The organism is Candidatus Paceibacterota bacterium (genome assembly GCA_035546035.1).
Lineage (GTDB): Bacteria > Patescibacteriota > Minisyncoccia > Phycocordibacterales > UBA6065 > UBA6065.
Genome location: DASZXC010000008.1, coordinates 223,306 through 278,055, shown reverse-complemented (window position 1 = coordinate 278,055; position 54,750 = coordinate 223,306). Strand labels below are relative to the sequence as shown.

The 54,750-nt window shown below is 55.9% G+C and carries 65 protein-coding genes and 6 tRNA genes (2 of these 71 cut by a window edge); 21 read left to right on the top strand and 50 right to left on the bottom strand.

Features of this window, described 5'->3' with window-relative positions:
* The 5 genes from VHE10_02955 to VHE10_02935 all read left to right on the top strand — a co-directional run.
* Window positions 1–559: the end of a hypothetical protein gene (locus VHE10_02955; GenBank protein HVU06718.1), read on the top strand. 1,370 nt of this gene lie to the left of the window's left edge; the window shows 559 of its 1,929 coding nt (coding positions 1,371–1,929); the start codon falls outside the window, past its left edge; the stop codon is at window positions 557–559.
* A gap of 82 nt (window positions 560–641) precedes the next feature.
* Complete coding sequence (locus VHE10_02950; protein ID HVU06717.1) at window positions 642–3,602, top strand: hypothetical protein; 2,961 nt, start codon at window positions 642–644, stop codon at window positions 3,600–3,602.
* Window position 3,603: 1 nt separating this feature from the next.
* Window positions 3,604–4,803, top strand: coding sequence for a hypothetical protein (locus VHE10_02945; protein ID HVU06716.1), 1,200 nt, complete (start codon window positions 3,604–3,606; stop codon window positions 4,801–4,803).
* Window positions 4,790–5,800: a cache domain-containing protein gene (locus VHE10_02940; GenBank protein HVU06715.1), complete on the top strand. Its 1,011-nt coding sequence runs from the start codon at window positions 4,790–4,792 to the stop codon at window positions 5,798–5,800. Before VHE10_02945 ends, VHE10_02940 begins: the two co-directional genes overlap by 14 nt.
* Window positions 5,787–6,305, top strand: coding sequence for a hypothetical protein (locus VHE10_02935; protein ID HVU06714.1), 519 nt, complete (start codon window positions 5,787–5,789; stop codon window positions 6,303–6,305). The genes VHE10_02940 and VHE10_02935 overlap by 14 nt, the downstream gene beginning before the upstream one ends.
* Here the strand turns inward: VHE10_02935 and VHE10_02930 are convergent.
* Window positions 6,302–6,520: an SHOCT domain-containing protein gene (locus tag VHE10_02930; GenBank protein HVU06713.1), complete on the bottom strand. Its 219-nt coding sequence runs from the start codon at window positions 6,518–6,520 to the stop codon at window positions 6,302–6,304. The two genes, VHE10_02935 and VHE10_02930, sit on opposite strands and share 4 nt — an antisense overlap.
* 118 nt (window positions 6,521–6,638) lie before the next feature.
* Here VHE10_02930 and VHE10_02925 point away from each other — a divergent pair.
* The 6 genes from VHE10_02925 (at window position 6,639) to VHE10_02900 (ending at window position 9,448) form a co-directional block, all read left to right on the top strand.
* Window positions 6,639–6,709: transfer RNA gene (locus VHE10_02925), tRNA-Gln, on the top strand.
* Between the two features lie 360 nt (window positions 6,710–7,069).
* The gene (locus VHE10_02920) at window positions 7,070–7,453 is read left to right on the top strand and encodes an SPW repeat protein (GenBank protein ID HVU06712.1); all 384 of its coding nucleotides are present in this window, start codon (window positions 7,070–7,072) and stop codon (window positions 7,451–7,453) included.
* Between the two features lies 1 nt (window position 7,454).
* Window positions 7,455–8,066, top strand: a complete 612-nt coding sequence (idi, locus tag VHE10_02915) for an isopentenyl-diphosphate Delta-isomerase (protein ID HVU06711.1) — start codon at window positions 7,455–7,457, stop codon at window positions 8,064–8,066.
* Window positions 7,993–8,421, top strand: coding sequence for an SRPBCC domain-containing protein (locus VHE10_02910; GenBank protein HVU06710.1), 429 nt, complete (start codon window positions 7,993–7,995; stop codon window positions 8,419–8,421). Before idi ends, VHE10_02910 begins: the two co-directional genes overlap by 74 nt.
* Window positions 8,387–8,863, top strand: a complete 477-nt coding sequence (locus tag VHE10_02905; protein ID HVU06709.1) for a VOC family protein — start codon at window positions 8,387–8,389, stop codon at window positions 8,861–8,863. Before VHE10_02910 ends, VHE10_02905 begins: the two co-directional genes overlap by 35 nt.
* Before the next feature lie 39 nt (window positions 8,864–8,902).
* Window positions 8,903–9,448, top strand: a complete 546-nt coding sequence (locus tag VHE10_02900) for a hypothetical protein (protein HVU06708.1) — start codon at window positions 8,903–8,905, stop codon at window positions 9,446–9,448.
* Between the two features lie 55 nt (window positions 9,449–9,503).
* Here VHE10_02900 and VHE10_02895 read toward each other — a convergent pair whose 3' ends face one another.
* The 4 genes from VHE10_02895 to VHE10_02880 are packed head-to-tail and all read right to left on the bottom strand — an operon-like array spanning window position 9,504 to window position 11,773.
* The gene (locus tag VHE10_02895) at window positions 9,504–9,929 is read right to left on the bottom strand and encodes a DUF1761 domain-containing protein (protein HVU06707.1); all 426 of its coding nucleotides are present in this window, start codon (window positions 9,927–9,929) and stop codon (window positions 9,504–9,506) included.
* 28 nt (window positions 9,930–9,957) lie between these two features.
* A complete protein-coding gene (locus VHE10_02890; protein HVU06706.1) occupies window positions 9,958–10,371 on the bottom strand; it encodes a DoxX family protein in 414 nt (137 codons plus the stop codon).
* Between the two features lie 34 nt (window positions 10,372–10,405).
* Window positions 10,406–11,278: an FAD:protein FMN transferase gene (locus VHE10_02885; GenBank protein HVU06705.1), complete on the bottom strand. Its 873-nt coding sequence runs from the start codon at window positions 11,276–11,278 to the stop codon at window positions 10,406–10,408.
* A 12-nt stretch (window positions 11,279–11,290) separates the two neighbouring features.
* Window positions 11,291–11,773 carry a hypothetical protein gene (locus VHE10_02880; GenBank protein ID HVU06704.1) on the bottom strand — a complete coding sequence of 161 codons (483 nt, stop codon included), beginning with the start codon at window positions 11,771–11,773 and terminating at the stop codon, window positions 11,291–11,293.
* A 67-nt stretch (window positions 11,774–11,840) separates the two neighbouring features.
* Between VHE10_02880 and VHE10_02875 the strand changes: the two genes are divergently transcribed.
* Window positions 11,841–12,452, top strand: coding sequence for a hypothetical protein (locus VHE10_02875; GenBank protein HVU06703.1), 612 nt, complete (start codon window positions 11,841–11,843; stop codon window positions 12,450–12,452).
* A 2-nt stretch (window positions 12,453–12,454) separates the two neighbouring features.
* Window positions 12,455–13,315, top strand: a complete 861-nt coding sequence (locus VHE10_02870; protein HVU06702.1) for a phosphoesterase — start codon at window positions 12,455–12,457, stop codon at window positions 13,313–13,315.
* A 23-nt stretch (window positions 13,316–13,338) separates the two neighbouring features.
* Here the strand turns inward: VHE10_02870 and VHE10_02865 are convergent, their stop codons facing one another.
* The 12 genes from VHE10_02865 to VHE10_02810 all read right to left on the bottom strand — a co-directional run bounded on the left by VHE10_02865 (window position 13,339) and on the right by VHE10_02810 (window position 22,938).
* Entirely contained in the window at window positions 13,339–13,491 is a 153-nt protein-coding gene (locus tag VHE10_02865; protein ID HVU06701.1) for a lmo0937 family membrane protein, read from the bottom strand.
* A 281-nt stretch (window positions 13,492–13,772) separates the two neighbouring features.
* Complete coding sequence (locus VHE10_02860; protein ID HVU06700.1) at window positions 13,773–14,309, bottom strand: hypothetical protein; 537 nt, start codon at window positions 14,307–14,309, stop codon at window positions 13,773–13,775.
* Complete coding sequence (locus tag VHE10_02855) at window positions 14,302–15,525, bottom strand: ABC transporter permease (protein HVU06699.1); 1,224 nt, start codon at window positions 15,523–15,525, stop codon at window positions 14,302–14,304. The genes VHE10_02860 and VHE10_02855 overlap by 8 nt, the downstream gene beginning before the upstream one ends.
* On the bottom strand, window positions 15,522–16,229 hold the full coding sequence (locus tag VHE10_02850; GenBank protein HVU06698.1) for an ABC transporter ATP-binding protein: 708 nt from the start codon (window positions 16,227–16,229) through the stop codon (window positions 15,522–15,524). The genes VHE10_02855 and VHE10_02850 overlap by 4 nt, the downstream gene beginning before the upstream one ends.
* 23 nt (window positions 16,230–16,252) lie before the next feature.
* Window positions 16,253–17,944, bottom strand: a complete 1,692-nt coding sequence (locus VHE10_02845) for an efflux RND transporter periplasmic adaptor subunit (GenBank protein HVU06697.1) — start codon at window positions 17,942–17,944, stop codon at window positions 16,253–16,255.
* A gap of 2 nt (window positions 17,945–17,946) precedes the next feature.
* Window positions 17,947–18,480, bottom strand: coding sequence for a hypothetical protein (locus VHE10_02840; protein HVU06696.1), 534 nt, complete (start codon window positions 18,478–18,480; stop codon window positions 17,947–17,949).
* Between the two features lie 5 nt (window positions 18,481–18,485).
* Window positions 18,486–18,884, bottom strand: coding sequence for a hypothetical protein (locus tag VHE10_02835; protein HVU06695.1), 399 nt, complete (start codon window positions 18,882–18,884; stop codon window positions 18,486–18,488).
* An 18-nt stretch (window positions 18,885–18,902) separates the two neighbouring features.
* Window positions 18,903–19,493 (bottom strand): RNA polymerase sigma factor, encoded by a 591-nt coding sequence (locus tag VHE10_02830; GenBank protein ID HVU06694.1) that lies wholly within the window; start codon window positions 19,491–19,493, stop codon window positions 18,903–18,905.
* A 97-nt stretch (window positions 19,494–19,590) separates the two neighbouring features.
* Complete coding sequence (locus tag VHE10_02825) at window positions 19,591–20,325, bottom strand: hypothetical protein (GenBank protein ID HVU06693.1); 735 nt, start codon at window positions 20,323–20,325, stop codon at window positions 19,591–19,593.
* 88 nt (window positions 20,326–20,413) lie between these two features.
* Window positions 20,414–21,331, bottom strand: coding sequence for a permease-like cell division protein FtsX (locus VHE10_02820; GenBank protein HVU06692.1), 918 nt, complete (start codon window positions 21,329–21,331; stop codon window positions 20,414–20,416).
* A 17-nt stretch (window positions 21,332–21,348) separates the two neighbouring features.
* A complete protein-coding gene (gene ftsE, locus VHE10_02815; protein HVU06691.1) occupies window positions 21,349–22,029 on the bottom strand; it encodes a cell division ATP-binding protein FtsE in 681 nt (226 codons plus the stop codon).
* 39 nt (window positions 22,030–22,068) lie between these two features.
* Window positions 22,069–22,938 (bottom strand): PCRF domain-containing protein, encoded by an 870-nt coding sequence (locus VHE10_02810; GenBank protein ID HVU06690.1) that lies wholly within the window; start codon window positions 22,936–22,938, stop codon window positions 22,069–22,071.
* Window positions 22,939–23,254: 316 nt separating this feature from the next.
* Here VHE10_02810 and VHE10_02805 point away from each other — a divergent pair.
* Window positions 23,255–23,330, top strand: a tRNA-Thr gene (locus VHE10_02805).
* Between the two features lie 16 nt (window positions 23,331–23,346).
* Window positions 23,347–23,419 (top strand) — tRNA-Thr (locus VHE10_02800).
* 26 nt (window positions 23,420–23,445) lie between these two features.
* On the opposite strand, the gene nfi is transcribed toward VHE10_02800, so the two are convergent.
* The gene (gene nfi, locus VHE10_02795) at window positions 23,446–24,114 is read right to left on the bottom strand and encodes a deoxyribonuclease V (GenBank protein ID HVU06689.1); all 669 of its coding nucleotides are present in this window, start codon (window positions 24,112–24,114) and stop codon (window positions 23,446–23,448) included.
* 82 nt (window positions 24,115–24,196) lie between these two features.
* Here nfi and VHE10_02790 point away from each other — a divergent pair, with 82 nt between their 5' ends.
* Both VHE10_02790 and VHE10_02785 read left to right on the top strand, forming a co-directional pair.
* Window positions 24,197–24,742, top strand: a complete 546-nt coding sequence (locus VHE10_02790; protein ID HVU06688.1) for an RNA polymerase sigma factor — start codon at window positions 24,197–24,199, stop codon at window positions 24,740–24,742.
* 28 nt (window positions 24,743–24,770) lie between these two features.
* A complete protein-coding gene (locus VHE10_02785) occupies window positions 24,771–25,178 on the top strand; it encodes a hypothetical protein (protein HVU06687.1) in 408 nt (135 codons plus the stop codon).
* A 64-nt stretch (window positions 25,179–25,242) separates the two neighbouring features.
* Here VHE10_02785 and VHE10_02780 read toward each other — a convergent pair whose 3' ends face one another.
* The 3 genes from VHE10_02780 to VHE10_02770 form a co-directional block, all read right to left on the bottom strand.
* Complete coding sequence (locus VHE10_02780) at window positions 25,243–25,425, bottom strand: hypothetical protein (GenBank protein ID HVU06686.1); 183 nt, start codon at window positions 25,423–25,425, stop codon at window positions 25,243–25,245.
* 85 nt (window positions 25,426–25,510) lie between these two features.
* Window positions 25,511–25,584, bottom strand: a tRNA-Asp gene (locus VHE10_02775).
* A gap of 44 nt (window positions 25,585–25,628) precedes the next feature.
* Window positions 25,629–25,702 (bottom strand) — tRNA-Met (locus VHE10_02770).
* A gap of 232 nt (window positions 25,703–25,934) precedes the next feature.
* Between VHE10_02770 and VHE10_02765 the strand changes: the two genes are divergently transcribed.
* Window positions 25,935–26,426, top strand: coding sequence for a hypothetical protein (locus VHE10_02765; GenBank protein HVU06685.1), 492 nt, complete (start codon window positions 25,935–25,937; stop codon window positions 26,424–26,426).
* A 14-nt stretch (window positions 26,427–26,440) separates the two neighbouring features.
* On the opposite strand, the gene VHE10_02760 is transcribed toward VHE10_02765, so the two are convergent.
* The 25 genes from VHE10_02760 to pilM all read right to left on the bottom strand — a co-directional run bounded on the left by VHE10_02760 (window position 26,441) and on the right by pilM (window position 49,553).
* Window positions 26,441–26,725 (bottom strand): helix-hairpin-helix domain-containing protein, encoded by a 285-nt coding sequence (locus VHE10_02760; protein ID HVU06684.1) that lies wholly within the window; start codon window positions 26,723–26,725, stop codon window positions 26,441–26,443.
* Between the two features lie 150 nt (window positions 26,726–26,875).
* Window positions 26,876–27,259 carry a hypothetical protein gene (locus tag VHE10_02755; protein HVU06683.1) on the bottom strand — a complete coding sequence of 128 codons (384 nt, stop codon included), beginning with the start codon at window positions 27,257–27,259 and terminating at the stop codon, window positions 26,876–26,878.
* A 2-nt stretch (window positions 27,260–27,261) separates the two neighbouring features.
* The gene (locus tag VHE10_02750) at window positions 27,262–28,245 is read right to left on the bottom strand and encodes a hypothetical protein (GenBank protein ID HVU06682.1); all 984 of its coding nucleotides are present in this window, start codon (window positions 28,243–28,245) and stop codon (window positions 27,262–27,264) included.
* A gap of 131 nt (window positions 28,246–28,376) precedes the next feature.
* Window positions 28,377–28,450, bottom strand: a tRNA-Met gene (locus tag VHE10_02745).
* 102 nt (window positions 28,451–28,552) lie between these two features.
* Window positions 28,553–29,134 carry a hypothetical protein gene (locus VHE10_02740; protein HVU06681.1) on the bottom strand — a complete coding sequence of 194 codons (582 nt, stop codon included), beginning with the start codon at window positions 29,132–29,134 and terminating at the stop codon, window positions 28,553–28,555.
* Window positions 29,135–29,150: 16 nt separating this feature from the next.
* Window positions 29,151–30,569 (bottom strand): Asp-tRNA(Asn)/Glu-tRNA(Gln) amidotransferase subunit GatA, encoded by a 1,419-nt coding sequence (gene gatA / locus VHE10_02735; GenBank protein ID HVU06680.1) that lies wholly within the window; start codon window positions 30,567–30,569, stop codon window positions 29,151–29,153.
* A 1-nt stretch (window position 30,570) separates the two neighbouring features.
* The gene (locus VHE10_02730) at window positions 30,571–30,876 is read right to left on the bottom strand and encodes an Asp-tRNA(Asn)/Glu-tRNA(Gln) amidotransferase subunit GatC (protein ID HVU06679.1); all 306 of its coding nucleotides are present in this window, start codon (window positions 30,874–30,876) and stop codon (window positions 30,571–30,573) included.
* 54 nt (window positions 30,877–30,930) lie between these two features.
* Window positions 30,931–35,598 (bottom strand): peptidoglycan-binding protein, encoded by a 4,668-nt coding sequence (locus tag VHE10_02725; GenBank protein HVU06678.1) that lies wholly within the window; start codon window positions 35,596–35,598, stop codon window positions 30,931–30,933.
* A gap of 49 nt (window positions 35,599–35,647) precedes the next feature.
* Entirely contained in the window at window positions 35,648–37,675 is a 2,028-nt protein-coding gene (ligA, locus tag VHE10_02720; GenBank protein HVU06677.1) for an NAD-dependent DNA ligase LigA, read from the bottom strand.
* Between the two features lie 32 nt (window positions 37,676–37,707).
* On the bottom strand, window positions 37,708–38,268 hold the full coding sequence (locus VHE10_02715) for a hypothetical protein (protein HVU06676.1): 561 nt from the start codon (window positions 38,266–38,268) through the stop codon (window positions 37,708–37,710).
* A gap of 1 nt (window position 38,269) precedes the next feature.
* A complete protein-coding gene (locus tag VHE10_02710; protein HVU06675.1) occupies window positions 38,270–38,815 on the bottom strand; it encodes a prepilin-type N-terminal cleavage/methylation domain-containing protein in 546 nt (181 codons plus the stop codon).
* A 15-nt stretch (window positions 38,816–38,830) separates the two neighbouring features.
* On the bottom strand, window positions 38,831–39,415 hold the full coding sequence (locus VHE10_02705) for a prepilin-type N-terminal cleavage/methylation domain-containing protein (GenBank protein ID HVU06674.1): 585 nt from the start codon (window positions 39,413–39,415) through the stop codon (window positions 38,831–38,833).
* Window positions 39,416–39,418: 3 nt separating this feature from the next.
* A complete protein-coding gene (locus VHE10_02700; protein HVU06673.1) occupies window positions 39,419–39,997 on the bottom strand; it encodes a prepilin-type N-terminal cleavage/methylation domain-containing protein in 579 nt (192 codons plus the stop codon).
* A gap of 7 nt (window positions 39,998–40,004) precedes the next feature.
* Window positions 40,005–40,814, bottom strand: coding sequence for a prepilin peptidase (locus tag VHE10_02695; GenBank protein ID HVU06672.1), 810 nt, complete (start codon window positions 40,812–40,814; stop codon window positions 40,005–40,007).
* A 1-nt stretch (window position 40,815) separates the two neighbouring features.
* Window positions 40,816–41,202, bottom strand: coding sequence for a prepilin-type N-terminal cleavage/methylation domain-containing protein (locus VHE10_02690; protein ID HVU06671.1), 387 nt, complete (start codon window positions 41,200–41,202; stop codon window positions 40,816–40,818).
* A 6-nt stretch (window positions 41,203–41,208) separates the two neighbouring features.
* Window positions 41,209–41,637: a type II secretion system protein gene (locus VHE10_02685; protein HVU06670.1), complete on the bottom strand. Its 429-nt coding sequence runs from the start codon at window positions 41,635–41,637 to the stop codon at window positions 41,209–41,211.
* 73 nt (window positions 41,638–41,710) lie between these two features.
* Window positions 41,711–42,166, bottom strand: coding sequence for a type II secretion system protein (locus VHE10_02680; protein HVU06669.1), 456 nt, complete (start codon window positions 42,164–42,166; stop codon window positions 41,711–41,713).
* 202 nt (window positions 42,167–42,368) lie between these two features.
* Window positions 42,369–43,580: a type II secretion system F family protein gene (locus tag VHE10_02675; GenBank protein ID HVU06668.1), complete on the bottom strand. Its 1,212-nt coding sequence runs from the start codon at window positions 43,578–43,580 to the stop codon at window positions 42,369–42,371.
* 6 nt (window positions 43,581–43,586) lie between these two features.
* Entirely contained in the window at window positions 43,587–44,654 is a 1,068-nt protein-coding gene (locus tag VHE10_02670; GenBank protein HVU06667.1) for a type IV pilus twitching motility protein PilT, read from the bottom strand.
* On the bottom strand, window positions 44,654–45,070 hold the full coding sequence (locus VHE10_02665; GenBank protein HVU06666.1) for a response regulator: 417 nt from the start codon (window positions 45,068–45,070) through the stop codon (window positions 44,654–44,656). The genes VHE10_02670 and VHE10_02665 overlap by 1 nt, the downstream gene beginning before the upstream one ends.
* A gap of 23 nt (window positions 45,071–45,093) precedes the next feature.
* Window positions 45,094–46,803: an ATPase, T2SS/T4P/T4SS family gene (locus tag VHE10_02660; GenBank protein HVU06665.1), complete on the bottom strand. Its 1,710-nt coding sequence runs from the start codon at window positions 46,801–46,803 to the stop codon at window positions 45,094–45,096.
* A 37-nt stretch (window positions 46,804–46,840) separates the two neighbouring features.
* Window positions 46,841–47,179 carry a hypothetical protein gene (locus VHE10_02655; GenBank protein HVU06664.1) on the bottom strand — a complete coding sequence of 113 codons (339 nt, stop codon included), beginning with the start codon at window positions 47,177–47,179 and terminating at the stop codon, window positions 46,841–46,843.
* Between the two features lies 1 nt (window position 47,180).
* Window positions 47,181–47,714 carry a type 4a pilus biogenesis protein PilO gene (pilO, locus tag VHE10_02650; GenBank protein ID HVU06663.1) on the bottom strand — a complete coding sequence of 178 codons (534 nt, stop codon included), beginning with the start codon at window positions 47,712–47,714 and terminating at the stop codon, window positions 47,181–47,183.
* On the bottom strand, window positions 47,711–48,379 hold the full coding sequence (locus VHE10_02645; protein HVU06662.1) for a hypothetical protein: 669 nt from the start codon (window positions 48,377–48,379) through the stop codon (window positions 47,711–47,713). The genes pilO and VHE10_02645 overlap by 4 nt, the downstream gene beginning before the upstream one ends.
* A 40-nt stretch (window positions 48,380–48,419) precedes the next feature.
* Window positions 48,420–49,553 carry a type IV pilus assembly protein PilM gene (gene pilM / locus VHE10_02640; protein ID HVU06661.1) on the bottom strand — a complete coding sequence of 378 codons (1,134 nt, stop codon included), beginning with the start codon at window positions 49,551–49,553 and terminating at the stop codon, window positions 48,420–48,422.
* Between the two features lie 59 nt (window positions 49,554–49,612).
* Here pilM and VHE10_02635 point away from each other — a divergent pair, with 59 nt between their 5' ends.
* On the top strand, window positions 49,613–50,281 hold the full coding sequence (locus VHE10_02635) for a phosphoribosyltransferase family protein (protein ID HVU06660.1): 669 nt from the start codon (window positions 49,613–49,615) through the stop codon (window positions 50,279–50,281).
* Here VHE10_02635 and VHE10_02630 read toward each other — a convergent pair.
* From VHE10_02630 to VHE10_02620, 3 genes are read right to left on the bottom strand one after another with little or no spacing between them, the layout of a single operon-like run.
* Window positions 50,256–51,179, bottom strand: a complete 924-nt coding sequence (locus VHE10_02630; GenBank protein ID HVU06659.1) for a matrixin family metalloprotease — start codon at window positions 51,177–51,179, stop codon at window positions 50,256–50,258. The two genes, VHE10_02635 and VHE10_02630, sit on opposite strands and share 26 nt — an antisense overlap.
* A gap of 12 nt (window positions 51,180–51,191) precedes the next feature.
* Window positions 51,192–51,935 carry an NADAR family protein gene (locus VHE10_02625; GenBank protein ID HVU06658.1) on the bottom strand — a complete coding sequence of 248 codons (744 nt, stop codon included), beginning with the start codon at window positions 51,933–51,935 and terminating at the stop codon, window positions 51,192–51,194.
* A 3-nt stretch (window positions 51,936–51,938) separates the two neighbouring features.
* The gene (locus tag VHE10_02620; GenBank protein HVU06657.1) at window positions 51,939–52,187 is read right to left on the bottom strand and encodes a YdeI/OmpD-associated family protein; all 249 of its coding nucleotides are present in this window, start codon (window positions 52,185–52,187) and stop codon (window positions 51,939–51,941) included.
* Between the two features lie 255 nt (window positions 52,188–52,442).
* Between VHE10_02620 and VHE10_02615 the strand changes: the two genes are divergently transcribed.
* Both VHE10_02615 and VHE10_02610 read left to right on the top strand, forming a co-directional pair.
* Window positions 52,443–53,657: an acyltransferase gene (locus VHE10_02615; GenBank protein ID HVU06656.1), complete on the top strand. Its 1,215-nt coding sequence runs from the start codon at window positions 52,443–52,445 to the stop codon at window positions 53,655–53,657.
* 159 nt (window positions 53,658–53,816) lie between these two features.
* Complete coding sequence (locus tag VHE10_02610; protein ID HVU06655.1) at window positions 53,817–54,233, top strand: hypothetical protein; 417 nt, start codon at window positions 53,817–53,819, stop codon at window positions 54,231–54,233.
* Between the two features lie 170 nt (window positions 54,234–54,403).
* On the opposite strand, the gene VHE10_02605 is transcribed toward VHE10_02610, so the two are convergent.
* Window positions 54,404–54,750, bottom strand: the 3' portion of a protein-coding gene (locus tag VHE10_02605) for a hypothetical protein (protein HVU06654.1). 502 nt of this gene lie beyond the right edge of the window; 347 of the gene's 849 nt are visible here — the last part of the coding sequence; the start codon falls outside the window, past its right edge — the gene reads right to left on this strand; its stop codon occupies window positions 54,404–54,406.

Sequence of the window (54,750 nt, the reverse complement as noted above, 5' to 3'; positions counted from 1 at the left end):
TGCCTGGGAAAGGCACCAGACCAGATTCGCCGGAAAGATAATCGACGTCGAAAGCCTTCCCGACTATAAAAATCTCGACGTCATCGCCGAAAAGTCGATCGGGCATGCATTGGGACCGATCACCATGCTCATCCGCCGCGGTTTCAGCCCTGATTCCCGCGAGATAACGAGCCTGCTCGCCTTTTTCAAGAATTATCTCGTCGCGCGGCAATTGAATGACGACGCTCATGACTGGCAGAAGGACCTCGAGCGCGGATTCTTCAACCCAGCGAGCGTTCGATGCCTTTCTCAGTGGAAAGCGAAGACCGGCGAGCGCGAATGCGACCTGAGCGAAGACATGTCTGCCCTCCGTTCCGTTTTCTGGGACAAGACCATACGCGACGTCGCGGCGGCGGTGCTCTTCCATGCGGACAAAGCGCGATCGTCTCTCGAAACCAATCCGGCGCTCAAAGAGCATTCGTATCTGAACTCCCTTTTGACGCCCCTTGAAAGCGCCGCGCGCAAAGCCCTCGCCGACCGCGAGACCATGATGCAGTTTCTGGAAGCTTATGCCGGCTGACTTTTTCTTGACCCTTTCTTTATCTTTCCTTTACGCCGTCATACGCACAATGCTTTCGTAATACCTAGCATTAATTGATCGCATGAGAATCAGGACATTCGTGCGCGCGGGGCTTTATGTTTTCGCGCTTGGAATCGCTTCGTTCGGAGGAAGCCAGCTTGCCGCCCTCGCTGCTCCGCCGGGAAGCGCGTACAATCCGGCCGAAACGCTGACGCCGAATTGCCTTCCGAGCACGACCAACTGCACGGTCCAATTCAATTACGCCGCCAAGGCCGCGAACGGCGATATTACGTCCCTTTCCGGCCTGACGACGCCTCTCTCTGCGGGCCAAGGCGGAACCGGCCTCAATTCATATGCGTCGGGCGACGTGATCTACGCATCGTCAGCCAATACGCTTTCAGCGCTCCATGTCGGCACTGACGGACAGGTGCTCACCATATCGGGCGGCGTACCGATGTGGCTCGATCCGACGGCATTCGCTTCGACGACCGGCTCGACGACCAATACTTACAGCGCGGGAACCGGACTGACGCTGGTCGGCTCGGTATTCTCGGTCAATCAATCGCAGCTCGACCTGTCGCTCATAGGCGGAGTCCTTCCCGTCGCGAAAGGCGGCACAGGACAGACTTCGTTCGCGTCGAATGCGCTCCTCTATGCATCGGGTCCGACGACAGTCGCATCGTTCCCAAACGGAAACGAAGGCGAGGTCCTGAAAATCGTATCCGGCGCGCCGACCTGGGTTTCGACGACGACGCTGGGCGTATCGAGCAGCGGCACGGTATATTCCGCAGGTTCGGGTCTGAGCCTCGTCGGCACGACGTTTTCGGTAAATGAAAGCGCTCTCAATATCGCCAATATGACGGGCGTCCTCGGGACGGCGCATGGAGGTACCGGACTTTCATCTGTCGGATCGAACGGCCAAGTGCTGTCTGTCGTCGCGGGCGCGCCGACATGGATCGCCACTTCATCCCTCGGCGTCACGGGCGGAGGCATCGCTTATTCTGCGGGTTCGGGATTGAACCTCGCAGGGACGACGTTCTCCGTCGATGAAAGCGCTCTGGACATAAGCCACATGACAGGGGTTCTGGGCATCGCGCACGGCGGTACCGGATTGTCGTCAGGAGGCTCGAATGGCCAAATCCTTTCCATAGTGAGCGGATCGCCTGCATGGGTCGCGACGTCGTCGCTTAATATATCGAATAGCGGCGGCGCGGATCTGGGCGCCGTATCGGGGATCATCAAAGCCGACGGATCGGGAAACGTCTCTGCGGCACAATCGGGCACTGACTATGAACTGCCTCTGTCGTTCTCGTTTCCTCTTTCGCGTTCAGCTAATTCTGTCGCGCTTGCGGCGGGATATACGATTCCGCTTCAGGCTTCAACGTCTGAATGGAATGTCTTCCTTCAGAATCCGTCATCACGAATCACCGCCGGAACTCATCTGTCTTGGAGCGGCAACACGTTGAATGCAAGCTTCATAGGCATTACGACGGATGATATACCCGAGGGCACCAATAAATATTTCAGCAACGGCCAAGTCGCTACATATATAAACAGCTCTTCGACAATAGCTCACGCGGCGGGAGGGACTTCGGGCAATCTCCTATCCTGGAACGGCACAGCATGGGTTTCAGTCGCGACGTCGTCGCTTTTCGCCGCGGGAGGAACGTATGAATCGCCACTCTTGTTTTCATTCCCTCTCGCACGCACGGGCGACACCATATCGGTCGCATCGGGCCGCACCATACCTTTGGTCGCTTCGACGACCGAATGGGCGTCGTTCTATCAATCCCCATCGGCGCGCATAACGGCCGGCACGCACTTGTCATGGTCGGGGAACACGCTGAACGCCAATTTCACCGGCATCACCACCGATGATATCACCGAAGGGAATAATAAATTCTATAGCAACAGCCAGGTAGCGTCGTACATTAGCGGCTCGTCAACGATCGCCCATGCCGCGGGCGGAACGTCGGGAAACATATTGTCCTGGAACGGATCGGCATGGGTATCCGTGGCGACTTCGACCCTTTTCACCGTTAATGCTTCGACGACGTGGTCATCAATTACCGGAACGCCGACATCGCTCGCCGGATACGGCGTCGCCAACGGCGCGGCCCTCGATAATCTCGGCGCCGTAGGAACGGCGGGAATGCTGGTCCGCACGGGCGCAGGCACATATGCCGCGCGCACGATCCAGGGCACATCGAACCGCATCACCTTGACGAACGGCGACGGCGTATCGGGCAATCCGTCAGTGGATATCGCGCCGACATATGTCGGCCAGACGTCCATAACGACCCTGGGCACCATAACGGCGGGAATATGGAACGGTACGGCCGTAGACGCGGGCCACGGCGGCACGGGACAGACGACGTATTCGGTCGGCGACATCCTCTATGCATCGGGCGCAGGGACTCTTTCAAGACTTTCCGCGACGACGAACGGTTCGATACTCTCCCTCGTCGGCGGATCGCCAGCATGGGTCGCGACGTCGTCGCTTGGCCTAGCGTCATCGACGGTCGTCTCTCCGGGCCTCGCCGGACAGATGGCATATTACGCCATGAATGGCAGTACCGTCTCGGGCACTTCGACCATGACTATCTCGAGCGCGGGCAAGGTCGGCGTAGGATCGTCCACGCCGAACGATCTGCTCTCCGTCGGCGGCACGGCATCGGTCGTCCACCTCAAAGGCCAGGGCGGAACGCCGAGCGCGTCAGCAGGCGCGGCCCTCACCCTTGGCTCCGGAGGTTCCGTCGTGGTGCGCGGCACGGACACAGCGGGCGAGATCACGTTCACGCTGGGTTCAGGAGGCGTCCTGGGATTGGGGGCGCTCGTCACGCTGACATTCGCTACGCCCTATGGCACGGCGCCGTTCGTCGTCCTTACGCCGGCGAGCTCGGCCGCCGCACAGCTCCCTCTCGGCCTTACGGCCCTGAACCTGTACGTGAACTCGAACACGACAGGCTTTACGGTGACCGGCCTTGGCGTGACCATCAGCGGCGCCGCAACGTATAAATGGAATTACATCGTGGTCCAATAACATGAAAACTCTCCGCATCGCGCTCTTCCTAGCCCTTCTCTTCCCTGCATTCGCATTTGCCGCGGGCGGAGGAATAGATCCGTCATATCCGTACGCATGGAGCGAAAAAGCGGGCTGGCTCAATTTCGGGACGAACGAGGGCAATGCCCAAGTGACGGATTCCAAGCTCACCGGATATGTCTGGAGCGAGAATCTGGGCTGGATAAGCCTCGCGCCGACAGGGTCGACATATGTCGCGAACGACGCTCACGGGGACCTGTCGGGATATGCCTGGGGCGAGAGCTCCGGCTACATAGACTTTTCCAACGCGACGATAGACTCGCAGGGATTCTTTCACGGATACGCAAATTCGAGCGTTACCGGGCAGATCAGCCTTAACTGCGACAACACTTCGTCGTGCGGCTCATCTGATTTCAAGGTCAAAACATACTGGCAACCTGCCGCTACGCCTCCGGCGACGCCACCGACAACGCCGACTGGCGGAGGCGGCGGAACAGGCACGAAAAGCGACGTCCCTAACCTGCAAAACGCTCCCCAGAATAATCCGTCGAATCCGGGCCTGTCATCAGGCGTGCTCGCAGCGCCTACGACGATCATCCTTCCGACGGCGGCTCCGCCTGAAGCGCTCGCGGCCGCGACGGTGCTGGCAAAGCGCGGGATCGGCGAACCGACGGCGGCATCTATTCCCCGCTTCCTCTTCGACATCACGCTCGCGATCGATCCCGACCATATAGACGTCGGCGACGACCTCGTCTCGCGCGTCACGTTCACCAATTTCGGCACGGACCGCACTCCGGCGACGATGCTCTTCTCCATCAAGGACGAGTCGGGCGCGACCCGCCGCACCGAGACCGCAACGACGTCCGTCGAAACCCAGATCGTCTATAACAAGCGCATGACGGAGCTCGGCCTCGAACCGGGATCGTACTGGCTCACGCTCGACGTGACGTACGGCACGAGCTCGCGAGAGACCCTGAACGCGCGATTCAACGTCGTCGGCACGGGAATGATGTGCGGCCTCTGGTGGCCGTTCGAATGGCTCGTCGATCATGTCGCCATTCTCGCGTGGTTCGGATGCAGACTGCCCTGGTATCTGCTTATCGCGGCCATCATATCGGCTATTACCTGGTTCATCCACCGCTATTACGGACTAGCGGCCGTAAAGAGGAGAAATCAAAAGAAAAAGTATGAAAACTGGTAAAAGGATCTTTAACAGCCATGCGTCGAAAAGGATCGCTTTGTCGCTCCTCATAGTCCTCGCATGCTCTATTTCATTGCATGCGTACCTGGCGTACGAACAGGCGGCCAGCCTGACCCGCGCGGCGACGCTCGACACCGCCGGAGACAGGCTCGATTCCCTGTCCCGGTCGCTCGAACGGTTCGCCATAGACGCGCGGGACGAAGTAGCCTGGATGTCCGATCTCATCGCCGCCCATGCGTCGGCATCGCCCGTGAGCAAGGCTACGTTCGAAAAGCGCCTCAAAGCCTTCGTCGCCTCTCACCGCGAATACTGCCACGTCTATTACGAACCTATCAAAGGCCAGTCTTTCCGATTCGTCGCCGACGACTATTCAGAGGCCAGCGACTCTATCGCATCGTTCATAGACGAAGAGCCGCAATTCAGGAACCTCCTCGACGACCTGCGGTCATCGAGCAGCACCGACATACAGATATCGGGACTCCTCGACTACACGTTCCCCGACGGCACCAGGACGCCCTTCATCCACATCATGGCTCCCGTCGAATACGACGGCATCGTGCACGGATACCTGGCGCTCACGCTCGACCTCAAATACGTCCTGGACGAAATCCGCGGAGCCGAACGCGTAAACGAAGTGGTATTCCTCGCCGACCATGACGGCAAATTCCTGGCATCGAAGAACGGAAAGGAACTGTCGTCGTATCTTCCCGAGCTCTACCCCGAAGCAGTCGTAAAAGGGCTCTTTTCAGACGAGGCGGCGGGCAATTTCACCGAAGAAGGACGGGTATTCTCGTACCGCCACATCGTCCTTCCCGGCGTTCGCCAGGGGCCTGAAGCCGACAATTACTGGGTGCTCGCGAGCGCGTCGGACGAGCGCGACCTCTTCCACTGGGAGACGCGGCTCATGATCCTCTATGGATTCGCCCTTGCAACATCTCTAACGCTTATAGCCGTAATTGGTAGTATGGTCTTCCGAATCAAGCATGAAAACGACTAAGACAATCATCAGGGCGGCTCTTCTCGCGGCGATATTCGCCGTCTTCGGCGCGGCGTTGGGCGCAGATAAGGCGCGCGCGGCGTCGGTCACCGTCTATGTCCCTGAAAAATATGCGTCGGTCCATGCCGGAGAGCGCCTTTACTTCCAGATAGAGGCGCTGTTCCCGGAAAACGACATGCGCCGCGATTTCCAGATATCGTACCGCGTGCTCGAAGACGGAAAGCCTATCGCCGATGCGGAGTTCGTCAAAGCGATCGAGACCCAGGCGTCGTTCGTTGACTTCGTCATCGTTCCGGAGAAAGCCAAGGCCGGGAGGCACGCGATCGAGGTGCGGGTCTCGAATGCCCAGGTGACGGATGCCAAGGCTTCGGCGAGCTTTGACGTCGAATCTGATTTCAACTGGCTCGTGTTCTATGCGGGCGTGCTCCTGGCAGCCGTCGCGGCCGTCGGGGTCAGCCTATCGCTCGAAATACAATCGCTCCGAAAGAGCGTCGAGAACCGCTAGCCCTGAAGGTCTTTCTTTCGCGCCTCGAATTCTTCCTTGCTGATCTCGCCCTTAGCGTACCGTTCGCGGAGGATATCCATAGAACGATCGCTCCAGACGTTATTCCACGGCCTACTGCCTCGTTTAATGAGCTTGATGATGAATATAACGAATATGATCCAGAAGACGGTATTAAGGACGTTGAAGAAGCCGAACGTAGGATAGTATAGGTACATAATATGTTTAATCTAATAGTCGGACCTACCTATGATACTACGGATGAGCCGCCTATTTCATTTTTTCCATGAAATATGCTAATTTCTTAAAGCATCGCGGCGCGGGCCGCAATAATATTGCCGGATCGTCTAAAGGCAGGACGTCGCTCTCTGAAAGCGAAAATTTTGGTTCGATTCCAAGTCCGGCAACACGAAAAATAGATTTTGTTAAAATACGCCTATGAGCGATATAGAAATCTGCCCGATTTGCCGTCGCCCTTACAGCGACAATAATAAGAAAGTAAAATATCATCTCCAGTACGAACCGGAATCGATGTTCATCTACGCCTGCGCCTCTTGCAATCAGGCAGAATATCTCTCACGACACTGGCGACGGCATCTTACTCCCTGGCAGTGGTATAAAATAAGGCTGGTAAGAAAATTCGCGCGAGAATACAGGCACATGATCAAGTAGGAGGAAGATTTTACGACTTCTTCACCCTTTCTTTACCCCACCTTCCCTACACTTATCTCGGCCCTCCGGCCCTTATAAGCATCGATTTTATATCAATGAAATTCGTCCCCACTTGGTTCCACGGTATCCTCGATTACGTGGCAGGCATCGCCCTTATCCTCGCCCCTAACATATTCATGTTCTCCGGCATGGGAGGCCCGGCGGTCGTGATCCCGCGAACGCTCGGCGTCGGCCTCATCATATATTCGCTCCTCACGAACTATGAATGGAGCGTCGCAAAGATCATCCCGATGCCCGTCCACTTGCTCTTCGATTTCATAGCGGCGGTAGTCCTAGCCGCATCGCCCTGGATATTCGGATTCTCGACCGGACCGATGAACGCATGGATGCCGCACCTCGTTTCGGGCATCATTGTCATCGCGCTGGTCGCCGTATCGAAGACCCATCCGGACCCGATGAGGATGATGAGGAGCATATAGCGTGGAAGAGACTATCAACCTCGTAGACGGCACGGGCGCGAGGATCGGCGGCATCGGAAAACTGCGAGCGCACCAGATCGGCAGCCTTCACGAAGCGTTTTCGATATTCGTATTCAACTCCAAGGGCGATATCCTGCTACAGAAACGGCACCCGGCCAAATATCATTCCGGCGGGCTTTGGACGAATACGTGCTGCAGCCATCCGCGTCAGGACGAGGATATCGAAACCGCCATCCATCGGCGCCTTCGGGAAGAGATGGGCATAGATTGCCGCCTCCAAGAAGCGTTTTCATTCGTATATAAGGTAAGGCTCGACCGTGGCCTTACCGAACACGAATTCGACCATGTCTTTTTCGGCGTCTCGGACGACGCTCCCCGCCTTCATCCTGAAGAAGCGTCCGATTATCGGTGGATAGGCTTGGACGACCTCGTCCGCGACGTCTCGAATGACCCGGAAAGATATACTGCATGGCTCTCTATCATCATTCGCGAGCGTGCCGGCGACATCAAGGACTTCGTCCGTGATACTATAGACGCATATGGAAAAAATAACCGTACAAACGATCGTCAAAGCCGATCCAAAGACCGTGTGGGACGCTTGGAACAAGCCTGAACACATCAAGAACTGGGCATTCGCGTCGAAGGACTGGATGTGCCCTGCCGCGACGAACGACCTGCGCGTCGGCGGCAGGTTCGTCACGACCATGGCGGCCAAGGACGGATCGGCATCGTTCGATTTCGGCGGCATATACAGCGTCGTCGAAACGGAGAAGGCCATCGCCTACACCATAGACGACGGACGCGCCGTGTCGCTATCGTTCGAGTCGACGGCAGACGGCGTCCGCGTCATCGAGACGTTCGATCCCGAGAACGTCCACCCTGCCGATTTCCAGCGCGCGGGCTGGCAGGCCATACTCGATAACTTCAAAACATATGCAGAAAATCTATCCGTGTCTGTGGTTCGATAACCAGGCTGAAGAAGCGGCCAATTTCTATGTCTCCATATTTAAAGAGAACTCCAAGATCCTCGACATCGCCCGCTATACCGACATCGGTCCCGGCAAGCCAGGCTCGGTCGTCACCGTCACATTCGAATTGAATGGCCAGAGATTCATGGGGCTGAACGGCGGGCCGGTATTCAAAATGAATGAGGCTATTTCGTTCGTCATAGACTGCAAAGATCAGGCTGACGTGGACTATTATTGGGACTCCCTGGTCAAAGGCGGCGCCGAAAGCCAGTGCGGCTGGCTCAAAGACAGATACGGCCTCTCGTGGCAGGTCGTCCCGGCCATGATGGAAGAATTGATGTCCAAGGGCAACGAGAAAAAGAACGACGCCATGATGAAAGCGATGCTCGGCATGGCGAAATTGGACATCGCCGCGCTCCAGAGGACGTACGACGAAGCATAGGCGGACAAATTTCTCGCCCTCTTCTGCTATAATCGGTTGATGAGGAAGAGCTTCGTCAAAAATTGGATAAAGACGGCATGGATCGTCCTCGCGATCGTAGCCGTCGTGCTCGTTTCTTTATGGATCGTAAAGCTCGTAGGCCGCGCAAAAGCGTCCTCTGACGCCCAAAACGCTTCCTATATCGTCGAAGGCGCTTTGGTGAAGCTCGCAAACGGCCTCGCGACGGTCGAGACGTCTCCCGGTTCAGCGACCAAGACCACTGTCCGCTATTTCGGCAATGACGCCAAGGGCGATCTGAACGGGGACGGCCGCGCCGATATCGCATTCATCCTGACGAGCGATTCAAGCGGAAGCGGCATGTTCTATTACGCCGCCGTCGCTTTGGGATCCGAAAGCGGCTATCGCGGCACTAATGCGGTATTCCTCGGCGACCGCATCGCGCCCCAGACCACCCAGATCCGCGACGGCATCGTCATCGTAAATTATTCTGATCGCAAGCCTGATGAGCCGATGACCATATCTCCTTCCGTAGGAAAATCAATGCGCCTTCACGTCTCTGACGGCAAGCTACTGGAAACAAAGTAATATAAAACACCCCAGGGCCTGGCGGGGTGTTTTATATTACTTTGTTTCCAGTGTTTTACTGCCAGACAGCGAGCATCGCGCCGATGATCGCCATATAGACGAGAAAGTACCCTGTATTGATCCAAAACAGCGTCCACGGCTTTCCTTCCCATCCGACATGATTGAGCGCCGGAGGAACGACGAAACCGAGCCAGTTCCAGAACGCGGCGAACAAGCCGACGCACGCTCCCGACATGTTCAGATACGACGCCCCGAACGTGATGTTATGGATGAGCGCAAATGCCATAAAGAGCGACCCGACGACGGACATGACCATCGGCCTCACCATGACGGAGAACGGAGGCTTTTCCGCAGGCATAGGGATCCCGGTGAGAGTCATCCACTTCTTGCCGAAAAGAGGACCGTACCAGAGGAAGCCGAGCGCCACCGATATAACGGCCGCGACTAAAAGCGCCGCGTAATTAATAGGTACTGCTGCCATAAAAATGGATTAACTTGTAACCTGTCTATTATACTCCACTCTGCATCTGGGCAGACCGGTCTTTGGCAAGATACGCATCGAGCGTCCAGGCATCTTTGCCGTTGAGCCAGACCGCGATAGCCGCGATAGCCAAGCCGAAATCGCGCACGCCGGTCGCATTGTATCCGACGAGCGTAGCGATATGGACCATATGAAGCGCCAAAATGAATCCGGCGATGCGAGTAAAGAACCCCAAAAGAAGCGCCGTTCCGAATACGATCTCGATCGCGCCGTTGATATGGACCAGGGTCTCGACGCTCACAGGCGACATCGAGACGACCCATTCGGGCACGTATGCCGTCCACGCGACGGTATCGATGAACTGGCTCGATCCGAACCAGAGAAATACCAACGCCATGCCTATGCGCAATATCGTCGGAGCCAATGCGTAGAGTTTGTTCATATATTTTTACTTAAGTATACCGCGCCGGGCCTTTCTAGGCTTCGAAGAAATCTCCCGGAAAATTATGTGATCTAACAGCTGAACGGTCAGCGAATACGACAGCGTACTCGAAATCGTATTTCGCCAGCTTCTCCGGCCCCACAAAGAAGAGTGCCGTCGAAAGCGCATCGGCAAGAAGCGTCGTATCGGCAACGATCCAGAGGGCGAGAATGTGTTTCGGCGATTCGGCCGTCTGCGGATTGATGATGTGATGGAACCTGTCCCATGCGCGCCTATTACCTGCCGATCCGCATATGCATTTCCCTCCCTTTAGCTCTCCGACACCGATGACCTGTTTCGTGTCCGTCGGATTTTCCAATCCGACGCGAAGCGGCGCAGCGCCCCGATACGCGATATCGCCGCCCGCGTCAACAGAATAATTCTGGATACCGAAACCGCGGATGACTTCGGCGACAATATCGACGAGATATCCTTTGCCTAAAGCGCCGAAATCCAAAAGCACGGGCTCCTTGATCCTGATCATCGGGTGTTCATATTCGATGACATCCTCCCACGGCTTAGCACGGGCGATATCCGCTCTCGGACGCAGAGTATACGCCGCGTCATATCCCGCATCCGAAAGCGTCTGGCCGACCAGAGGCGTCACAAGCCCGCCTGAAATGTCATAGAGTTCTCTATAGAGCGAAAGCATGGGCAAAGCATCGTCAGGCAGACGATACTCGCCCGCTTTGCGTGACATCTCAGCGACCAATGAATCGTCTCTGAACCGCGAATACGCCTTATCAAAATCAGAGATGCGCGTACGTATAGCGTCGAGGAGCGCCTTTTCCCTTTCTGGAGAGAGATCTTCCGGAATATATATGGCCCACGAGGTACCTATGGCTTCGAATGTAAATCTCGATGCCATGAGCCGCACGATTTACGCCGCCGCTTCAGCCTTGATCTCGGTGACCGCGCTGTTGAAACCCTTCGGAGTGAGAGACGACCCCGATACCTTGTCGAGCTTTACCGTATCTATGTTCTTGCCAACAACGAGAGCCTTGAAGCCAGAGATGAATTTGCCCTGGAACATGATCGACTGCGGAATAGTCGCATTCGATACGACCGAAGCGTCGGTGATGACGTCGTTCTTGAGCACGAGCGTCACATCAACCGATTCGAGGCCGCCTGGCGACTGATAGGTGCCGCGGGCGCTATATGTGCCGTCCTTGTATCTGCCGGTTCGGGGTATATCTTGCGCTGCGTCAGAAGGGTTTTCAGCGACGACGGGCGTAGACGAAGCCTCGGTATCGGTCAAGGCACCCGCTTTGCCTCCTGATCGCGATACATAGGCGAAGATAGCGCCTATAAGTGCTACAAAAGCTACGAGGCTGATAACGAACTTGGTGCCGTATGTTTTCATATGCCTGTAATACGCTCTATCATCGCATATCGGTGCAAAGCCCGCCAATATGCGTATACTAATACTTATGACCATACTCCCGTATCTCGGCGTTATCGGCGGCGCCTGCTCTCTGGCAGGCTATGCACCATACGTCATAAAGATAATAAAGGGCGAAGCGCCGCCTGAGCGCGCCTCGTGGCTCGTCTGGACGCTTTCGAGCCTCCTTATACTCATGAGCTACTATGCTCTCGGCGCCCGCGCAACCATATGGGTTCCGGCGGCGTATTTCCTGGGTTCAAGCGTCATCACCGCCCTTTCTTTCAAATACGGCCGCCAGGGCTGGGGGACGCTCGAAAGGCTCATACTCGTCGTCGTCGCCATATCTTCGATCCGATGGTTCCATTTCGACACGCCGTTCGTGGCGCTTACTCTCACCCTTATCATCGGCTTTATCGGCTATATCCCCGTCATGTGGAGGGTCTACAGCAATCCCATGACCCGCGAAGAGCTTGATCTCGAAGGCTGGACGCTGTTCTTCGTCGGCTCGGTCCTGAACCTGGCGGCGGTGCCGATATGGGACCTCTATATCGCCACGCTTCCGGTACTCATGGTCGTCATGAACGGGCTTATGTTCGGCCTGGCCATGAGAAATGCCCTTATCCAAGAAAGACAGGCTAAACGAGCAAAAACCGAATAAAAATGACAGAGAAAACTATAGCGATATATCACAAAGACTGCAGCGACGGCACGACATCGGCGGCGGTCGTTTCGAAAAAATATCCCGGCGCGCTTTTGTTCGCCATGAGCCATGGCGCGACGGCTGAAGAGATCGCTGAGCTCATCGCCCAGACGACGCCACGCGACCGCGTCCTGACCGTGGACTGCGTCATCGGCGCAAAAGAATTTTTAGCCGCCGGTCGCAAGGTCACGTCGATCGATCACCATGCGAGTGTTCGCGACGAATATATGGCCCTCGCCGCGCAGAATGAGAACTTCACCTATGTATTCGATAATTCGAAATGCGGATCATCGTTGTCCTGGTCATATCTCTTCCCCGGCGAGAAAGTCCCGGAACTCATCACGTACGTCGAAGACTTCGACCTCTGGAACTGGAAATACGGCGACAAGACGAAATATGTAGCGAGCTATCTCTATCCCCTTTCGAATAGACCCGAAGAAGTAGCCGCGCTTTTGAACGGCTCGCTCGACGCTGCCATAGAAAAAGGCCGTATCATCAGCGAATACGGGGATTTTATGATCGCCCACGCGATAAAAGGCACCGAGCCGGTGGACCTTCTGATAGGCCAGCATACGGTGCCTTTCTATAACATTACGGCCTACAAATCGGAGAGCGGCAATATCTTGTCGAAAGAACGCGACCGCGCCGTGGGCTTGTTCACCATCGAGGCGCACCGGGTGAAGATCAGCTTTAGAAGCCTTGATTCGCATACGCCGTCGGCTCTCGATATCGCGGCCATCCTCGGCGGAGGCGGCCATCGCAATTCCTCCGGCGCGGCGATGGCGCTCGACGCCTTCATGAAAGCGATCAGGAAGCCGTAGCCCTGCGCTTCGCGGAGCGACGCTTACGACACCGGATTCCTGCCTTGTATGATCCTGATGAGGAACATTATGACGGCGACGACGAGAAGGACGTGAATGAATCCTCCGACGGTATATGACGTTATGAGACCGAGAAGCCAGAGGATGACGAGGAGCGTTGCTATGGTTACGAGCATACGTTATGGATTATCGCTTATAAGCTCGTTTTTAATACGAAGGCCTTTGCGTAAAGGTTACGCGAATGATAAAAGCCTCCGAGAGGAGGCTTTTATCATCGCTCATGCCGTGTAAAGTATCGGCATTGGAAAGAATAGGTCTTTCCGCGAGCGTGATTCCCTTGCAGCACTATTTTTGATCTTTTGAGATTATTTGTTGAAAGAACGCCTTCTGCATGTAATACGTAGGAGATGCCGAAAAGTGTCCTGTACAAATCCTCAGGCCTGTATCGTACTACTGTCTACTGCTTCACAGGCATGGACGTCGACGCCATGCGCATCGGCCGGATATCAACCGATCGGGCAGTGACGCTGCCGTCTTGGTTCTGGGAACCCGTTATCATTACGTTCGCGCCGACGGAAATATCTGCGATCGACCCCGCCACGCTTTTCATGACCTGAGTCGAACCGCCGACGAATACGATCTTCGATCCGCCGTCCTGAAGCTTTACCGTAACCGACTGGTCGTCTTTGGAAAGGACCGTGCCGGTGACGAATCCTCCGCCGGCACCCATTCCGCCCGCGCGGAAGGCCGTACCCGCTCCGCCGGCGGTATTAAACGAAGCCGCGCCTCCCGAACGCGCCATCGAGCCGTTCGCTCCCATGGAGAAGCGCATGTTCATTCCTTTAGGAGCCGCATGCGCCGCATATGCGTATCCTCCATAGAAGAACGCTCCTGCTATAACGACCGCGCCGATAATCATTTTATGCGAGTTTTTCACGTATGTAGTGTTCTTAATGCCTTTTAATACCGTCACGAAAGCGCCGAGATTATTCATATCGGAGCGCTTCTATCGGATTCAGATCTGCCGCCCGACGCGCCGGATAGTATCCGAAGACGATCCCTATCGCCGCAGACACTCCGAATGCGAGGAGCACCGAGGAAAGCGATACCGACGCCTGCAGGACGCCGAACGACGTCAAAGCGAACGCTATCGCCCACCCCAGCGCGACCCCGATCGCCCCTCCGAGGAACGTGAGGACGATCGCTTCGGCGAGGAATTGATAGTTGATATCTTTCTTCTTCGCGCCGATAGCCTTGCGAAGGCCGATCTCGCGGGTACGCTCGGTCACCGTGGTGAGCATCATGTTCATGATGCCGATGCCTCCCACGACCAACGATATGCCCGCTACGGCGGCAAGGAGCATAGTGAAAGTGCTCGTCACCGATGATGCGGTAGCCACGATGTCCGCCTGGTTCAAGACCGTGAAATCGGCCGCGGCCGGGTCGGATATTTTATGCCGGACGAGGAGTGCACCGGTCACCTCGGTCTGCAGGTCGCTCATCGATTTGGCGTCTACGGCCTGGACGCTGATCGTCGTCGCATAGGTATCACCTGCCAGATATCGCGCCGCGCTCATGAAAGGGATGAAGATCATGTCGTCCTGGCTGCCGAAGCCGCTGCCGCCCTTTGATTTGGTGATGCCGATGACGGTGAATTGAATGCCCTTGATGCGGATGATCTGCCCTACCGGGTCCGACCCTTCTCCGAACAGGTCGTCGCGCGCCGTCGGGCCGAGGACGGCGACTTTTGCTATAGATTTGTCCTGTTCGTCGCTGATGAAATCGCCTGTTTCCACCTGGACGTTCCTCACGCCCGGATAGGAAGCCGTGACGCCGACAACGGACGTGTTAGTGTTCGTCCCTTTTGCTGTGACCTGATAGCGGCCGGTTATTTCCGGAGCGACGGCTTTGGCGAGCGTTAGTTCCGTCGCGAGCGCGTCGGCGTCTGCGCGCGTGAGCGTCCTCGACGCCCCGCGGCCGACGGAGACAGCGTAGCCCTGCGTCCTCTGGAATCCAGGCATGACCATGACGAGGTTCGAGCCGATTGACTGGATGCTCGATTCGATGGAATTCTGGGCGCCGGCGCCGATAGCCGTCATGGCGATGACGGACGCGATGCCGATGATGATTCCGAGCATGGTAAGGCCCGTGCGGACTTTGTTCGCCGAAAGGGCCGTATGCGTCTCTTCGATGAGGTCTATGGCTCTCATATATTTGCCTTACGACGCTTATGGTCCGACGTATCGCTCTCTATCTTGCCGTCCCTGATGAAAATGATCCTTTTGGCATGTTCGGCCACGTCATGCTCGTGAGTGATGAGGACGATGGTGCGGCCCTCTTCTTCGTTCAATTTCTGGAACGTGCCCAAAACGACTTCGCCCGTGCGGGAATCGAGGTTTCCCGTCGGCTCGTCGGCCAATATGAGCGTCGGATCGTTCACGAGCGCGCGGGCGATGGCCACGCGCTGGATCTGGCCCCCCGACAATTCGTTCGATCGGTGGCTGAAATGGCTTTCATTGAGCCCTGCAGATATGAGAGCTGTCTTGGCGCGCGCTTCGCGCGCGCCCGGCTCTTCCCCCGCATAGACCAAGGGCAGCATTACGTTTCGCAGGACCGTCGTACGCGGCAACAGATTGAAAGCCTGGAATACGAAGCCGATCTTGCCCTTTCGGATATCAGCGAGCTCGTCATCGGAAAGCGTCGATACGTCCTTTCCATCGAGGAGATAATGCCCTGAAGACGGAGTATCCAAGGCGCCCATGATATGCATGAGCGTGGACTTGCCGGAACCGGACGGGCCCATGATGGCCACGAATTCGCCGTCCTTGATCGTAAAATTCACACCTTTCAGGGCCTGAAACGCGACGTCGGTGCCTTCAGAATACGTTTTGGTGACGTTCTTTATCTCGATCATGGTGTTAGATGCCGGATGAAGCCCTATCGGCTGAATTGGACCGCTCGAAACGTCCCTCCCGCGGCCGCGCCGGCATTGCCGCCCGCGCGCGATCCGCCGATGCTGTTCAATATGGTCGGGGTCGTCGATCGGGTCGCGCCGGACGACGTGACGGTGCGTGCGACGATCTGTTCGCCTTCGGCGAGGCCTGACGCGATCTCGACCTCCGAATCATTCGAACTGCCGATGGTTACGGGGATATTCGTCGGAGCCTCGTCAGGAATGATTCCCTGCGCCCCCTCGGCCGCGTCATATGTCGTCGGAAGTATCTGGACGTATGAGACTCCGCCTACGGTCTTGACCGCTCCTGACGGGACCAAGAGCACGTCCTGCTTCGCGTCGGTAACGATGCTCGCATTCACGGTCATGCCCGGCTTCACGCGGTCGTCGACGGAATCGAATGCGATCTGGACGCTGTACGACACGACGCCCTGCGACACGCTGCCGACGAGGTCCACGTTCGAGACGTGCCCAGCGAGCGTCAGGTCTTCGATGGCATCGAACGTGAGCGTCGCTTTGTCCCCTTTCGCGATCTTGGCCGCGTCGATCTCATTGAGCGATATGTTCACCATCTGTTCCTTGGTGACGAGAGTCGCGATTTGGGAGCCGTTATTTGCCTTGTCGCCGTTCTTGGCGATCACTTTTGCCACGAGCCCGGAGAACGGCGCCTTGACGCGATGGTCGGCCAGCGCTATCTGTGCGTCGGAAAGAGACGATTCGGCCTGGCGGACCGAAAGCTCGGCCGATTTCATGGAGAGGCTCGCTGACGTCCCTGCGGTCTTTGCGTTGTCTATGGCCGAGAGCGCGTTGGTGATGCTCGAAGAGTCGCTATTGACCTTATTGACATATGACGATACCGCGGACTTGTCGCTCGTGAGCACCGAAGGTACGGCCGAGAGCTTGCCTTCGACATAATCGAGCGTGCTATACGTGCCGGAAAGCGAGCCGAGGAGCTTTTTCAGGATGACGTCCGTCTCGTCGAGGAGCGCGACGATCTCTTCTTCGGAGGACGTCTCGGAGATGTTCTTGTAGCGGAGAAAGTTCGCCTGGTATTCATTGCGCGCCTCGTCAAATGCGGAACCCGCCTGCTCTTTATATGTGACCGCCGCCGCGTCTACTTCGTTCGCGAGCTTTATGTCGGAGAAATACGGAGAATGCGACGGCGTGTAATAGAGATCATTCAAACCGGAGAATATAGCCGGAAGATCGATGGATGTCGCGACGATAGCGTTGTATCCCGCCTGATATGCTTTGGCGACGTCAGAGACGGTCGACGATGCGGACTGGTTCTCGGACTCCTTTACAGCCTTGTCATATGCGACGCGGGCATTTTCGAGAGCCAATTCGGCATTGTCCACGGCGCGAGACGCGTCCGCCGCTTCTATGGTCGCAAGCGTCTGGCCTGCGACGACCTGATCGCCGTCCTGAACCAGGACCGACGTGATATCGCCTGACGCATTGCTCGTCACCGTCACCTGGTTCTGGGCAGCGACCTGGCCCGATCCAGAAACAGACGAGATGAGCGTGCCCTTCTCCACGTTCGCGAGGACGTATTTCGTCGCCGCGGACGCGGGCGATGCATGGCGGTATACGCCATAGCTGACGGCTACGACGGCGACAGCCGCCACTCCGGCCATTATCTTATGGGCTATGATCCAGGTTTTTATTTTTTTCATGATTAGCGAGGAAAAGACTGTATGGTCTGAACGCCCTGGACGCTCATGGTCGCGGGCATGATACGCACGAAGCGGGCCTGAATGGTTCCGGCCTGGTTCGGCTCGCCCAATACGACGGTGAATTGTTCAGGCCGTATATCGGACGACGATGCGGTCGCCCTGAACATGCGGACGACCGTGTTTCCGTCGATAGTGACGGTCTGCTCGCGGTTATCAGGGCTCGCGACGACGAAGGTAGGAAGCGACACCGATACGATTCGGCCCGCTGTGCCGTGGCTCGCAGAGAATTCGTCTACGGGAAAGCCCGTCGTTAGCGACGCGACGCCCGTTTCAGGGCCTTGGACCATCCGAAAAAATCTATCGCTCGATCGGTACGAGAACGAAGCTTTGTGGTAGCCGACAGACACGCCCGCCTGGAATACGAGGAGCGTCGCTATGACTCCGACAAGCACGAGCGCGATGCGCCGGCCTTTGGTAGGACCTGAAAAGACCTTGTCCCATATATCGTCGAATCTCTTATTGATCGGTTCGTTCATAAAATTTAAGCAACGCTGTTAAAGTGGCGGGCAAATCTGACCGAAGTCATGACCGAGCCTACGGCCACAAGGCCGGCGGCAAGGACGAGCGCGATGCCGAATGCGGGAAGAGATTCGAGCATGGAAAGAGAGAGCTCTTTTGAGAAAGCGAGGACGTCGGTTCCGTCAGAGAAGATAAGAGAGACGTACTGGATAAAGCCCGATGCGGCTACTGCCTGATAGACATATGCGCACGATGCGACGAAGCCTGAAACAGAGACAAGCGCAAGGCCGGCAAGGCCGGAGAATCGGAATATCCATGCGCGGCGCTCTATGACGGCTACACGCGCGCGAACGGACTCGCGGAGAGATCCCGGAGCTTCGATATTCGCTATTCCTGAGAATGGACGGCTCTGTAGTGCCATGACATGTATACGTTAATTTCAGCGATTTTGGTGCGGTCCCGGCCTGCCGGCGAGCTTTGATCCGAGTTTAATCCTTAGAGCCGCTATAGCTCTCCTGTAATGGCTTTTAACGGTATTAAGGGGCTTTCCCAAGGCTTCCCCCGCCTCGTCGAACGTCATGCCCTCCACGTCATGGAGCATGACGACAGCCCTCTGATTCGGCGTCAGGGTTTCGATGGTCTCTTCGAGGAGCTCGGCGAATTTCCTGCGGTCGAATCCTTCCGGAATATCTATCGATTCGTCAGGGATGCTTTCCCCTACGTCGCCGGCATCGTCCGATTGGATCGAAGAGAATGCGCGGTCTTTCTTCTTGCGAAGGAGATCGAACGTCGCGTTCCGGGCGATAGCGAATATCCACGGCGAGACGTTCCTGCCCGCTTGATATTTCTTCCGATTCTTCCAGACCTTGATGAACGTCTCCTGCGCGGCATCGGCGGCGGTGTTCGCGTCGCCCGAGAGGCGCAAGACGAATGCATAGATGCGATCGGCATAGCGACCGACCAATTCGTCGAAAGCGCGAGTATCGCCCGCCTTTGAAGCGCTCATAAGATCAATGTCGGAACGTTCCATGCGCGGTCATTGTACGCTCTTACCGAGAAGCACGCAAAATGCATACAAAGAACGCCCTAGGGCCTGGGGCGTTCTTTGTATGCATTTTGCGTGCTTCCTAATAAGCGGCGGTCTCTGATGACGACGCGCTGACGTTTGCGTCATAGTGAGCCTTCATAGTGGTTCGCACCGCATTCACGAGCCGCGCCTTCGCGGATGAAGAGAGCGTCGCAGAAGCTTCGCCTCGGGCGATGACGCCGGCAGTGGTATCTATGTCGTTCTTGAAGTCCACGGCCGTGTCGTCTTTGACGAAGAGGCCGTACCACCACGGATAGTCGACGCTCACATCTCCTGCCGCGTCGACAGTCGCCTTGACCGTAGCGGTCACGGGGATGACGCCGAGCACCTTGGCAGGCTCATGGTACCAGACAGAGACATAGTCGTCGCCCGTCGATATCTTGGCCACATTCTCGTCGGCCATGACGAGAGCCTTAGAATAGGTCTCGAAATCAGCCTGCGAAGTGACGTTCGCAGGAGCTATGTATTCGGTCGTAGTCGCCTTCGCATCGCTTCGCGAAACGGCGAACGTCTCGATGTGGGCCGAAGGCGCGTTCGCCGAAGCGCCGGCGGTGACCGTGCCGCCTACGGTCACGCCAGACGAAGCATTGCCGCTCGTATTTGACGAGCTCGATGCGACCCCGCCGACGTTAACGGCCGCATTCGTCCCTGACCCGATATTGATATCTGCGCCCACTCCCGTATTTAATCCGCCCGTTACCTGCGCGGAGACCGGCAGGGCCGCCGCCAAGGCGATCGAAACCGCGGAGTACGCAAATGCCTTTGGTTTTTTCATAAGGTTTTCTTAGCTTGTAAAGGACGCGTCCTTCTTTATAGTGCGTCCTTACGAAGTACTACGAAAAACCTTACGAAATCGTTCCCGGCTAGAGGCGAAGATACTTTCGCACCGCGAGATAGCTTGATATGGCGCCGAGGATGACGCCTGCGCCGAGGATGACGCCCATAACGATCGGCATGTTGTTTATATAATACGAGAACAGGTTGAAGCCGCTGAAAAACGTCGCGGTCACGTTCGATATCCAGAACGTCGCCGGATAGAAGAACAGGAGCGTGATGACGGCTGACACGAGGCCGTACATAATACCTGAAATGATGAACGGACCGCGTACGAATCGGTTAGACGCGCCCACGAGCCTCATGACCGCGATCTCCTCCCTCGCGATATAGATGGCCAGGCGTATGGTATTGAAGACGATGAGGATAGAGATGATCACGAGCGCGAGCGTGATCGCGAGCGCGATCTTGGTTCCGCCGCTTATCATCCTCGTCAGCGTGTCTATCGCCGTCTTGTTCTGGTAATAGTTGATCTTGTCTATGAATGCCCCTCCCTCGCCGCCTTCGGAATCGAGGAACTTGGCGATGCCCTCGTACTGCGACGGCTCCTTGGCCTTGATATTCAAGATGGCGCCCAAAGGATTGTCGCCGAGCTCGTCGAGCGCCTGGAGCGTGATCTGGTCATTGGCGTGGAGCGTCTTGAAATTCTCCAGGGCGTCTTCGCGGGAAACGTATTCGACGCTCGCCACTTCGGGCAACGCTTCGAGCTTCTTCTGAAGGGCGAGGATACTGTCCTCATCGGCGGTCGGGACGAAGTAGACATTCACGTCTACCTTTGCCTTGATCTGATTAAGGGACGAGTTAAGGATAGCGCCCGCGAACATGATGCCGCCGAGCGCGAAGAGCGTGAGCGTCATGATGAGGACCGACGAGAGCGAGACGAAGCCGTTCCTCCAGAATGACACGAAGCCGGATTTCACTATTCGTTTGGTATTGATCCAGAACATGCTGTTGGGTGATTCGATTATATAGCGTATTTGCCTTCCGTGTCGTCGCGCACGACGCGACCTTTTTCCATAGTGACGACGCGGCGGCCGATGTTCTCTATGACGCCCTTATTATGGGTCGTAAGGATGACCGTGGTGCCGAGGTCGTTGATCTTCTTCAATATCTGCACGATCTCGAACGTGTTCACCGGGTCGAGGTTTCCCGTCGGCTCGTCCGCGATGATGAGATCGGGCTGATTGACGATAGCGCGAGCGATGGCGACGCGCTGCTTTTCGCCGCCGGAAAGCTCGTTCGGGAAGTTCCATATCTTTCGGCCCAGATCCACGAGGTCAAGAACGTGAGGCACGTCGGAAGCGATCTCTTCGTCGGTCCTCCCCGCCGCCTCCATAGCGAACGCTATGTTCTCGAACACCGTCTTGTTCGGAATGAGCCTGAAGTCCTGGAACACCGTTCCGATGCGGCGGCGGTATTCCGGCATCTTCTTCCGATGTATCTTGTTCACGTCCGTCGATTCGAACAGGACACGGCCCTTAGTCGGCTTTTCCTCGGCAAGGATCATCTTTATGAGGGTCGTCTTACCGGCGCCCGAATGTCCGACGATGGATACGAATTCTTTAGGCTCGATATGGAGCGATACGTCTTCGAGGGCCACCGAGTCGTCCGAATATACCTTGGTTACTTTATCGAATCTGATCATGCGTAGGCATCTATTCTACCATACTACGCAACGGCCCAACTACAGGTTCTTTTCGGCTTCTATGAACATATCGATGTCTCCGCCCAGAATCGCGTCTACATTGGCGGTCTCCGCGTCGGTGCGGTGGTCTTTGACCATCTTATACGGGTGCAGAACATACGATCGTATCTGATTGCCCCATTCGATATCGGTCGTCTTCGATATCTGCATGCCTTTCTCCTTTGCGATGCGCTCGTCTTCGCGCATTTTGTATATCTTCGCCTTCAATATATCCATCGCACGGCTGCGATTATCGGCCTGGGAGCGCTCGCTCGATACGTGAACGGCGATCTTCGTCGGGATATGGACCAAGCGCACCGCGGTTTCGCGCTTGTTCACGTTCTGGCCCCCCGGACCGGACGATTTGGCGAACTCTATTTTTATCTCTTCGGGAGGGATATCGAGTCTTTCCGTCTTTTCGAATTTCGGGATCACTTCGACCAGAGAGAACGACGTGTGGCGGAGCTTTTTGGCATTGAACGGCGATACGCGGACCAAGCGGTGCACGCCCGATTCGTTCTTAAGCGTCCCATACGCGCCCTTGCCTCCGATCTCGAGCGTCACGTTCCTGTATCCGCCGCGATCGTTCTGGTTGTCGTGGAGGAACGCGACTGACCAACCCTTTCGGTCGGCATACTTCATATACATCTCAAGGAGCATGCGCGAGAAATCCTCCGCATCGTCGCCTCCGGCACCGGAGAATATGGTAACGATGGCATTTCCCCTTTCGTATTTGTCGGCTTCGGCGATGGCGGCCTTGAGATCGTTCAGCTCCCGCAGCATCGCCTGCGCGCGGTCTTTGTTGTCCCAAAAGGACGCCTCGGTCATGAGAAACTCTATTTCGGCGATGCGCTTTGCCTTGTCGTTCATCATTAAAAGTATAGCATCAGGGCCCTTGCGGGATTCGGTGAAATAAAGAGGGCCGGCGCGATCCGCGCCGGCCCAAGTCCGGGGTTTTTTCGGAAAAATGCCCTCTGGGTGTCGGGCACAAACGTCTTCCGAATGACCGGCCTTCCGCCTCTACCGGGATTTCATGCGAGCACACGGTTCTCCCCGGTCGGCGTGTATGGATAATATATGAATACGCCGGTCTGTCAATCGCTCCTCGGATCCGGGCCTTATTTTGCAAAAAGGGCCGAAATAAACTATAGTAGGCTTTGTCTTTTCGGCTTTGTTTCGAATTGCCGCCAACGTAGCTCAGTCGGTAGAGCACGTCATTGGTAATGACGAGGTCTCCGGTTCGATCCCGGACGTTGGCTCCAGGCGGTCATACATTCCGCCACCTTAGCTCAGCTGGTAGAGCAATACTTTCGTAAAGTAGAGGTCCCCGGTTCGATCCCGGGAGGTGGCTCCGAAAACGCGAGGCATCGTCAGGCGCTATTCGCGGATCTCGCCCCTTCTGAATCTATTCACCAACTCATGCGCCTTCCGGGTAGGTTCCGGCAGTTTATAGCCGCGCACCGTTTCGCGGACAATCGAAAGCGCGTCTTCAACGTCCGCCTTGTATCCCGGAGATATGATCAGAGGATTCGACCGGGCTTTCGATTTCAGGGCATAGCCGATAAGCTCACTCGTCTTTGGATCTGTGACCGGCGTCGCATCGCCGACATTCTTCGGCGCTTCGAACACGCCATAGAGCCGAGACTTCGCGCAACCGATCGTCGGCACGCCGGATACGATACCGAGATGCGCGGCGATGCCCAGCCTTCGCGGGTGCGCTATTCCCTGCCCATCTACGATAATGAGGTCAGGCTTCGCCGAAAGCTTCTCCAAACATCTTATAAGCCCCGGAATCTCGCGAAACGAAAGTAGGCCTGGAATATAGGGAAACTCGACTTTCATTTTGGCGACCGCATGCTCTACAGGCTTCAGGTCAGGATATGAGAGCACGATTATGCCGGCATAAAGCTCGTCGCCGAACCTTTCCAAAGACACGTCGGCTCCAGCTATCGTGCGTATAGGCCGGCGGACAGGTTCGATCCTGACGTCCTTTCGCATCTCTTTTTGCAGCTCTATGGCCTCCTTTGCATTTATCCTCGACGTCATAATATATCTAGTACGACTCTTGTATATAACGCTTTCAGCTCTGAAACAAATCTTCATTCTGCGACGTATACTTATAGGCAACATGAGCACCATACCCCCTGAAATACTCGAGAGGGCTCGAAAAGGAGATATCCTGGCTTTCGAGGAGATCGTTTCGACGTTCGAGAAGCCTTTGTGGAGCTATCTGGTCCGCCTCGTTGGCTCTAAAGACGATGCCGAGGACCTTATCCAAGACACCTTCGTCAAGATATTCAAGCATATAAAGGCGATCGATCCTTCGAAGAACATCAAGTCCTGGATATACACGATCGCGACGAATACGGCATACGACTTTCTCCGCAAGAAGAAGCGCCAGGCCACGACCGAGCTTGACGAAGAGTACGAAACAAAGCCTGATAGCGCGTCGTACTACTCGGTGTCTACAGAAGACAATATCGAAACGAAAGACGTGGCAGCCGCCATAGATCGCCTCAACCTCCTCTACCGGGGGCCGATAATCCTTTATTACAAGGACGGATTCAGCTATGAAGAGATAGCGGACATGCTCTCTATCCCGATCAATACGCTGAAGACCCGATTATCGAGGGCAAAGAAACAGCTGGCGACGTTGCTCGTAAACTATGAATAAAGCCTGCGAATAAAATCACATTACATACATGAACGATCAGGAATATAAATTGACGGACGCGATGATAGAAGCTCTGCCGGAAGAACCCATGCCAGCGCACCTCCACGGAAGGATCATGAAGCGCGTATTTCTGGCCGGATACGGCAAGTATCTCGCCTTCTCGACCGCCGTGCTCTGCCTCAACTTGAGCGTGCTTTCAGTCGATATATACCGAGCGCTCTCGAACGCGTCGGCTGAAGCGGCGCTAAAGACCCTCAGGAACACGTTCGCCATGACGCCGGCGTATTTCGCATCGGCTCTCGAGACGTTCTGGACGATACTCCCTCTCCAGTCCATCGCCGCGACATTCTTCACCATCGCAGTGTCTGCGTATATAACCGTTGTCTTCGTGCGAGTCTACAGGAATCCTCACGGCGTGAAGATCCTGAAGATGTAACGCTAAAATACAATAATAAAACACCCCGCCAGGCCCTGGGGTGTTTTATTATTGTATTTTAGCGTTACTGCGCCGAAGGACTTCCGTCGGTAGAAGAGCCTGGCAAGTTTACTTGGATAGCAGGAGTCTGATCGTTATTCGCAGGCGCGGCAGACGGACGGGACATGACGAACCAGACGATAAAGCCCACCACGATCACGATAAGAATGACGAGGATGGCGTTTGTAGTCGAATTGTCTTCGTTCATATAGTTATTATTTAAAGGTTCATTTCTAGTACGAAAAGGTCCCCTGAAGCGTATTCAGGGGACCTTTTCTAAAAAACAGACTCTGCGCGAGTGACGGGACTCGAACCCGCGGCCTCGTCCGTGACAGGGACGCGCTCTAACCAACTGAGCTACACCCGCAGTGCGCGACTTATTTAATCACAAACCGACTAAAAAATCACGTGTGTCGGGGGTGGGAGTCGAACCCACGACCCCAGGCTTATGAGTCCTGTGCTCTAACCAACTGAGCTACCCCGACATGGGCCCCTGCAACCAAATTTCAGCAGAGATTTGCATACCATATCACGACACAGAGCCTTTTCCAAGGCAAATGGCCCTTTTTGAAAGAAAACGCCTCCTGCTCCGTAATACCTATGTGTCCTTCTAATAGTGATCAGATAAAAGCGCTTCTCCGCCCAGAAGCGCTTTTATAATTTGAAACAATCCGGCCTCGATTTCCTGTAGTATCTGTATAAATAGCTTAATAAAATATGGACAACAACCAAAAGAACTATGGGATGTGGGCAGTGGTCGTCCTCATAGTGATTCTCGTCGGATTAAGCATATATTTCTGGAATACGCGCGGCGCCTCGACGACGCCGAGCTCGACTTCTACGCCTTCAGGAACGAGCATGGTCAATCCGTACGGCACGGCTACGGTCGGCTTGGGTCAGGAAGCGGTCTTTCCGGGCATTACGATCATTCCCCTCTCGGTCTCCGAAGACAGCCGCTGCGCGGCAGGCGTCCAGTGCATATGGGCGGGAACGGTCCGCGTCGTCGTCCGATCGGTATTGGATAGCGGCGGCTCTCAACAGGACGTTATAAGCCTCGGCAGCACGACGCCGATAGATGCATATACCGTATCGCTCATCTCTGTCGAGCCGCAGGCAGTCGCGAGCACCAAGATCGCCGACCAGGACTATCGATTCACCTTCGACGTCCATCAGAATGCGAGCGGCGTGACGCTTCAGGGGAAGGGATAAATACGGCCGATTCGCTACTCTCGAGAATATCTCTTCTTCCTCTCGGGAGTATAGTGCCACCACGGCCTTGCCGGGGCACCGTTCATGAAATCTATGGCGGCCATGTAGGTGTCTAGCACGCATGGGTCTTGAACGGATCCGGTCAGCGCGCACAGACGCTTGTAAAGTGCGAAAGGGTCATTCCCTTTTAGATCCGATGGATCCGTAAGGCCGAGAAGCTTAAAATCAGCGGCCATGGCCGGTCCGATGTTCGGTATATCCTGGAATCTTTTCACTGCCTCCGAATTGCGGGCTTTCATATCAGGTAAGTGTAGCAAAAACCGCCCAGATTTTATCTTGAGCGGTTTTTGCTTTCTTGTTGCGCACCTCGGTCTCGTACTGACTGGGGTCAGACACCGTAAGGATATTTAGGCTCTTTCGGAGGTTTGGGATTTAGGGGTCTCGGTAGGTCAAAAAATATTTTTATTAATAAACAAAGCAATAAACACAACGCCAATTATATATGCCAAAAGTGCAATTATACGTGACCAGTTTTTTAAACTGCGAAAAAACTTGAATACTCTATCGGTCGGAAAGTTGGGCCATGAAAAATCTATTCTGCGAATCCATTCTGTAGCAGAGAAAAGACCCAGCACAGAAGAGAGTAAGGAGATCAAAACACTTATTGCCCCAATGGTTAGCAAATACCTAAAGATAATCAATCTATCCAGGCTTTGAACCAGTGGAATAAGAAGTGAAAAGGTTCCGCCAGAGAGAACTGACCATTTGTTGAAGAAATCTAATTCAACATCTAGACCGTGTTTACGCTTATCTTCAAAGATTTCTCTGCTCATCTTTATTTTTTATCAGAGACAAAAGTCGTGATCAACTCTTGAACTGGAGAGGAAATCTCCATCTGATCCTTAGTAAGATAGCCTGTTGAATCGGCAGCAAACATAGCAGGGGCTGCTTCTTTCAATAAGGCAGCCTTAATATCTAAATCGCCATTTCCCGAAGTGATGAAAGCCTCAAGTGTTTCAGCGACATTTGCCCTATGTTTGTTTGACTCAATGAGATGATTAAGAACATTGAAGTTCCTAACGCAAAATCGAAGTATATAAAAGCTAATAGCAATCAAGAGGACGCTGAAAATTGTGAATTCTGTTTTTATATTTACATCACTTGCCTGTATTGACGTTACATATATGTAGAAAAGTAGACCTGCGACGATTGCAAGCAAAATTGAGAAGATGATTATGGCCTTGAACCACTTTGCAACTCTTGTTTGCGATCTCTCTGCCGCTTCTCTAAACACCTGAGAAAGATACTTGCTTGAGACTATTCCGGCTTTCTTTGATACTGATTCCTCGTCTTTTTTTATTCTAGACAAACGATCATTCAACTCTTTCTCAATCTTCCTTGCGTTAACAACAGCCTGTTGAAGATCCTTCTGTGTTCTATCATCGAGTTTTACCTGCTGCCGGAGATAAATTAGTGAGTTTCTTGTTTGCTGAGCAAAAGAGTTCTGATAGAAACTCTTTATACTATTCTCAATGTTATCTCTCGTCTGTTTTGGATTCCCCTGACTAAGAGTAAAGCTCTGTATTTGCTGAATATAGTTGTTATATGTATTAACAGCGTTAGTGATCTGATTTATCTCGCTATCAGTGAGATATTGCTTGTAGTCCAAATCTTCAAGCTCAACAACATCGGATTGCATCTTTTCCAAGATCGGAAGTGATACAGAAAAAGTTAGATCGCCGAAGTTCGGATTAAGGCAAATCTTTTTTAGATCTACCCCTCTTGGAGTATTTGGATATTTCTTAGTTACATCTTCCATTGATCTTGGCCACGAATTATGACGTAAGTCTAGCATACATCTTGATAACCGTACTGTTTTCTAAAAACAAAAAGCACCCTTTCAGGTGCTTTTTGCCTGTTCGACCCACTTTGATAGGCCTCACTGACTTGTTGCGGGGGTTGGATTTGAACCAACGACCTTCAGGTTATGAGCCTGACGAGCTACCAGGCTGCTCTACCCCGCGATATTGGACCTCCAGTAGTACTACGTCCCTAATGCGAGGTAAGGACAATTATACCACCTGTGAAAGTTAGAATCAAGGGGTATCCTGCGGCCGACCTTAGCCCTATATATGATAGAACTCGCTGAAAACCTGCTTGTAGAGGTCTATGACCTGCTTGGCTTCGCGCTCGTTCAGCTGATAGTCGGTTCCCTGGTGGGCTATCTGGTTTCGCACCTTATGCGCCGTCCAGGCCTGCTCGATAGTTAGGAAATCGCCCTTTTGGACGCCCTTCAATTTGTCCCCGATCGAATCGCCCTGATAGCCCTGCTTTTCCAAAATGTCATCGAGCATAATATCCGCCTCGAGGATCGCGAGCCTCCAGTCCGACGGATTGTTCGAATTGATATGGGTCAGGACCTGATGCCAGCGCTTGCTTAGATCTTCGTCGTGATGCTCTTCAGGGGCGGTCGCCTTCAGCTTCCTGGCTTCGAATTTTTCCTTCTCTTCCTTCCCTATCTGGCGCAGGCGCATGTGTGAATAGAGGATGACGAAGAATATGAAGAGCGAGACGATGATCGCGATCGGCTTGATGAGGTTTATGTAATGGATGATCCAGTTGAGGATCGCGATGATATCGAAGTTCTTGAAGAAGTCGACGATACGGAGGTATATGTATTCGACGTTGAGAAATGTGACGCTGTCCATGGGATGTGTGCTCCCTTTATTCTACCTCGCCGAGGAATTTCTTGCCGAGGGCGAAAAGGACGTCTTCGCGGCGCATATCGGCGAGGAGCTGGATGCCTATCGGGAGCGATTTGCTACCTTCGTTTTTGACGCCTGCGGGAATGGATATGGCCGGCACGCCGACGAGGTTCGCCGTGACGGTGAATATGTCCTCAAGATACATAGCGACCGGGTCCGAGACCTTCTCCCCTATCTTGAACGCAGGGGCGGGAGCGGTCGGGATGAGGATGGCATCTACAGATTTGAACGCGTCAGCGAAATCGCGCTTGAGGAGCTCGCGCACGGCGGATGCTTTGTTGTAATAGGCATCGTAATAGCCGGAGGAAAGCACGTAGGCGCCGAGCATGATTCGGCGGCGCGCTTCGCGGCCGAAGCCTTCGCCGCGCGAGAGAAGGTAGTCTTCAAGAAGGTCTTTGCCGTCCTTGTGGAATCCGTATTTTACGCCGTCGAAACGCGCAAGGTTCGTAGATACCTCTGCAGGCATGAGGACATAGTAGACGGCGAGAGAGTATTCGATATTCGGAAGCTCGACGTCGCGGATCTCATAGCCCATGCTGCGGAATCTCTCGACGGACGCTTCGAAGGCGCGCATGACTTCGGGATCGATGCCATCACCCTTGAGGAAGTGGCGCGGAATGCCGATGACCAGCCTCTTCGTCGCCGGCTTTTCAGGCATCGGGTCGATAGAGGTCGAGTCATAGCGGTCTTTTCCCTTCATAGCGTCGAAAAGGATTTCGGCATCGGCGACGGTTTTTGTCAGAGGGCCGATGATATCGAGGGACGAGCCCATAGCCATGAGGCCATGGCGCGAGATAGAGCCATAGGTCGGTTTAAGGCCGACCACGCCGCAATACGACGCGGGCTGGCGGACCGAGCCGCCGGTGTCAGAGCCGAGCGCAGCCAGGGCTAGGCCGCCGCCTACGGCGGCAGCCGATCCTCCCGACGATCCTCCCGCGACCCTCGCGAGGTCATGAGGGTTCTTAGTCGCCCCGTACGCAGAGTTCTCCGTCGAGCCGCCCATGGCGAATTCATCCATATTCGCGCGACCGATAAATACGACGCCCGCTTCCTTCAATTTCTTGATAGCCGTCGCATCATAGGGAGCTACATAGCCTTCGAGCATCTTCGACGCGGACTGCGCGCGCCTGCCTTCGATCATAATGTTGTCTTTCACCGCGATAGGGATACCAGCCAGCGCGTTTTCAGCCGAGACCTTCTTCTGCGCCTCGTCAGCCTGTTTCATGACGTCTTCATAGACCTCGAGATACGCATGGATATCGGCGTCTTTTTTCTTGATCTCCTCCAAATATGCTTTGGCGAGGTCGCGCACGGTGAAATCGCCCCGTACAAGAGCTTCATGCGCTTTTTTGATGGTGAGATTGGCGATATCGATCATATTATTGCGATCCGCCGAGTATCTTCTTCACTTTGACGAAACTCCCCTCTTTCGTCGTCTCGCGCCGCGGAGCGAGAGCGACCAGCCTGTCGGTGAATTCGCCGCTCTGATGCGGGTCGGCGTCCTCGCGCATGACGTTCTTGTTCGCCGACATGATCGGGCCCGTTTCCGTCCCCACAGCCGCCTTCAGCTTATCTACATATGCCAAAATCGAGGTCATATCGCCCTGCATGCGTACGGCCTCGTCTTCGGTGAGCTTGAGCCGCGAGAGCGCGGAAAGCTTGTCTATATCGGCGCGGGTTATCATGGGGATGACTATACCATTGCGCGCCTGCGGTTCAAAGCTTTCTCCCGTCGCGCCTTACTGTCCCATCGCCGCCCTGGTAAGAGGCCCGTAGAAGCCCGTAGCGGGCACGCCGTTGGCCTTCTGGAAGGCTTTAAGCGCCGCGAGGGTCGCGGGACCGAATACGCCGTTCGGCGTCGCGGTCAAAAAGCCCTTGGACGCGAGTATCGTCTGGAGCGACTTCACCGCGTCTCCCTGGTCATGGTATGCGAGGTTGACCGACGGGGTGGATGCCGGAGCGGTGTTGAGGAGCGCCGCGCGAGCCGTCTCTGCCTTGTCTGCCGGTATGACGCCCGCCGATATGAGGGCATCGATGAATTGACGGAGGGTCGGGAGAAGGACAGGGCTTGAGACGGTCACGACGGACGAAGGCGCGGCGACAGCCGTCTCCCTATGGGTCTGGGAGGAAGGACGCGAAGCGGAAGAGACGGGCGTCGGCTCGGAAACGGTCACGCAGGACGCCGCAGTGAACGAAACGACCGATCCGTACGAGGTTCCCGTCGGATTCGTCGCGTACGCGCGGAAGTAGTAGGTGGTTTCGCAGGTGAGAGACGATACGGAGGAAGAGAATGCGACGGCGCCCGTCTGCGATCCGAGGGTCGAGGTCGCGATGACGGTCGAAAGCGCCGACGACGTGCCGTACGCGAAGCCCGACTGGGTGGCGTTCTGGCCGCCGGTCGCGGTGATGAGAGCGTTCAAGGTCGCAGAGGTCTGGCCGATCGATGAAGCGGCGGAGGTCGTCACGGACGGCGATGCGCAGGCCGACGAGGTGAACGTGACGTCAGAGCCGTACGCCGCACCGCCGGAATTGATCGCATACGCCTTTACATGGTAGAGGGTATTGCAGGCGAGGCCGCTCAAAGAAGCGGTGAAGGCTCCCGTGGAGAACGATCCGGCTTCAGTCGTGGTCGCGCCATACGCGGTCGTGACGCCGTATACGGCTCCGCGAGAGGTCGCATTCGCTCCGCCGGTCGCGGTGATCGTGCCGTTCGCGGTCGCAGAAGAATTAGTGATGGACGAAGCGGCCTGGGTAGTGACGGTCGGGGTGCATGCTCCCGACGTGAACGAGAGGATCGATCCGTATCCGGTTCCGCCGGTATTCGTAGCATACGCGCGGAAATAATACGTGGTATTGCAGGTCAAAGACGATATCGACGAATTGAACGAGGCGTTGCCCGTCTGCGATCCGAGGGTCGAGGTCGCGATGACGCCTGACTGGAGCGTCGAGACCGTGCCGTATGCGAAGCCCGACTGGGTGGCGTCCGCTCCCCCATTGTTGGTTATCGAGCCGTTAAGGATAGCGGTCGTAGCAGCGATGGACGAAGCCGCGGAGGTCGTCACCGAAGGCGCGGACGCGGACGAAGCCGAGACGTCTTCGACGTCGAACGTGTGGGTAGAATATCCTCCCGAATACGTGAAAGTGATCTTGCCGGAGCCGTTCGAGGTGCAGACGCCGCCCGAGCACGAGCCGCCCGTTATGCCCGATCCGAGGACGTTGTCTACCTTGACGTTATAGCCCGTGTTAGCCGCGAGGTCGCCGATGGTGTGCAGCGTCGTCGTAGCGTTCTCCGATGATTCCGTCCACGTCTTATGCCTCGTTCCCGTATTGTTCCAGAGGGAGATGGAGACATCGAGCCAGGTGTCGGCCGAGGTAGAGGAAGGATTGATAGCCATATCGGCATACGTGCCGGAAGCGGAAGACGTGGCGACGCCATAGAACGTTCCGACGCCGAAGAAGCGCGCGCCCATTCCCCTGTCGACGAGGCTCGTGCCGGTAGTCGAAGCGGCGGCAAGATAATGAGGCAGGGCGTACGGGACATACGACTTCCTCCAGGTATTCGTGGAGATACATGTATAGAGAGCGCCGTCGGCTCCGGTGCCGTTTATCGTATTCCAGCTGCCGCCCTGATCGGTCGCCCAATAGGCAACGCCCGTCGTGCAGGTCGCCGGACGGGCCGCGAGGAGGCCGGTGCCGACGCCGGCAGAGGTACCGTTCGCCGTTCCGTTGAAAGCTACGGAGGTCGAGGATATATAGTAATCCCTATTCGCGACGATGAGGCCGCTCAAGAGGGCTTCTTCGCCATAGCCGAGGTTGATCGGCCATTGAGCGGCGTTCTTCAAAGTATCCCAGACATAATACGGCTCGCTATGGGCTGCTTTGGGATCCTTGCCCACGCCGATCTGATCGGATATCGGATAGTCAGCCGCCGTCAGCTGGACGCCCCCGCAATTCGCCCAAACCGCAGTCGCGCAGTATTCATTGAAAAGGAAATTGCCGCCGGTCGATCTGTTGCCGAATATCATGCCGGTGCCGCCGCGCATTTCGATCGCCGTCCACGCGCCGTCGGCCGCGCTCCACGTCGTGTTATAGAGCTCATACTGGCGGACGCCGCGGGCAGGCGTGTTCGAAGCCAAGCCGTGGCCGTCTACCTTCATTTGACCGGTGATGGAGATGTTGCGGACGACGCAGCGCGCGTTCGAGTTACAGTCCGTCACGTATCCCGGCCCGCGGAATATGGAGTTCTCGATGAAGACTGCCGACGAAGAGCCCATCGAATTCGCGGTCTGCCAAGAGTTCGAAGGGCCGCGGACCAGTATGAGCTCCATGTCGCCCGCCGCACTCGTGATATCGCTGTTGTCGACGAGGCCATACGCGCTCGCATAGAGGAAGTAGCCGCCGGTGGTCGAAGTCCTGTCTACATACTTGACGTTCGTGAAATGGAATCCGTCGGCGCTCGCGGCGAACCAGGTGCCGCTGTTTCCCGACGTTTCCGTGCGGACCGTAAGATCGCGGACAGTCGCCGGCGCGAAGATCGGTATCGCGGCTGAATTGTACGTCCCGGTCGTAGATGCGATCTCCAGGATCGTCTGGTCGATACCCGCGCCCTGAAGCGTTATGGCCTTGCCGATGGCAAGACCGGACGACGATGTCCATCCGGTGCAGGTACCCGCAGGGAGCTTGAGCGTATCTCCGGCATAGGTATAGCTATACGCCGTATTCACGTCAGAGACAGAACAACTGTCGGCGTACACGGTACCCGCCTGATTCACGAAGAACTGGATGGTATAGTCGTCCGTATTCGCATTCGATGCGCCGTCCTGGCAGCGGATGTAATAGGTGTACGGGTGTCCGCTCGACACGCTCACGGCAGTCGAATGGCTCGTGCCGCCGGTGGTGGTGAACGTGTTCGTCATCGATCCATAGGCCGTGTTCGGGGTCGTCGAATACTTGCAGGTGGAGCTCTCGTTCGTATTGAGCGTGATATTGGTAGAAGTCGTCGAAGTCGCTATCCTACCGGAAGGAGCGCCTGCCGAACGGCCGGGCGGCGTCGTATCGGGAGCGGGAAAATATTCGAGCGCGCCTATATCCCAGATAGAGTTGCCGGGACGGGTGCTGCCGGTTTGGTCTATGGAGAACGGGATCAGGCTGTCGCCGGAGAGGTCGACGCCGCGGTCGCGGGCAGCAGTATCAGAGCCTGTGAGGTTATAGTCATAATTGGCAGGGTCGTTTAATGAGAACGTCTGAGAGAAACGGTCATGGGTATTGTTCGTATACCCGCTTACCGAAGACGCGCTGAAGGAGTTGTAGTCGGAAGACGCAGAAGCTGATCCGCCGAACCTGAAGATCTCCGTAGTCGATGCGAATATGTTGTTCTTAAGCAGCATATTCGAAGCACCCACAAAGAAAGGATACGCATCGTTATAGAAGGTGTTATTATACAGCGTCACCTGCCCGCCGAGATAGCGGAGGTCTACAGCGCCTCCGGCCGGGCCGCTGTTTGCGACGATATTGTTCCAGAACTTCAGGCCGACACTAGCTCCATTTGATGCGGATTCATCGAAATAGCTGAAGAAACAACCGAAATTATCTGCGACGACCGGATCTATGAGATTATTAGATATCTGATACTCGCCGGCCCCGCTCGTGGACGCCTGCGTATGCAACAGGTCCATCTGGATGCCGTCGATTCGGGCATAATTGACCTGAAGCCAAAGACCCTGGCAGGGAGAGCTGACCCCGTATTTATTCGGATCCCATTTGCCTCCATTCGCCCTCTGGCTCGTGCCTACTTCCGCAGTCGATGTCGGCGTATATATCCTGATGTATGTGGTAGGCCCCGTCGTCCAGCCGATAAGATATGGGTTAGGAGTGTGATCACGGGTCGTGCCATTGCCGTATGCGGCGAAATTCCACTGCTGATCGAGGACCGTGAGATCCTTACCGTCGGTACCTGAATACGTAGTATCGAAATCCCGGACGGACGAATTGATACCAGTGTTCTCGGAACCTACGAAGCCTTCGCCCAGAGAAGTATATGCTCGATAGATAGACCATGCAGTGCTTCCCGTAACGGCGGTCGGCGTGCCGCCGGACGCGTTCTTCACGGTATAGTGCGTCGAATCCGTGCGGCCGTATATGAAAGCGACGGCATTGATAGTTCCGTTGGACGCGGAATCGTACTGGATAACGTCGCCGACGCCCACGTTATTCGCTATGGCGCCGCCGAACGTCGCGGTAGAGCCGCTGATGGTCAGGGATTTCGACCCGCCGGCAGAATCGAGGACCGAGGTGTTGCTCGGCGATACGGACCTATAGATAGCGGTTGCGGCAAATCCAGTCGAAGGGACGACGAGCGTGAAGACAAAAATGCACCACAGCCAATTAAAGCACCTGACTGGTCTCATGGGTATGATTATCGCACAGAAACGGCGACTGAATTATCCACAACCTATTTTATGCACCGACAAGGAGCCTGAATCCTGCTTCATCGATGACTCTGACGCCGAGCAAGCGAGCTTTTTCGAGCTTTGATCCCGCATTCTCGCCCGCCAAGACATATGACGTCTTCTTGGAAACAGAAGACGATACGTCCCCGCCGCTCTTTCGTATCAATTCTTCGGCATCGGCGCGTTCAAGCGTCGGCAGGGTTCCCGTCAGAACGAAGGTCATCCCCGCCAGCTTCCCTCCGGTATGCGGCGTGACTTTGGCGATGCGGACCTGGGTCAACAATCTATCGAGCATCTTCCGATGGTTTTTGTCCGAGAACCATGCCGCCAGAGATTCAGCGACCACGGGACCGATGCCTTCGACGCTTTCCAGGTCTTGGCGCGAGGCATTGCGGATCTTTTCAATCGTCTTAAAAGTATCAGCCAATAGATGCGCGGTCTCTTCGCCCACATGGTCTATGGAAAGCCCAGTAACGAGCCGTGCCAACGTCGTGTCGCGCGCCTTATCTATGGATCTGATCAGATTATCGGCAGATTTTTCAGCGAATCGCGGCAATGCGAGCACATCGCCTTTTTTCAGGGTGAAAAGATCGGCGAATGTCGCGATGAGTCCGGCATCGAGGAGCGCGTCTATGACCGCCGGGCCGCAGCCGTCTATATCTATCGCCGCTCGCGACGTGAAATAGCGCAACTTGCGGCGCTGAAGCGTCTGCGAATCGCGGACGACGCATCGATGCGCCGCCTGGCCCGGGATCCGCTCGATACGGCCGTCGCCGCCGCACTCTTCTATATGCGTCGGGAAAACGAACGCTCTTTCTTTACCTGTGCGAAGCTCGATCACCACTTTGACGATGTCGGGAATGACGTCTCCTGCTTTTTGCAAGACGACCGTATCCCCTATGCGCACGTCGAGCCGCTTTATCTCGTCCTCGTTATGGAGCGTCGCGCGCGAAACCGTCGTGCCGGCGACCAAGACCGGGCGCAGAACGGCGACAGGCGTCACGACGCCCGTGCGGCCGACCTGGAATACGATATCTTCGAGCACCGTCGTTACCTGTTCGGCCGGGAATTTGAAAGCGATGCCCCAGCGCGGCGCCTTGCCCGTATATCCCAAAGCCTCCTGGAACAGCCTCTCGTCCACCTTTATGACCACGCCGTCTATCAGATAGTCTTCTTTCGGCGCCTTCTTCTGCCATTCCTTCCAGTACGCGATCGCTCCATCTATATCTTTGACATGGCGGCGATGCGGATTCACCTTGAAACCGAGTGATTCGATGAGGTCGAGCTCTTCGTGCTGGGATGCAGGCATTTTCCCGTCGATGCGCGCGATGTCGTATACGAAATTGTCGAGCTTTCGCGCCGCAGCGATCTTCGGATCAAGCTGACGGATCGAACCCGCCGCCACGTTGCGGGGATTCGCGAATAGAGGCTCGCCGCTCTTCTCGCGCTCGGCATTCAGACGCTTCAGATTCGATTTCGACATCCAGACTTCGCCTTCGACGATGATGTCGAAGGGCTTTTTGAGGCGCAGAGGCACGGCCGCGATCGTACGCACATTCTGGGTCACGTCCTCGCCTATCGTGCCGTCGCCGCGCGTCGCCGCCCGAACCAGGATACCTTTCTCATATTCCAAGACGATCTTAAGGCCGTCTATCTTAAGCTCGCATTCGTATGAAGGCGCGAGCTCTGCGCCGTCTTTACCTCCGACGTCCGCTTTGATGAACTTTCGGACGCGCTCGTCGAAGTCCTTCATGTCGTCTTCGCTAAAAGCGTCGTTGAACGACCACTGCGGCACCTTGTGGGTCACCTTGGTGAATTCAGGGAGCGGCGCTCCGCCCACGCGCTGGGTCGGCGAATCAGGGGTCTTGAGTTCCGGATACGCCTCTTCTATGCCCTCAAGCTCCTTTACGAGGCTGTCATAGGCCGTATCCGATATCTCGGGCTTGTCGTGGGTATGGTAAAGATGGCGGTGATATTCGATCAATTCCCGCAACTTTCCCGCGCGTTTTTCCGTATTTTTAGGCGCCTGAGCCATACACCTAGATTACGATTTTTAGGCTCCAAAGACTAGTATGTGATCTTCAAAGCTCGCTCCACCCTGTTTGGATCAGTAGTCGCCGAGCACGGCAAATTGTACCCTCGCGAATCGATCACGGTCTTTTGAATGCCAGAGGAAGAGTCTTTGACCACCGTCACGATCGCGCAGTACTGCGGGCCTACGCTCGGGATATTGAGCGTGAATTGCGTCACGGCTGAATTGCTCGTTCGCGCCACGGGATAGCCGGAATACGCGACGTAATTCGATACGTTTATGGTCTGCGCCGCCTGTCCTGCAGCGTCTACGCAGTCAGGGCTCGCCGGCGACGGAGTTCGGTCGCCCGTGGAAGTCGCGAAGACGTCGACGCCCTTGAAATCCCAATATAGGGCGCACTCGGCGCCCGTGTCGGCGGCATAGAATGCGAACTGCGATTCACGGCCGGAAGCCGACAATATGAGCTCTTTCACCGTCAGGTTGAATATGGAAATGCCGACGGCCAGAAGCACGCTCGATACGAGGACGGCAAAGAGCATGGCAAAACCGGCCTTCTGCGATGGAGTCCTATTCTGGATCAGAGCATCTGTTTTCATGCTAGAAGTTGAATATCGTCTCGCGTACCGTGAACGTTCGGACCGGCAGGAAGAGATTCGTCGCCCACGACACCGTCACGGTCATAGTCGCCTCTTTTGCCGAAGCGCGGTTGTCTATGGATATCGAGCGAGTGAATTTCGTCGCGCTGCCGATACCGTAGCCATAGAGGCCGCTCGACGGATCGAACGAGACCTTGTCGCAGGCGCCGCCCGGGCACGACTGCACCGCGCCCGTCGCGAGAAAATCCGTCTTTCGCGCGTCTATCTCGCACGCTTCCGAGCCGCCGCTCACCATGCAGGCCGAAAGCCCGTTGAGCCATGCGGCGCCAGTGATGCGGTTGGTATCGCGGGCATTTCGGACGTATTCGACCGCTTCCTGCGCCAGATATGCCGCGATGATCTGGTCTTTGGCGTATACGGCGGAGCCGAGGCCTTTCTGCGCGATGATGAGAGGCCCTGTGACCGCAAGCGAAAGTATCGAGATCGCCACCATGGCCTCGACGAGCGTGAATCCTTTGTTGCCTTTGTTTTCAGAGCGTTTTTTCATACGGAGGATCGCATGCTATGAATCGATGGCGCGCTGGGTCACCATGGTCTGGATGTTGAAATTCGACTGGGTCGCGCCGGATCCCGAATATCCCTGGACCGTGACGACGACCTTCGGCTGCTTGCCGTCGCCGGTTCCCGATCCGGTCACGTAGAACATAAGGGACGTCACATGGACTTCCGTCGCGGTGATGGCGTAGTCCGAGGTCGTGTTGTCGTATATCTTCTTCATGATACGCCCGTCCTGGAGCCTGTATTCTATCTGATCGTTTATTCCCGACGGGTCATAGACGGCATCGCCGGAAACGTCGCGATTCGCCTTGAACCTGAATACAACATCGCCCGAGGCGCAGTCAGAGGGGCTCGAAAGCGGTACCGACGCCCCGCAGGCATAGCGCGAGCCGAGGCGCATGTCGCGCATCATGCTTTCGAGGGCGAAGTTCAGGTTCGTCATCACCGACTTTATGGCATGAGTCTTCTTGTTCGCCGCGACGATCGAGAACACCGACCCGGTCGCGATGAGCATCACCATGGCGAATATGGATACCGAGACGAGAACCTCGATGAGCGTGAATCCCTGATTGTTCGCGCTATTCTTCATATGTTAATTGCAGACGCCCGAATCATCCGTTCCAACCGATATCTGCCCCGTAGACTCGACCACGATCTTCCTTTTCAGGTTCTGGGGCGAGAGGACGCAGACCTCGGCCTTGCCGTAGAAGGGAGACGTTGCGGCGTTCGCCGTTATGAACGCGTCCGGTTCGGGACGGACGAACGTGATGTCCACGGTCGTCTTCGAGCAGTCGCCGTCTACGCATATCTTGGACACCCTGTTACCCTTCGCGACCGAATATGCTTTGACTATCGGATCGCTGCCGTCATATATATGCATCGAACCGCCGGCCTTGTCTTCGAATATGGAATACGAGGTCGGGGTCGAAGTCTTGAAGCTGACGCCATAGCCCGAATCGAATGCCTGGGACGAATCCTGCCTGACAGAGATCCCGTAATATTGCGCCTGGCGTATGGAGAGAGCGATCTCGTATGCGAGGTTGGTGAGGAGCACGCTGCCGTTGAATTGAGCATTGCTGAAAATGGCTACGGTCGTTATGACCGTGAATATGCCGATCGAGACGAGAAGCTCGACGAGGGTGAAGCCCTGTTGGGAATGATCCGAAACCATGCCTCTATTATAGCGCCAAATACGCCAAAATAGACTGCATATCTATGAATCCGAAGAATACGACAAGAAATCCTATGACCAAGAACGGCCCGAACGGTATCTCGCTTTTCATGCCGAGCGCCGCTCCCTCTCGACCCTTTTTCGACACCCTCTGATATCCCATGGCGGCGAGCGATACGACCGCTCCGGCCCAGAAGGATATGAGGAGCGCCGCCAGCCCTTGGACCAAGCCGAGCGTCCAGCCTATGGAGAGCGCCAGCTTTCCGTCGCCCAGACCCATCCACCTGCCTTTCGATACTTTCCAGAAGAACCAGAAGAAGAGGAAGAGCGCCGGACCGCCGATGACGCGCATGAAATCGACCGAGCCTGTCGTAGCGGAATCGACGGCGACGAGGCCGAGCGCCGCGAATCCCGCGAGGTACGAAAAAAAATCAGGGATTATTTTATGCTTGAGGTCGTATGCGACGATGACGACGTAGAGGCACAGGAGGATGGCGGTGAGGGCGAATGCGGCGAACGGCATCGCGCCGGAAAGCGCGCCGGGAACCATCGTATATGCCGCGATGAACGCCATGCCGCCCGCGATCTCGACCAGCGGATACTGCGGCGATATGCGCGAGCCGCATTTTCTGCATGCGCCGCCTTGGAAGGCATAGCTCAATACCGGAACGAGCTCGCTCCAGGTCAATTCTTCCCCGCAGGAAAAGCATCGCGACCTGCCGTCGGACACGGTCATGCCCGTATTGAAGCGGAGAATGACGACGTTCAGGAAGCTTCCGACGATGAGACCGAAAACGAATACGGCGAGATATTCCATATTACTGCGGAGGGAGCGCCTTGTAGTTCGCCGACGGACCGCTCGTGCACGACGCCGAATCTGCAGGGACGGCGCCTTCGAGCGTCACGCCGAGGCAGTACGTATCGGTCCCCTGCGCGTATTCATAGGAAGAGCCGAGAGGGTCGGTCGGGATCGACGGCAGGTATTTCTGGGCCTCGAGCGTCGCAAGGTCTGACGGATAGGCGCGGTTGACGTCGTAATAGAGCGCGAGGCCGATCTGGATCTCTTTCATGTCGGAGATGCGGCGCGTATCGCGCGCCTTCGAGCGCGACGCTGTCGTAGAATCTATGACGATCGCCGTAAGGACGCCGACGATCGAGAGCACGATGAGTATCTCGACGAGAGTGAAAGCGCGAGTGTTTCGCATGGCAGGTTATTGGCAGACGCCGTTCGCGGCATTGACCGTTCCGGCCTTGAACCAGCCCTGGCTGTTGTCGGTGCACCACGTGCCGCCGCCCTTCAATGCCGAAACCCCGACCGCCCATTTGCTGCCCGTCGAATCGGTCGCGCAAGTCATGGTCGCGCCGGGAGCGGCATTCGAAAGCACGTTCGCGCGGATAGCGGCGAATTGAGTATCCGCGAATACGCCCGACGTGCAGGCCGAAAGGCTTGTCCCCAAGTCTGTGTTGGAATCAAGGTAATTCTGCGCCTGGGTATGCATCTGCTTCATCGCCGCCTTCACTGCCCCGTCGGCGCCCTTGGTGCGGGCCGCGGAGAGCGTGGATATGACGACTGACGACAAAAGCGAGATGATCGATATCACGACCAGGAGCTCGATCAGGGTGAATCCTCTTTTGATCATGCAGATATTATAAACAATGCTCATGCAAAACAAAACCACCCCGTGAGGGGCGGCTTTGCGTAAGAGGATCCGATTACTGGCAGGCAGAACCGGTGATAGCAGCCGATTCCTGCTTCGAAGCGCCCGTCGAGTCTACGCACCAGTACTGCCCGGTGTTCGAAACGAGGCGAGCCGAGATAGCCCAAGCGGTCGCCGGGTTCGCGTTGGTACCGCAGATGACCTGCGTCGCGCCAGAGGTGTTCTTCACGCCTGCGATCTGATTAGCGATGGTCGAGTCAGCGGCGAACATGGTGCCCGAAACTACGCACTGGCCGTTCGACGTTGCCGCCGCCGCAGCACCGTAGTTGCCGTTCGTATCGTAATAAATTTCAGCCTGCGGGCGGATAGCCGCGAGCTGCGACTTGATAGCCGCATCAGAACCCTTTCCTCGAGCCGTATTGAGCGATGCCAAGACGACAGACGAGAGGATGCCGATGATAGCGATCACGACGAGGAGTTCGATGAGAGTGAAGCCCTTTGTCTTGTTCATATCTATCTTTCTAAAAGTGATCTGATAATGCGGACCGATTCCCGCTCCGCTCAAAGGCTCAAAAATAATGCTTCAAGCAGAATCCTTCAACGCTTGGGCGGGCCGGGAAGCGACCGAAATGGGTCCATTCCGGTCTTTCAATTATACAAAACGCTTTTTTTCACGCCTAATAGGCCGTGGGGATAACCGGATATCGGGACGGCTACGAGATATTCGAGGAGATGTTATAGATAGGAATGAGGACCGACGCCAGAAGGAAGCCTACGCCGAGGCCTAGAAGCACGATCATGGCAGGTTCTATGAGGTCGACGAGCGTATCCACGGCGTTCACGACCTCGCGGGCATAGAACACCGAAAGAGTCTTGAGAATCTTGCCGAGCTCGCCCGACTCCTCGCCCACCTTGATCATCTGGAGCATGATGCCGGGAATGATCCGCTTATTCACGAGCGCGTCGGATACGGATTTGCCGCCCTTCACGTCTTCGGTCGCGTCCATGAGGACTTTCTTATAGACTTCGTTCCCGACGACGTCGGCCGTCAGCTCGAGCGCGCGCACCATAGGGATGCCGGATACGAGCATAGTGTTCATATTATCGGATATGCGCGACAGATAGAGCTTCTGATAGAGGTTTTTCACGAAAGGCATCTCGATTTTAGCATTGTCGAGAGACGTCTTCCCTGCCGGCGTGCGGAGGAAGCGATAGAGGAAGAATCCGCCGATGATGGCCGCGACGAGAAGGAATATGCCGTAAGTGACGAGGAGATGCGAGAAGCCGATGACGATCTTAGTATATATCGGCACCTCCTGGCCCGACTCGGTGAGGATGGTGCTGATCTTCGGTATGACGACGGTGAGCATGAGTATCATGACCGTTACGAACGTGAAGATGACGAAGGCAGGATAGATGAGTGCGTTTCGCGCCTTGGAGTTCACTTCATATGATCGGTCGAGGTGGTCGGCGAGAAAGATGAACACCTCGTCGAGCTTGCCTGACTCTTCGCCCGAACGCACCATGTTCGTATAGAATTCGCTGAATATCTTCGGATGCTTGGCAAGGGCTTTCGATATCGAGGAGCCCGCCTGAAGGTCGTCAGCGACCTCGGTGAGGGCGCGGCCCAGCGCGCGATTCTCCGTTTCGGATGCGATCAGGCGGAAGACGCGGAGCGCCGAGACCTGCGCCTCGAAGAGCGTCGCGAGCTGGCGCGAGAGCACGACGACCTCCTTATTCGAGACGCCGGAGAAGAGGGATATCTCGCGGCCGAAGAACGAGCCGCTCTTCTCGGCAGGATTCACTTCCTTGATGACCAGTCCTCGACGCTGCAAAGAGGAGATGGCGACATCCAAGGATATAGCGTCTATGGACCCCTTCGATTCCGCCCCCTTGTCGTCTACCGCTGTGTAATTAAAAAGCATGGCGCGTTACATGAGCCTTTCCAGGACCTTCGGATTCGGCGAAAAGAGATATGCGTTCTCTGCCGTGATCTCCCCCTTTCGGACGAGCTCGGCGAGCGACCTGTTCATGTCTATCATTCCCTGGTCTACGCCCGTTTCGATGACGGTGTTGATCTCGTGGACGCGCTTCTCGCGGATGAGATTCTGGACGGCCGGCGTCGAGATGAGCAATTCGTATGCCGGGACGAGCCCGCCCGAAATGGACGGGATGAGGCGCTGAGAGAATATGCCGGTAAGCGTCGCCGCGAGCTGGATGCGGATCTGGTCCTGCTGGTTCGCCGGGAACGAGTCTATGATGCGGTTTATGGTCTGCGCCGCATTATTGGTATGCAGGGTCGAAAGGACGAGATGGCCGGTCTCTGCGGCGGTCACGGCTGTCGCCATGGTGTCTATGCCGCGCATCTCGCCGATCAGGATGACGTCCACGTCCTCGCGGAACACCGACCGGAGGGCCGAGCCGAAATCCACGGTGTCAAGGCGCACTTCACGCTGGTCTATCATGGACTTCTTCTGCTCATACACGTATTCGATCGGGTCTTCGATGGTGATGATGTGCTCGGCGCGGCGCTCGTTGATGCATTCGACCATGGCGGCCAAGGTCGTCGTCTTGCCGTGCCCTACGGGACCGACCACGAGGAAGAACCCCTGCTGTTTCTCGCAGAACGTCTCGAGGATCGGCGGCAGATTGAGCTCGCCGAACGACCTGATCTTCTTAGGAATGAGGCGGAACGCGAACGAGATATTCCCCTGCTGGAAATAGCCGTTGCCGCGGAAGCGCGCCTTATCGTGATAGTCGTATGAAAAATCTATCTCTTTATTCCTTTCGAAGAGCTCCTGGTCTTCCGCCGAGAGCACGACTTTGAGGAATCCGAGCATGTCCTCTTTGGTGAGCACCTTGCGATTCATCAAAGGGATAAGGAATCCGTTCACGCGCACGGTCGGATAGCGGCCGACGGAAAGATGCAGGTCCGATGCGGCCTCTTTCATCACCGTCTCTACCAGCTCTTCGAATTCTTTTTTATAGTCGAGTGCCATTATTTCTTCCCCTTCTTGACCGCGTATATCTTTTCGACCTCATGGAGGACTTCCGACGGGATAGTCGCCGCCTTGACGATATAGCCGTCGACGCCGAGCTCTTTCGCGCGCTCGATATCCGACGACTGGCTCTGATTCGTGAGCATGACGACGACGGATTCGGGAGCGAGCTTCTCGTCGCGCACGGTCTTGAGGAGCTCGAGGCCGTCCATGTACGGCATGACGATGTCGAAGAGCATGATGTCGGGCTTGAACCCTCCGCGGAGCTTGTCGAGAGCGGCCTGCGAGCCTACGCCCGTATCGACGTCGTATCCGTTATTGGAGAATTTGAGCGAGTACATGCCCAAGAGGAACTTGTCGTCGTCGACGATGAGCACCTTTATGTTTTTCTTCGGAACGTTCGCTGCTGGCGGCATAGGACTATTATATACCAGAATATTTAGAGCTTATTCACTTCGCTCCACGGGATCTCGCCCTTGAAGGCTTTGAGCATGGCGTCTTCTTTCATGGTGATCATGCCCCTGCCGCGCGCGAGCTTGTATATGGCGTCTTCGGTGGCGTTCGAAAGGATGGCGCGCTCGAGCTCGTGGTCCATTTCGACCACCTCGGCGACGGCCATGCGGCCGCGGACCCCGTTCGGGCAGACAGAGGAAGCCTGGGCTTCGAGGACCGCCTTGGGCTTGACCACCGCTTTCTTGAATTCGGCCGGAAGATCGGAGAACTGCTTGTCTATCATCATGTCTATCGCCCCTTCGACAGGGAGCTCCTTGCCGCCTTCGCATATGCGCGACGCTAAGCGCTGGGCCATGCTCAATATAAGCGTCGGAGCGATGAGGTATGGATCGACGCCCATGTCTATGAGGCGCGGGATGACGCCGATCGCCGTATTGGTATGGATCGTCGAGAGCACGAGATGGCCGGTGAGCGCGGCCTGGATGGCGAGCTGGGCCGTCTCCTTGTCGCGGATCTCGCCCACCATGATGATATCGGGGTCCTGGCGGAGCGTGGTGCGAAGGCCGGACGCGAACGTGTAGCCGATCTCGGGCCGGACCTGCGACTGCGACACGCCTTCCATATTGTATTCGATCGGATCTTCGAGCGAGAGCACGTTCTTGGCCTCGTCGTTTATCTCGTTGAGCATCGCGTAGAGCGTCGTGGACTTGCCAGAGCCCGTAGGGCCTGAGATGAGGATAAGCCCGTAAGGGCGCTTCATAGCGGTCCTGATGGCCGTGAGGTTCCGATCGGAGAAGCCGATGTCTTCGAGCGATTTGATCCCCCTTTCCTGGTCGAGGATGCGCATCACCACTTTTTCGCCATAATATGCCGGGAATGTGGAGACGCGGAAGTCTACTTTTCGGCCCTCGATACGCGCCGAGAAGCGCCCGTCCTGCGGCTTTCGCTTCTCGTCGAGCTTCATATTCGAGAGGATCTTGATGCGGGCCATGACGGCGTCGTGGACTTTCACCGGGAGGACGAGCGAGGTGTGAAGGTCGCCGTCCACGCGGAAGCGGACGCGCACCTTGTCGGAAAGCCGCTCGACATGGATATCCGACGCGTTGCCTTCGACGGCATAGCGGAGCATAGTCGCCACGATCTTCGTGACCGGAGCGTCTTCGATGATGCGGGTCTCACCCTTCGAAGGCGCTTTGTCTTCAGGGGCGCCGTCGCCGTCTATGTCGGCAATGTCGGTCTCGAGCTCAGAGAGCGCCTTGGTCACTTCGCCCGAAAGGCCTTTATAGAGCGTGAGCGCGCTCTTGAAATCCGCCTCTGATATGAGGAAGACCTTGAACGGCATATTGACCTTGGCCGCGATAAAGTTCAGCGCGTCGCGCGCCTCGATGTCGTCAGGATCCACCACGCCGACTTCGAGCACGTTATCCTTGACCGCGACCGGAACGAACTGATAATGGTTCGCCGATTCTTCGGGGATGAATTTGAGTATGTCGAACGGGATCGTCTGGTCTTTGAGGGATCTCACCGGCACGCCGAGATACTCGCCCTTGGCAGCGAGGAGCTGGTCGTCGGATATGCCCTTCTTCTTGAGGATCGCTTCGACGGGCGCGCCCGTCATACGCGCCTCTTCAGAAGCCGATGCGGCGTCCTTTTTCTGTATGACCTTATTGTTTACGAGTATGTCGAGTACGCTCATACGATATGAAATGCGAGACGGAAACGGCAGGGGCAGGCTATCGGACTGTGCTCGTCGCAGCCGTCACCCCGCCGTCTATAGGCGCGAACGGATTCGGCCTGCCCGGCGCCTGCGGCGGGATGACTTGGCCGAAATCCTTCAGAGAGAGCCATGCTGGGCTCGAGAATATCGCGTCGTCGAGACGGAGCTTTTTGAGCTGGCGGAGCGTCGCGAGGAGGTCGCTGTCCACAGAGACGGTCGAGGTGGCGATGAAGTCTTCGACCAGAAGGTCGCTAGACGACCTGTCGCGAGTGGTATAGAGATAGCCCGCGACGCCGACCGCTATGATGAGCGCCAGGGCTATGAAGAGATTCCTTTTGCTTGATCCGTTGCTCATATTATTTTAGCCAATAGGTCTTTACGGTGACATTGTAATCATAGAGCTGGTTCGTATCGTTCACCGAGAACTGCGCCGCGGTGACGTCTATGACGCGAAGGCTCTTTTCGAGATCGTGAAGGAATGCCAGGAACGTGTTATACGGCGCCGTCGTCGTGAACGTGAGCGTCAGCGTGCCGTACGGCGTGAGGTCCTTGCCGATGGTGTCCGTCTTGGCTCCCGTATCGGTCTTGAAGTTCCTGATCCTCATGCCGTAGTTTCGCGCCATGTTGTCTATGTCTATGATGAGGCGGATGTTGTCGATGTTGTCCGGGAGGAGCTTGGACAGCTTGTCGAGGTCGCCTTTGTCCATCTGGTTGAACTTCTCGAGGAGCTTGTCCCTCTCGGCCTGAAGCTCTTTCGAATTCGAGAGAGCCTTGTCATAGTCGGCTTTATCCACGCGCAATCCCTGGACCTTGGTATATGTCGGGTCTATATAGCCGAAGAAGAGGCCGAATGAAGCGAGTATGAGTACTATGGAGATGATATTGCTCATTGGGCTTTGCTATTAGAGGTCGTCGTTCCCGAAGCCTGCGCCGTCGAAGCAGTAGCGTCCGCAGGCGCGGTCTGAACAGGCTGCGCCGACGCTATGGACGAGAACGAGACGAGGCTCGGATCGAGGACGGTCGAGACGCTGAACGATACCGTCCCCTGCGGATCGAGAGCGAGGTCGGAGATGATCGTGCTAGAAAGCTTCTTCTGAGCATTGAGCAGATCGGATTCGAGGGCGACCGCGGCATAGCTCGTCGCCTGCCCTTTCATGAGGACGACGATCTTGTCGGGAGATATATATGAGAAATTGAAGTCCTTGAAGCGGACGCTCTTGAGCGTCACGCCGCCGAGGAAATCGAAGAACGGCGTCACCGCGAGGTGCGACGCGAGGAGCTTCTTACCCGTCTCTATGCGCGAGTCGAGGCGGATGATCTGGTTGATGATATCGGGCTCGAACGCTCCGCGAGCGCGGTCGAGGGATGCCTTGTCCGTATCTATCTGCTGATTGAGGAGCTTCTGGTAGAAGAATATGCCGCCAGAGACCGCGACGGTCACGATGAAGAGCACCGTCGCGAGGAGGGAGAAAAGGCCGATAGACGAAGATGACCTCGTCGGAGCGGCTACGATCGGTTTCTTGGGTATGAAAGATGTGCGGAATTGGGGATCCATCGGAATTATTATACTACGCGACCCTCGTCCGCTATCCCCATTACTCCGACTCCTGGAGCTTTCGGAGGGCGATCCCTATGGCGACGGCGAATTCCGGACCGGCCGTGCGGAGAACGGGTTCCAAAAAGGCGGGAGATTCGGTCTTTCCGAACGGGTCGCCGAGAACGACTTCGGTCTGAAATTTGACGCGGGCTAGGTCGAGGAAGCCTTTTAGGAGCGAGCCGCCGCCCGTGAGTATGACTTTCGATATGCTCTTATTGTATTTGCGCTCGTAGCTGCCGATGACGCGATTCGTCTCCGAGAAGATGTAGTCGAGGTTGAGAGTGATGACTTCTTTTATATTCTGATTGTCCGGTTCGGACGAAAGACCGATGGTCCGTTTTATGTGCTCCGCGTCCCCTATCGACGATCCGAGCGAGCGCGACAGCGCGAGCGTGATCTCCTGCGAGCCGCGGTTGATGGTGTGCGACGCGCGCAGTATGCCGCGCTCGATGACGTAGAGCTTGGTCGAGCCTGCGCCCATATCGAATACCATGACCGATTCGAGCCCCTGGTCCACGACGGAGCGCATCGAGCTGAATATCTCGATCTCATAGAACGACGCGGCGACTTCGGCGCTCTGCGATATCTGATTGAGGCGATTGAGGACGTCGTTATGGATGACGACGAGGAGCACGTCCACACCCTTGTCCTGCGGAGCTGCGCCGGAAGCGGGAGCCTTTTCGAATTCGGAGAAAGAGCTCTCTTCCTTCGGGATGACCCACCAGTCGAGGGCGACTTCGGCTATCGGAACCGGGATGTATTTGCGCGCTTCGATCGGGATCATAGTCGCAAGCTGCTTCTGGTCCATATCCGGCATGCGGATGAAGGAGAGCAGGCTCGACGCGGCGGCGATGGAGATGCCGCACGAGCGCGTCGTCACGTTCGACTCCTTGAGGAGGTCGCGAAGGGCTTCGACGATCTTTTCGTTCGGCAGATTCGTGGCGCGGCCGATCTCGACGCCCGCGTACGGGCCAAGGGCCAGTTCGCCGTACGTTTCGAGAGTCGCCTTGCCGCCTTTCTTGCGGAGCTGGACGACTTTTATGGAGGAAGAGCCGATGTCTATGCCGAGAACGCTCTGTCCCGTATTCTTAGAAAGGCCCGAAAACAGATTTTTAAGAAAAGAAATGGCCATACGGTCCGATTATACCACTGCTTCAGTTTTTATTCAGGCCGTTTAGGTATGGTTTCTGAATGCTCAAGCTATTTAAATCGATTCTTGTATTAGCAGCCGATGTCGTCGCGCCGGCGGATCCGGACATAGCGGCGATAGAGCGCATGACGACGGAGGAATTCCTGAAAAAGGCCCGGCCGGACGCCGCGTCCGGCCGGGCCGAGCATGACGGCGTCATCTCGCTGTTCCCCTACCGCTCCGCCGCCGCCAAAGCAGCTCTCGTGGAGATCAAAGAACGCTCCAACCGCCGTATCGCCGACCTTCTCGGAAAGATCCTCTTCGACGAGCTTAAAGCGATGGAAATGCCTGAAGGATCTATCGTCATCCCCACTCCCATAACCAAAAAGAAGCGGCTCACCCGCGGCTGGAACCAGTGCGACCTCATCGTCGAAGGCTTGGCCCGAGCCGACATCCACGACCGGTTCGAAGTACGGACGGATATCCTCATAAAGACTCGCGAGACCGCCGATCAGGTCGGCAAAAATAAGATAGAGCGTTTCGAGAACGTGCGAAACACGCTCGCCATACAAAGATCGCGCGGGGATCGCGGCGCGCCGCCCTTCCTCGCGGGCAAGACCGTCGTCGTCATAGACGATATCGTGACGACGGGAGCGACGCTCGGTGAGGCGAGGCGCGCGCTGGCCGAAGGGGGCGCAGAAAAAATCATAACCCTTGCGCTGGGACGATAGCGCAGGCGGATTTCAATGCGGCGATATCTTCGACCGAAGGCACAAGAGACGTCCCCTTGTTCAGATAATACATGATCGATTGCGGATCGTCGTTGTGATCTATGCCCAGAGCATGCCCCAATTCATGCGCGAGGAGCCTGACGAGCCGCGTCTTGCCGTCGAATTCATAGACATCGATCCTCTGCCCGGCCGCGTCGGAGACGTAATCGCCCTCTTCGAATTCCTTCTCCGCCGACTGGTTTATCTTGTCTACGGTTTCGTTCGCCGAATTCACGAGCCAATTGTATTTGTCGATAAGAGCGTTTATCTGATCGCCTAGGCCGTTCAACGCATCGGCCTTGGCATTGACCCGATTCCGGAGAGCCTCGAGACGGGCTTTCTCGGCCTGGAGCCGATCATATTCGGCCTGCGGAGCGCCGCCCTCCGCATTCCAGCGGGCGGTCTCTTTGTTGTATGTCGTAAGACTCGCTTCGAATTGCGAAGAAAGGTTTGTGTATTCGCTTTTATCGGCCGCATATTCGTCTTTCAGCGATTGGAACTGGGCCTTGATCGCATTCGCCGAGGCGACCGTATCATCTATGTTCGCGGACAGGATCTTATTTTTATCTGACATCGCCTGGCGGACGTCATAGATAAGATTTACCGGCAAGGCGCCGGCCGGATCATATGCGAAGAGGTTCCCCTTCCTTCCGAGATCATGGAACGGCTTTTCCCAGACCGCTTCCGCGGCGGCTATGTCCGCGAGGAATTCGTCTCTGCCTATGCCGAATCGGGAATCGAAATCGCCGATCTTGTACGTTAACGCCGACGAGCACGGGCTCTTCGTCAGGATGAAGTATGTCCCGGCGAACAAGCCTCCGGCGACGGCGAGCAACAGGACGTTCTTAAGGAGACGCATGCATCGATTATATCAGCGCGCGTCTTTGTCAGACGAGGCGCCAGAAGGATCGCCCATATCCCGGCCCCACTGCCAGCGCGGCTTTTCGCCGGTTCTGTAGGCGATGAAGATCATCAGAAACGTAAGAATCGCCGCCGAAATAGCGAACACGGATGCCGTTTGGCGCGATGACGCCTGTCCGTTTATAAAAAAGGATAAGCCTATGAGGGCAGCGACATACCCGAACGTGACCGCCCAGCCCTGCCATGTCACCGGGGTCCAGCCCCAGCCGAATATCTTGCGCCTGAACCAGATCTTCTTTTGCGTGTTTTTCATATATGAATTCCTTATGTCCATCCATATCTTGCCGACCATATTCTGTCCGTCCTTATTCGGACCGATTCCCCAGAAACTATCCGCGGGAGAGTTCTCTATTATAGTACGCTCACCCGTCTCGATCAGAGTCTCTCGGACATCGGCGTGTTGCGAAACCTTTGCCTTGAGTATTTCCTCCATGACCGAGACTTTCCTTTCATTCCAATCTGCGGAACGATCGGCTTTGGAAGCCTTCGCGATAGACTTCGCTTCGTCCGGACTCTTCGCAGAAAAGATTCTCTCCGCTATGTCCGGACGGATATAGGAGAATTTCTTCCATTGGAACGCATGCTCTGCGGTCGGAAACTCCCTGCCCCAGAGAGCGATCGCGTGAGCGGAGAAATTATCGAGCGCCTGGAAGCCGTCGATAGGAAAGATGCTTTTGTCGAGATCCGGCCGCATATATCAGCGATGAGGGCATCCCGCCCAGCAGCACGGCCTGCGCTTGCCTTCGACGAGCTCCTCGCGGACCCTCCTCACATGATTGTCCCTCGTCTCTTGCTTCTTGACCGACTCGACCCAGCAGATCCATTCGTTCCTCGCGAGGGGCGTGAGGCTTTCCCACGCCTCAAGAGCCGCTTTGGATGAAGCAAGGGCTTTCCGCATATCCCGGGGCAATGTATGCACGACGCCTTGTGATATTCTCTTGGCCATAGAGGCATTCTAACAGACCTAGCCTGTCCCACCACAGCAGGACAGGAAAGCGATCCTGTGTATGGCCGCGGGCATCAGGCGACCGACCCCGATGCCATGCCGGTAACCCCCCCATCGAGCGCGTGAGGCCGAGAGGCGGGGGCCGCTTTCCTCGGCCTTATATTGACAAAATTGTATTATAGATGTATTCTTTGATGCATACTCGATACCGTCGCATGGTGCGGCGGAACGTGCCAGTTCTTTTACAGCTTCATTATGAAAAGATTCTATTGTCCGGAACTGGACGCGCTCCGGTTTTGGGCATGCGCGTCCGTCTTTTCCCTGCATGCGTCTGTGCAGTTCATGGGAAAAGGAGGATTCGTCGCCAACCTGCCGCCGGGGCCGCAGCGCCTGCTCGCCGCGATCATCCGTTCCGGATCGATCGGCGTCGACCTGTTCTTCTGCATCAGCGCCTTTCTCATCACCACGCTCATCCTCAGGGAACGCGAGATGCGCGGAGGCGATTTCCGTCTCGGCGATTTCTTCTGGAGGCGCGCGCTTCGGATTTGGCCATTGTATTTCGGGTTCATCCTGGTGTTCATGGTCTGGCAGCCGCTCGAACCGGGCATCCGCAGCGTCCACATAGTCATGAACCTGCTCTTCCTCGGCAATTTCTCGTTCATGCTCTTCGGCATAAACGGGACGACGGGCCACTTGTGGACCATCGGCATGGAGGAGCAATTCTATTTCGTGTGGGCGCTGACGCTGAAGTTCAAGCCGAAAGAGATCGGGATCGGCAAGCTCTGCGCTTACGGCCTTCTCTTCTCGGCGGCGTACAAGGCGTTCTGCGTGTCCAGAGGGATAGGCCTGTGGATCAATTCTCCGGCGCGGCTCGACGCGATCTTCGCCGGAATATGGTTCGCCGATGCGATCAGGAAACGCGGATGGGCTCCATCAGGGCGCGTCCGGCTCCTGCTTCTGTCGGCGGGACTGATCGGGCCTCCGTTCCTCTTCCTATTCATGGATTCCTTCCAGCCTTGGGGCACCAGGGTCGCATGGGGAGCGTTGACGTTTTACCCGCTCGCGGCCCTTTGTTGCCTATGCCTGTTCGGCGCAGTTTACGGGCAACGGCTCGTGAAGGTCCCGGAATCATTATCCTACCTCGGGAAGATCAGCTACGGCCTGTACGTATTCCATCCGCCGGTCTTGTTCGCGGTCGATGCGCTCCTTCCAGACGCAGGGACCAGGGATTTGTGGGTGCGCATCGCGCGGGCCGGATCCTTCGTTGGGCTCTCGGCGTTCGTGACGCTCGCCCTCGCGATGGCATCTTATCGGTGGTTCGAGCTGCCGTTCCTGAAGCTCAAAGACAGGTTCTCGACGGTGCCTTCAGGCGATCTCCCTGACGGATCAGGTTCGACAAAGCGAACGATGCGGCCGGCCTCGGCTGCAGAAGCGCAGAATCCGGCACCGGCAGAAGCGACCGGCCTATAGGCCATTCATAGTTCTTTCTCAGAGCCCGAGTTCTTCTCGGGCTTTTTTATACAACTAGCCGATCACGCAGCCCTCCTTTCTCATCTAAGTTTAAAAGCGACCCTTAAGCTGTTTTTGACTTTGCACTATGCAGTGCTAATCTTTCTTTAGATCGATCTTATGAAAAACAAACTGCTCAAATCTATTGGAATCGCCATTCTCCTGGCTTCGATTTGCGGAGCTTTGTTGATTATCGGCGTCAATTGGAAATATGTCGCGGCCTTGCTAGTCGTCCTCATTGGCATCATCGGAAGCTCGATAATGTTCCATGCGGCGAGTCCCGGCAAGAAAGACAAAGAAAAGGAAACGGGCAGCGAAGAGAATCTTTGCGCGCTTGTCGGCAAGACGGTACGTGTCGACCTCATCGACGGCGAAGTCTGGGAAGGAAGGCTCGTGACAGATCCCGATAATGGCGAAAGATTTATCGTACTCGAGGATGCGCGGCAAGACAACGATTCGGATATAGTCGACAGGATCGCGCTCCCGTCCCACCATGTCGAGAAGATCAGGACGCAAGACCTCGATAAAGTGACGTAAGTCTTTTTTAAAGGCGAAACACCGCTTACGCGGTGTTTTTTCTTTACAGCGAATGCCATTTTCGACATGAGGGACTCATCGGATATCTTCCTTGTTGCGGTGATGGCGGGTTAAGTAAATGTAGGCCCAACCGTTGTAAGGGTATTTTAGCACCATTTCGCCTCTGCAATTTAGGTACGTGGGTTGGGGTCCTGTGGTTTATATTCCTGAGATTGGTGCACGGTGCCAGGCGGAATCTTTTTGGGAACTATCTTGTAGCGAAGCTTGATGAGCGTATCTCGAAACATCGGGTAGGCGCGGCCCAGCTTAATCCCAAAATAAAGACGCTTCAGCCTATCCTTCCAAGTATCGGTACGAATAGAGAATGTGGCCTCTGTCGAATTTCCTTGGAACCTCCAGAAAAAGAAGGTCAGGATCAAATTAGTTCCCTCAACCGGAAATTGAATATGTTCTGGCGCATCAGGAAACAAATGAGCGTTCCACTCAGGGATATTGAAGGCCGCATATCCATTAGATA

Bases quoted from the DNA above. Each gene is read 5' to 3' on its own strand.
- VHE10_02950 (HVU06717.1), top strand. From the start codon at position 642: ATGAGAATCAGGACATTCGTGCGCGCGGGGCTTTATGTTTTCGCGCTT.
- VHE10_02945 (HVU06716.1), top strand. From the start codon at position 3,604: ATGAAAACTCTCCGCATCGCGCTCTTCCTAGCCCTTCTCTTCCCTGCA.
- VHE10_02940 (HVU06715.1), top strand. From the start codon at position 4,790: ATGAAAACTGGTAAAAGGATCTTTAACAGCCATGCGTCGAAAAGGATC.
- VHE10_02935 (HVU06714.1), top strand. From the start codon at position 5,787: ATGAAAACGACTAAGACAATCATCAGGGCGGCTCTTCTCGCGGCGATA.
- VHE10_02930 (HVU06713.1), bottom strand. From the start codon at position 6,520: ATGTACCTATACTATCCTACGTTCGGCTTCTTCAACGTCCTTAATACC.
- VHE10_02920 (HVU06712.1), top strand. From the start codon at position 7,070: ATGAAATTCGTCCCCACTTGGTTCCACGGTATCCTCGATTACGTGGCA.
- VHE10_02910 (HVU06710.1), top strand. From the start codon at position 7,993: ATGGAAAAAATAACCGTACAAACGATCGTCAAAGCCGATCCAAAGACC.
- VHE10_02905 (HVU06709.1), top strand. From the start codon at position 8,387: ATGCAGAAAATCTATCCGTGTCTGTGGTTCGATAACCAGGCTGAAGAA.
- VHE10_02900 (HVU06708.1), top strand. From the start codon at position 8,903: ATGAGGAAGAGCTTCGTCAAAAATTGGATAAAGACGGCATGGATCGTC.
- VHE10_02895 (HVU06707.1), bottom strand. From the start codon at position 9,929: ATGGCAGCAGTACCTATTAATTACGCGGCGCTTTTAGTCGCGGCCGTT.
- VHE10_02890 (HVU06706.1), bottom strand. From the start codon at position 10,371: ATGAACAAACTCTACGCATTGGCTCCGACGATATTGCGCATAGGCATG.
- VHE10_02885 (HVU06705.1), bottom strand. From the start codon at position 11,278: ATGGCATCGAGATTTACATTCGAAGCCATAGGTACCTCGTGGGCCATA.
- VHE10_02880 (HVU06704.1), bottom strand. From the start codon at position 11,773: ATGAAAACATACGGCACCAAGTTCGTTATCAGCCTCGTAGCTTTTGTA.
- VHE10_02875 (HVU06703.1), top strand. From the start codon at position 11,841: ATGACCATACTCCCGTATCTCGGCGTTATCGGCGGCGCCTGCTCTCTG.
- VHE10_02870 (HVU06702.1), top strand. From the start codon at position 12,455: ATGACAGAGAAAACTATAGCGATATATCACAAAGACTGCAGCGACGGC.
- VHE10_02865 (HVU06701.1), bottom strand. From the start codon at position 13,491: ATGCTCGTAACCATAGCAACGCTCCTCGTCATCCTCTGGCTTCTCGGT.
- VHE10_02860 (HVU06700.1), bottom strand. From the start codon at position 14,309: ATGAATAATCTCGGCGCTTTCGTGACGGTATTAAAAGGCATTAAGAAC.
- VHE10_02855 (HVU06699.1), bottom strand. From the start codon at position 15,525: ATGAGAGCCATAGACCTCATCGAAGAGACGCATACGGCCCTTTCGGCG.
- VHE10_02850 (HVU06698.1), bottom strand. From the start codon at position 16,229: ATGATCGAGATAAAGAACGTCACCAAAACGTATTCTGAAGGCACCGAC.
- VHE10_02845 (HVU06697.1), bottom strand. From the start codon at position 17,944: ATGAAAAAAATAAAAACCTGGATCATAGCCCATAAGATAATGGCCGGA.
- VHE10_02840 (HVU06696.1), bottom strand. From the start codon at position 18,480: ATGAACGAACCGATCAATAAGAGATTCGACGATATATGGGACAAGGTC.
- VHE10_02835 (HVU06695.1), bottom strand. From the start codon at position 18,884: ATGGCACTACAGAGCCGTCCATTCTCAGGAATAGCGAATATCGAAGCT.
- VHE10_02830 (HVU06694.1), bottom strand. From the start codon at position 19,493: ATGGAACGTTCCGACATTGATCTTATGAGCGCTTCAAAGGCGGGCGAT.
- VHE10_02825 (HVU06693.1), bottom strand. From the start codon at position 20,325: ATGAAAAAACCAAAGGCATTTGCGTACTCCGCGGTTTCGATCGCCTTG.
- VHE10_02820 (HVU06692.1), bottom strand. From the start codon at position 21,331: ATGTTCTGGATCAATACCAAACGAATAGTGAAATCCGGCTTCGTGTCA.
- ftsE (HVU06691.1), bottom strand. From the start codon at position 22,029: ATGATCAGATTCGATAAAGTAACCAAGGTATATTCGGACGACTCGGTG.
- VHE10_02810 (HVU06690.1), bottom strand. From the start codon at position 22,938: ATGAACGACAAGGCAAAGCGCATCGCCGAAATAGAGTTTCTCATGACC.
- nfi (HVU06689.1), bottom strand. From the start codon at position 24,114: ATGACGTCGAGGATAAATGCAAAGGAGGCCATAGAGCTGCAAAAAGAG.
- VHE10_02790 (HVU06688.1), top strand. From the start codon at position 24,197: ATGAGCACCATACCCCCTGAAATACTCGAGAGGGCTCGAAAAGGAGAT.
- VHE10_02785 (HVU06687.1), top strand. From the start codon at position 24,771: ATGAACGATCAGGAATATAAATTGACGGACGCGATGATAGAAGCTCTG.
- VHE10_02780 (HVU06686.1), bottom strand. From the start codon at position 25,425: ATGAACGAAGACAATTCGACTACAAACGCCATCCTCGTCATTCTTATC.
- VHE10_02765 (HVU06685.1), top strand. From the start codon at position 25,935: ATGGACAACAACCAAAAGAACTATGGGATGTGGGCAGTGGTCGTCCTC.
- VHE10_02760 (HVU06684.1), bottom strand. From the start codon at position 26,725: ATGAAAGCCCGCAATTCGGAGGCAGTGAAAAGATTCCAGGATATACCG.
- VHE10_02755 (HVU06683.1), bottom strand. From the start codon at position 27,259: ATGAGCAGAGAAATCTTTGAAGATAAGCGTAAACACGGTCTAGATGTT.
- VHE10_02750 (HVU06682.1), bottom strand. From the start codon at position 28,245: ATGGAAGATGTAACTAAGAAATATCCAAATACTCCAAGAGGGGTAGAT.
- VHE10_02740 (HVU06681.1), bottom strand. From the start codon at position 29,134: ATGGACAGCGTCACATTTCTCAACGTCGAATACATATACCTCCGTATC.
- gatA (HVU06680.1), bottom strand. From the start codon at position 30,569: ATGATCGATATCGCCAATCTCACCATCAAAAAAGCGCATGAAGCTCTT.
- VHE10_02730 (HVU06679.1), bottom strand. From the start codon at position 30,876: ATGATAACCCGCGCCGATATAGACAAGCTTTCCGCGCTCTCGCGGCTC.
- VHE10_02725 (HVU06678.1), bottom strand. From the start codon at position 35,598: ATGAGACCAGTCAGGTGCTTTAATTGGCTGTGGTGCATTTTTGTCTTC.
- ligA (HVU06677.1), bottom strand. From the start codon at position 37,675: ATGGCTCAGGCGCCTAAAAATACGGAAAAACGCGCGGGAAAGTTGCGG.
- VHE10_02715 (HVU06676.1), bottom strand. From the start codon at position 38,268: ATGAAAACAGATGCTCTGATCCAGAATAGGACTCCATCGCAGAAGGCC.
- VHE10_02710 (HVU06675.1), bottom strand. From the start codon at position 38,815: ATGAAAAAACGCTCTGAAAACAAAGGCAACAAAGGATTCACGCTCGTC.
- VHE10_02705 (HVU06674.1), bottom strand. From the start codon at position 39,415: ATGAAGAATAGCGCGAACAATCAGGGATTCACGCTCATCGAGGTTCTC.
- VHE10_02700 (HVU06673.1), bottom strand. From the start codon at position 39,997: ATGGTTTCGGATCATTCCCAACAGGGCTTCACCCTCGTCGAGCTTCTC.
- VHE10_02695 (HVU06672.1), bottom strand. From the start codon at position 40,814: ATGGAATATCTCGCCGTATTCGTTTTCGGTCTCATCGTCGGAAGCTTC.
- VHE10_02690 (HVU06671.1), bottom strand. From the start codon at position 41,202: ATGCGAAACACTCGCGCTTTCACTCTCGTCGAGATACTCATCGTGCTC.
- VHE10_02685 (HVU06670.1), bottom strand. From the start codon at position 41,637: ATGATCAAAAGAGGATTCACCCTGATCGAGCTCCTGGTCGTGATATCG.
- VHE10_02680 (HVU06669.1), bottom strand. From the start codon at position 42,166: ATGAACAAGACAAAGGGCTTCACTCTCATCGAACTCCTCGTCGTGATC.
- VHE10_02675 (HVU06668.1), bottom strand. From the start codon at position 43,580: ATGCTTTTTAATTACACAGCGGTAGACGACAAGGGGGCGGAATCGAAG.
- VHE10_02670 (HVU06667.1), bottom strand. From the start codon at position 44,654: ATGGCACTCGACTATAAAAAAGAATTCGAAGAGCTGGTAGAGACGGTG.
- VHE10_02665 (HVU06666.1), bottom strand. From the start codon at position 45,070: ATGCCGCCAGCAGCGAACGTTCCGAAGAAAAACATAAAGGTGCTCATC.
- VHE10_02660 (HVU06665.1), bottom strand. From the start codon at position 46,803: ATGAGCGTACTCGACATACTCGTAAACAATAAGGTCATACAGAAAAAG.
- VHE10_02655 (HVU06664.1), bottom strand. From the start codon at position 47,179: ATGAGCAACGGATCAAGCAAAAGGAATCTCTTCATAGCCCTGGCGCTC.
- pilO (HVU06663.1), bottom strand. From the start codon at position 47,714: ATGAGCAATATCATCTCCATAGTACTCATACTCGCTTCATTCGGCCTC.
- VHE10_02645 (HVU06662.1), bottom strand. From the start codon at position 48,379: ATGGATCCCCAATTCCGCACATCTTTCATACCCAAGAAACCGATCGTA.
- pilM (HVU06661.1), bottom strand. From the start codon at position 49,553: ATGGCCATTTCTTTTCTTAAAAATCTGTTTTCGGGCCTTTCTAAGAAT.
- VHE10_02635 (HVU06660.1), top strand. From the start codon at position 49,613: ATGCTCAAGCTATTTAAATCGATTCTTGTATTAGCAGCCGATGTCGTC.
- VHE10_02630 (HVU06659.1), bottom strand. From the start codon at position 51,179: ATGCGTCTCCTTAAGAACGTCCTGTTGCTCGCCGTCGCCGGAGGCTTG.
- VHE10_02625 (HVU06658.1), bottom strand. From the start codon at position 51,935: ATGCGGCCGGATCTCGACAAAAGCATCTTTCCTATCGACGGCTTCCAG.
- VHE10_02620 (HVU06657.1), bottom strand. From the start codon at position 52,187: ATGGCCAAGAGAATATCACAAGGCGTCGTGCATACATTGCCCCGGGAT.
- VHE10_02615 (HVU06656.1), top strand. From the start codon at position 52,443: ATGAAAAGATTCTATTGTCCGGAACTGGACGCGCTCCGGTTTTGGGCA.
- VHE10_02610 (HVU06655.1), top strand. From the start codon at position 53,817: ATGAAAAACAAACTGCTCAAATCTATTGGAATCGCCATTCTCCTGGCT.